The 55,866-nt window shown below is 70.1% G+C and carries 52 protein-coding genes and 2 pseudogenes (2 of these 54 running past the window's edge); 20 read left to right on the plus strand and 34 right to left on the minus strand.

What is annotated here, in order from left to right; translation table 11 throughout:
• Window positions 1–1,387 carry the 3' portion of an apolipoprotein N-acyltransferase gene (lnt, locus tag ACIQTP_RS28940; protein ID WP_403405005.1) on the plus strand. It extends 224 nt beyond the left edge of the window, so only the last 1,387 of its 1,611 coding nucleotides appear in the window; its start codon lies beyond the left edge, outside the window; it ends in the stop codon at window positions 1,385–1,387.
• Here the strand turns inward: lnt and ACIQTP_RS28945 are convergent.
• Window positions 1,305–2,216 (minus strand): Gfo/Idh/MocA family protein, encoded by a 912-nt coding sequence (locus tag ACIQTP_RS28945; RefSeq protein WP_402049633.1) that lies wholly within the window; start codon window positions 2,214–2,216, stop codon window positions 1,305–1,307. The genes lnt and ACIQTP_RS28945 overlap by 83 nt on opposite strands.
• A gap of 211 nt (window positions 2,217–2,427) precedes the next feature.
• On the opposite strand from ACIQTP_RS28945, the gene ACIQTP_RS28950 reads away from it, so the two are divergent.
• Both ACIQTP_RS28950 and ACIQTP_RS28955 read left to right on the plus strand, forming a co-directional pair.
• Window positions 2,428–2,940: a DinB family protein gene (locus tag ACIQTP_RS28950; protein WP_403405008.1), complete on the plus strand. Its 513-nt coding sequence runs from the start codon at window positions 2,428–2,430 to the stop codon at window positions 2,938–2,940.
• Window positions 2,941–3,071: 131 nt separating this feature from the next.
• Window positions 3,072–3,548: a hypothetical protein gene (locus ACIQTP_RS28955; RefSeq protein ID WP_403405011.1), complete on the plus strand. Its 477-nt coding sequence runs from the start codon at window positions 3,072–3,074 to the stop codon at window positions 3,546–3,548.
• 22 nt (window positions 3,549–3,570) lie between these two features.
• Here ACIQTP_RS28955 and ACIQTP_RS28960 read toward each other — a convergent pair whose 3' ends face one another.
• From ACIQTP_RS28960 to ACIQTP_RS28990, 7 genes are all read right to left on the minus strand, one after another.
• Complete coding sequence (locus ACIQTP_RS28960) at window positions 3,571–4,152, minus strand: hypothetical protein (RefSeq protein ID WP_403405014.1); 582 nt, start codon at window positions 4,150–4,152, stop codon at window positions 3,571–3,573.
• A gap of 153 nt (window positions 4,153–4,305) precedes the next feature.
• On the minus strand, window positions 4,306–4,989 hold the full coding sequence (locus ACIQTP_RS28965; protein WP_403405017.1) for a uracil-DNA glycosylase: 684 nt from the start codon (window positions 4,987–4,989) through the stop codon (window positions 4,306–4,308).
• 113 nt (window positions 4,990–5,102) lie between these two features.
• Window positions 5,103–6,683, minus strand: coding sequence for an ABC transporter substrate-binding protein (locus tag ACIQTP_RS28970; protein ID WP_403405020.1), 1,581 nt, complete (start codon window positions 6,681–6,683; stop codon window positions 5,103–5,105).
• A 224-nt stretch (window positions 6,684–6,907) separates the two neighbouring features.
• Window positions 6,908–7,669 (minus strand): SDR family oxidoreductase, encoded by a 762-nt coding sequence (locus ACIQTP_RS28975; RefSeq protein WP_403405023.1) that lies wholly within the window; start codon window positions 7,667–7,669, stop codon window positions 6,908–6,910.
• Between the two features lie 16 nt (window positions 7,670–7,685).
• A complete protein-coding gene (gene fabG, locus ACIQTP_RS28980; protein WP_054229082.1) occupies window positions 7,686–8,447 on the minus strand; it encodes a 3-oxoacyl-ACP reductase FabG in 762 nt (253 codons plus the stop codon).
• A 174-nt stretch (window positions 8,448–8,621) separates the two neighbouring features.
• Window positions 8,622–9,005 carry a DUF3037 domain-containing protein gene (locus ACIQTP_RS28985; RefSeq protein WP_403405026.1) on the minus strand — a complete coding sequence of 128 codons (384 nt, stop codon included), beginning with the start codon at window positions 9,003–9,005 and terminating at the stop codon, window positions 8,622–8,624.
• The gene (locus tag ACIQTP_RS28990; RefSeq protein ID WP_402049604.1) at window positions 9,002–9,766 is read right to left on the minus strand and encodes a HipA family kinase; all 765 of its coding nucleotides are present in this window, start codon (window positions 9,764–9,766) and stop codon (window positions 9,002–9,004) included. Before ACIQTP_RS28990 ends, ACIQTP_RS28985 begins: the two co-directional genes overlap by 4 nt.
• A 354-nt stretch (window positions 9,767–10,120) precedes the next feature.
• Between ACIQTP_RS28990 and ACIQTP_RS28995 the strand changes: the two are divergent.
• A pseudogene (locus ACIQTP_RS28995) lies at window positions 10,121–10,293 on the plus strand (EamA family transporter); the annotation flags it as partial.
• 111 nt (window positions 10,294–10,404) lie between these two features.
• On the opposite strand, the gene ACIQTP_RS29000 reads toward ACIQTP_RS28995, so the two are convergent.
• From ACIQTP_RS29000 to ACIQTP_RS29015, 4 genes are all read right to left on the minus strand, one after another.
• Window positions 10,405–11,769: an MFS transporter gene (locus ACIQTP_RS29000; protein ID WP_403405029.1), complete on the minus strand. Its 1,365-nt coding sequence runs from the start codon at window positions 11,767–11,769 to the stop codon at window positions 10,405–10,407.
• Between the two features lie 9 nt (window positions 11,770–11,778).
• Window positions 11,779–13,185, minus strand: a complete 1,407-nt coding sequence (locus tag ACIQTP_RS29005) for a hypothetical protein (protein ID WP_403405032.1) — start codon at window positions 13,183–13,185, stop codon at window positions 11,779–11,781.
• Between the two features lie 422 nt (window positions 13,186–13,607).
• A complete protein-coding gene (locus ACIQTP_RS29010; RefSeq protein WP_403405035.1) occupies window positions 13,608–13,859 on the minus strand; it encodes a hypothetical protein in 252 nt (83 codons plus the stop codon).
• Window positions 13,840–14,256, minus strand: coding sequence for a hypothetical protein (locus ACIQTP_RS29015; RefSeq protein WP_403405038.1), 417 nt, complete (start codon window positions 14,254–14,256; stop codon window positions 13,840–13,842). Before ACIQTP_RS29015 ends, ACIQTP_RS29010 begins: the two co-directional genes overlap by 20 nt.
• A gap of 95 nt (window positions 14,257–14,351) precedes the next feature.
• Here ACIQTP_RS29015 and ACIQTP_RS29020 point away from each other — a divergent pair, with 95 nt between their 5' ends.
• The 7 genes from ACIQTP_RS29020 (at window position 14,352) to ACIQTP_RS29050 (ending at window position 24,725) form a co-directional block, all read left to right on the plus strand.
• Window positions 14,352–15,500 carry a GNAT family N-acetyltransferase gene (locus tag ACIQTP_RS29020; RefSeq protein ID WP_403405041.1) on the plus strand — a complete coding sequence of 383 codons (1,149 nt, stop codon included), beginning with the start codon at window positions 14,352–14,354 and terminating at the stop codon, window positions 15,498–15,500.
• 514 nt (window positions 15,501–16,014) lie between these two features.
• Window positions 16,015–16,968 carry a 2,3-diaminopropionate biosynthesis protein SbnA gene (sbnA, locus tag ACIQTP_RS29025; RefSeq protein ID WP_403405044.1) on the plus strand — a complete coding sequence of 318 codons (954 nt, stop codon included), beginning with the start codon at window positions 16,015–16,017 and terminating at the stop codon, window positions 16,966–16,968.
• A 38-nt stretch (window positions 16,969–17,006) separates the two neighbouring features.
• A complete protein-coding gene (gene sbnB / locus ACIQTP_RS29030) occupies window positions 17,007–18,002 on the plus strand; it encodes a 2,3-diaminopropionate biosynthesis protein SbnB (RefSeq protein WP_403405178.1) in 996 nt (331 codons plus the stop codon).
• Between the two features lie 3 nt (window positions 18,003–18,005).
• Entirely contained in the window at window positions 18,006–18,215 is a 210-nt protein-coding gene (locus tag ACIQTP_RS29035) for an MbtH family protein (protein ID WP_403405047.1), read from the plus strand.
• Entirely contained in the window at window positions 18,212–18,949 is a 738-nt protein-coding gene (locus ACIQTP_RS29040; protein WP_403405050.1) for a thioesterase II family protein, read from the plus strand. The genes ACIQTP_RS29035 and ACIQTP_RS29040 overlap by 4 nt, the downstream gene beginning before the upstream one ends.
• Before the next feature lie 14 nt (window positions 18,950–18,963).
• Window positions 18,964–23,898 carry an amino acid adenylation domain-containing protein gene (locus ACIQTP_RS29045; RefSeq protein WP_403405053.1) on the plus strand — a complete coding sequence of 1,645 codons (4,935 nt, stop codon included), beginning with the start codon at window positions 18,964–18,966 and terminating at the stop codon, window positions 23,896–23,898.
• A 395-nt stretch (window positions 23,899–24,293) separates the two neighbouring features.
• Window positions 24,294–24,725 (plus strand): VOC family protein, encoded by a 432-nt coding sequence (locus ACIQTP_RS29050; RefSeq protein ID WP_403405056.1) that lies wholly within the window; start codon window positions 24,294–24,296, stop codon window positions 24,723–24,725.
• Window positions 24,726–25,090: 365 nt separating this feature from the next.
• On the opposite strand, the gene sbnA (ACIQTP_RS29055) is transcribed toward ACIQTP_RS29050, so the two are convergent.
• Both sbnA (ACIQTP_RS29055) and ACIQTP_RS29060 read right to left on the minus strand, forming a co-directional pair.
• On the minus strand, window positions 25,091–26,044 hold the full coding sequence (gene sbnA, locus ACIQTP_RS29055; protein WP_403405059.1) for a 2,3-diaminopropionate biosynthesis protein SbnA: 954 nt from the start codon (window positions 26,042–26,044) through the stop codon (window positions 25,091–25,093).
• 811 nt (window positions 26,045–26,855) lie between these two features.
• Window positions 26,856–27,602 carry a 2OG-Fe dioxygenase family protein gene (locus tag ACIQTP_RS29060; RefSeq protein WP_403405062.1) on the minus strand — a complete coding sequence of 249 codons (747 nt, stop codon included), beginning with the start codon at window positions 27,600–27,602 and terminating at the stop codon, window positions 26,856–26,858.
• 81 nt (window positions 27,603–27,683) lie between these two features.
• Here ACIQTP_RS29060 and ACIQTP_RS29065 point away from each other — a divergent pair.
• A pseudogene (locus tag ACIQTP_RS29065) lies at window positions 27,684–27,824 on the plus strand (helix-turn-helix transcriptional regulator); the annotation flags it as partial.
• A 208-nt stretch (window positions 27,825–28,032) separates the two neighbouring features.
• Here the strand turns inward: ACIQTP_RS29065 and ACIQTP_RS29070 are convergent.
• The 11 genes from ACIQTP_RS29070 to ACIQTP_RS29120 all read right to left on the minus strand — a co-directional run bounded on the left by ACIQTP_RS29070 (window position 28,033) and on the right by ACIQTP_RS29120 (window position 38,134).
• Complete coding sequence (locus ACIQTP_RS29070; protein ID WP_403405065.1) at window positions 28,033–29,301, minus strand: ATP-grasp domain-containing protein; 1,269 nt, start codon at window positions 29,299–29,301, stop codon at window positions 28,033–28,035.
• Window positions 29,302–29,539: 238 nt separating this feature from the next.
• On the minus strand, window positions 29,540–31,372 hold the full coding sequence (locus tag ACIQTP_RS29075) for a BTAD domain-containing putative transcriptional regulator (RefSeq protein WP_403405068.1): 1,833 nt from the start codon (window positions 31,370–31,372) through the stop codon (window positions 29,540–29,542).
• Window positions 31,373–31,483: 111 nt separating this feature from the next.
• On the minus strand, window positions 31,484–32,509 hold the full coding sequence (locus tag ACIQTP_RS29080) for an isopenicillin N synthase family dioxygenase (RefSeq protein ID WP_403405071.1): 1,026 nt from the start codon (window positions 32,507–32,509) through the stop codon (window positions 31,484–31,486).
• Window positions 32,506–33,195, minus strand: coding sequence for a 7-cyano-7-deazaguanine synthase (locus tag ACIQTP_RS29085; RefSeq protein WP_403405074.1), 690 nt, complete (start codon window positions 33,193–33,195; stop codon window positions 32,506–32,508). The genes ACIQTP_RS29080 and ACIQTP_RS29085 overlap by 4 nt, the downstream gene beginning before the upstream one ends.
• A 102-nt stretch (window positions 33,196–33,297) precedes the next feature.
• Window positions 33,298–34,278, minus strand: a complete 981-nt coding sequence (locus ACIQTP_RS29090) for an aspartyl/asparaginyl beta-hydroxylase domain-containing protein (protein WP_403405077.1) — start codon at window positions 34,276–34,278, stop codon at window positions 33,298–33,300.
• Between the two features lie 279 nt (window positions 34,279–34,557).
• Window positions 34,558–35,247, minus strand: coding sequence for a hypothetical protein (locus ACIQTP_RS29095; protein WP_403405080.1), 690 nt, complete (start codon window positions 35,245–35,247; stop codon window positions 34,558–34,560).
• Window positions 35,248–35,408: 161 nt separating this feature from the next.
• A complete protein-coding gene (gene folE / locus ACIQTP_RS29100; RefSeq protein WP_402052518.1) occupies window positions 35,409–35,996 on the minus strand; it encodes a GTP cyclohydrolase I in 588 nt (195 codons plus the stop codon).
• Window positions 35,997–36,033: 37 nt separating this feature from the next.
• A complete protein-coding gene (locus ACIQTP_RS29105; protein ID WP_403405083.1) occupies window positions 36,034–36,396 on the minus strand; it encodes a 6-pyruvoyl trahydropterin synthase family protein in 363 nt (120 codons plus the stop codon).
• A gap of 37 nt (window positions 36,397–36,433) precedes the next feature.
• Entirely contained in the window at window positions 36,434–37,147 is a 714-nt protein-coding gene (locus ACIQTP_RS29110) for a 7-carboxy-7-deazaguanine synthase QueE (protein ID WP_403405086.1), read from the minus strand.
• Window positions 37,148–37,160: 13 nt separating this feature from the next.
• On the minus strand, window positions 37,161–37,943 hold the full coding sequence (locus ACIQTP_RS29115) for a class I SAM-dependent methyltransferase (protein WP_403405089.1): 783 nt from the start codon (window positions 37,941–37,943) through the stop codon (window positions 37,161–37,163).
• Window positions 37,940–38,134 carry a hypothetical protein gene (locus ACIQTP_RS29120; protein WP_403405092.1) on the minus strand — a complete coding sequence of 65 codons (195 nt, stop codon included), beginning with the start codon at window positions 38,132–38,134 and terminating at the stop codon, window positions 37,940–37,942. Before ACIQTP_RS29120 ends, ACIQTP_RS29115 begins: the two co-directional genes overlap by 4 nt.
• Window positions 38,135–38,363: 229 nt before the next feature.
• Between ACIQTP_RS29120 and ACIQTP_RS29125 the strand changes: the two genes are divergently transcribed.
• On the plus strand, window positions 38,364–38,522 hold the full coding sequence (locus tag ACIQTP_RS29125) for a hypothetical protein (protein ID WP_403405095.1): 159 nt from the start codon (window positions 38,364–38,366) through the stop codon (window positions 38,520–38,522).
• A 22-nt stretch (window positions 38,523–38,544) separates the two neighbouring features.
• Here ACIQTP_RS29125 and ACIQTP_RS29130 read toward each other — a convergent pair whose 3' ends face one another.
• Complete coding sequence (locus tag ACIQTP_RS29130) at window positions 38,545–41,526, minus strand: BTAD domain-containing putative transcriptional regulator (protein WP_403405098.1); 2,982 nt, start codon at window positions 41,524–41,526, stop codon at window positions 38,545–38,547.
• Between the two features lie 869 nt (window positions 41,527–42,395).
• Between ACIQTP_RS29130 and ACIQTP_RS29135 the strand changes: the two genes are divergently transcribed.
• Entirely contained in the window at window positions 42,396–42,893 is a 498-nt protein-coding gene (locus ACIQTP_RS29135) for a Rieske (2Fe-2S) protein (RefSeq protein WP_403405101.1), read from the plus strand.
• An 18-nt stretch (window positions 42,894–42,911) separates the two neighbouring features.
• Here ACIQTP_RS29135 and ACIQTP_RS29140 read toward each other — a convergent pair whose 3' ends face one another.
• Entirely contained in the window at window positions 42,912–43,550 is a 639-nt protein-coding gene (locus ACIQTP_RS29140; RefSeq protein WP_403405104.1) for a cysteine hydrolase, read from the minus strand.
• A gap of 153 nt (window positions 43,551–43,703) precedes the next feature.
• On the opposite strand from ACIQTP_RS29140, the gene ACIQTP_RS29145 reads away from it, so the two are divergent.
• Window positions 43,704–44,171 (plus strand): pyridoxamine 5'-phosphate oxidase family protein, encoded by a 468-nt coding sequence (locus ACIQTP_RS29145; protein ID WP_101407952.1) that lies wholly within the window; start codon window positions 43,704–43,706, stop codon window positions 44,169–44,171.
• A gap of 67 nt (window positions 44,172–44,238) precedes the next feature.
• Here the strand turns inward: ACIQTP_RS29145 and ACIQTP_RS29150 are convergent, their stop codons facing one another.
• Window positions 44,239–45,141, minus strand: a complete 903-nt coding sequence (locus ACIQTP_RS29150) for a LysR family transcriptional regulator (protein ID WP_402052531.1) — start codon at window positions 45,139–45,141, stop codon at window positions 44,239–44,241.
• 74 nt (window positions 45,142–45,215) lie between these two features.
• Here ACIQTP_RS29150 and ACIQTP_RS29155 point away from each other — a divergent pair, with 74 nt between their 5' ends.
• Window positions 45,216–46,151, plus strand: coding sequence for a DMT family transporter (locus ACIQTP_RS29155; RefSeq protein ID WP_403405108.1), 936 nt, complete (start codon window positions 45,216–45,218; stop codon window positions 46,149–46,151).
• Window positions 46,152–46,178: 27 nt separating this feature from the next.
• Here ACIQTP_RS29155 and ACIQTP_RS29160 read toward each other — a convergent pair whose 3' ends face one another.
• Entirely contained in the window at window positions 46,179–47,510 is a 1,332-nt protein-coding gene (locus tag ACIQTP_RS29160) for an aminotransferase class I/II-fold pyridoxal phosphate-dependent enzyme (protein ID WP_403405111.1), read from the minus strand.
• Window positions 47,511–47,545: 35 nt separating this feature from the next.
• Here ACIQTP_RS29160 and ACIQTP_RS29165 point away from each other — a divergent pair, with 35 nt between their 5' ends.
• On the plus strand, window positions 47,546–48,235 hold the full coding sequence (locus tag ACIQTP_RS29165) for a pyridoxamine 5'-phosphate oxidase family protein (protein ID WP_403405114.1): 690 nt from the start codon (window positions 47,546–47,548) through the stop codon (window positions 48,233–48,235).
• A gap of 70 nt (window positions 48,236–48,305) precedes the next feature.
• Here the strand turns inward: ACIQTP_RS29165 and ACIQTP_RS29170 are convergent, their stop codons facing one another.
• From ACIQTP_RS29170 to ACIQTP_RS29180, 3 genes are all read right to left on the minus strand, one after another.
• Complete coding sequence (locus ACIQTP_RS29170; protein WP_403405116.1) at window positions 48,306–49,286, minus strand: DMT family transporter; 981 nt, start codon at window positions 49,284–49,286, stop codon at window positions 48,306–48,308.
• Between the two features lie 230 nt (window positions 49,287–49,516).
• Window positions 49,517–50,527, minus strand: coding sequence for an EamA family transporter (locus ACIQTP_RS29175; RefSeq protein WP_402052536.1), 1,011 nt, complete (start codon window positions 50,525–50,527; stop codon window positions 49,517–49,519).
• Between the two features lie 46 nt (window positions 50,528–50,573).
• Window positions 50,574–51,203: a Clp protease N-terminal domain-containing protein gene (locus tag ACIQTP_RS29180; protein ID WP_403405119.1), complete on the minus strand. Its 630-nt coding sequence runs from the start codon at window positions 51,201–51,203 to the stop codon at window positions 50,574–50,576.
• 375 nt (window positions 51,204–51,578) lie between these two features.
• On the opposite strand from ACIQTP_RS29180, the gene ACIQTP_RS29185 reads away from it, so the two are divergent.
• The gene (locus tag ACIQTP_RS29185; protein ID WP_054229119.1) at window positions 51,579–52,007 is read left to right on the plus strand and encodes an SRPBCC family protein; all 429 of its coding nucleotides are present in this window, start codon (window positions 51,579–51,581) and stop codon (window positions 52,005–52,007) included.
• A 101-nt stretch (window positions 52,008–52,108) separates the two neighbouring features.
• Here the strand turns inward: ACIQTP_RS29185 and ACIQTP_RS29190 are convergent, their stop codons facing one another.
• Window positions 52,109–52,762 (minus strand): PadR family transcriptional regulator, encoded by a 654-nt coding sequence (locus tag ACIQTP_RS29190; protein WP_403405122.1) that lies wholly within the window; start codon window positions 52,760–52,762, stop codon window positions 52,109–52,111.
• Between the two features lie 174 nt (window positions 52,763–52,936).
• Between ACIQTP_RS29190 and ACIQTP_RS29195 the strand changes: the two genes are divergently transcribed.
• Window positions 52,937–53,752 (plus strand): PhzF family phenazine biosynthesis protein, encoded by an 816-nt coding sequence (locus ACIQTP_RS29195; RefSeq protein ID WP_403405125.1) that lies wholly within the window; start codon window positions 52,937–52,939, stop codon window positions 53,750–53,752.
• Between the two features lie 144 nt (window positions 53,753–53,896).
• Here the strand turns inward: ACIQTP_RS29195 and ACIQTP_RS29200 are convergent, their stop codons facing one another.
• Window positions 53,897–54,697, minus strand: a complete 801-nt coding sequence (locus ACIQTP_RS29200) for a CPBP family intramembrane glutamic endopeptidase (RefSeq protein ID WP_402052544.1) — start codon at window positions 54,695–54,697, stop codon at window positions 53,897–53,899.
• 199 nt (window positions 54,698–54,896) lie between these two features.
• Here ACIQTP_RS29200 and ACIQTP_RS29205 point away from each other — a divergent pair, with 199 nt between their 5' ends.
• Window positions 54,897–55,866, plus strand: partial view of a substrate-binding and VWA domain-containing protein gene (locus ACIQTP_RS29205; RefSeq protein ID WP_403405128.1) — the 5' portion only. 800 nt of this gene lie beyond the right edge of the window; 970 of the gene's 1,770 nt are visible here — the first part of the coding sequence; it begins with the start codon at window positions 54,897–54,899; its stop codon lies off the right edge, out of view.

Here is a 55,866-nt window from a genome sequence, read left to right on the forward strand (position 1 = left end):
GTTCGGCGGGCTGGGTTTCATACTGGCCGTGCACCACTGGCTGCTGCCGAGTCTGAATGTGTTCACGGTCGTCATAGCGGCACTGCTCGGTGTGCTGTGGGCGCCCTGGGGCTGGCTCGTACGGCGGTTCCTCGGCGGGGTGCCCTCGGCGGGGCGGGTCGCAGCCGCGCTGCTCGTCCTGCCGTCGGGGTGGCTGATGGTCGAACTCGTCCGGTCCTGGCAGGGCCTCGGCGGGCCCTGGGGACTGCTCGGGTCGAGCCAGTGGCAGATCGGGCCCGCGCTGCGGCTCGCGTCGGTCGGCGGGGTGTGGCTGCTCAGCTTCCTGGTGGTCGCCGTCAATGTGGCGGTCGCCGTGCTGGTCGCAGTGCGTGAGTCCCGTATGCCCGCCGTCGCCGGCCTGGTCGCGACGGCCGCCGTGACCTCGGCGACCTGGGTGTGGTCGCCGCGCCCGGACGTGACGGGCCAGGTCCGGATCGCCGTCGTACAGCCCGGGGTGATCGGCGGCACGAACAGTGCCGAGGCACGTTTCTCACGCGAGGAGGCCCTCACCCGCACCCTCGCCGGACAGGATCCCGACCTCGTCGTCTGGGGCGAGAGCAGCGTCGGCTTCGACCTCGCGGACCGCCCCGACCTGGCGAACCGGCTCGCCGCGCTGTCCCGGCTGACCGGCGCCGACATCATGGTGAACGTCGACGCGCACCGCTCCGACCGGCCCGGGATCTACAAGAGTTCGGTCCTGGTGGGACCGCAGGGCCCGACCGGCGACCGCTACGACAAGATGCGGCTCGTCCCCTTCGGTGAGTACATACCCGCGCGTTCCCTCCTCGGCTGGGCGACCTCGGTCGGGAAGGCGGCGGGCGAGGACCGCAGGAAGGGCACCGAGCAGGTCGTGATGAACGTCGGGCACGGACTGCGCGTCGGCCCGCTGGTCTGCTTCGAGACGGCCTTCCCCGACATGAGCCGCCATCTCGCCCAGGACGGCGCCGAGGTTCTCCTCGCGCAGTCCTCGACCTCGACCTTCCAGCACAGCTGGGCCCCCGAGCAGCACGCCTCGCTCGCCGCGCTGAGGGCCGCCGAGACCGGCCGCCCGATGGTGCACGCGACGCTGACCGGGGTCTCCGCCGTCTACGGCCCGAGCGGCGAGCGGATCGGCTCCTGGCTCGGCACGGACGCGAGCGCGGCCGTGGTGTACGACGTACCGCTCGCGCGCGGCGTCACCCCGTACGTCCGGTTCGGCGACTGGCCGGTGCACGCGGCACTGCTGATCCTGGCGGCACTGTGCGCGACGGAGGGCTTCCGGGCGTTCAGGCCCCGGCGGACCGCTCCTGAACCGCTCGTACCACCCGCTCGCACAGCTCATGAGTCGCCAGCGCGTCACGGGCACTGAGCACCTTGCCCGCGCGCACCGCGTCGAGGAAGGCGAGTACGCCCTGCTCGATGCCGCGCTGCCGGGCCACCGGCACCCAGTCCCCGCGCCGCCGCACCGACGGCTGCCCCTTGTGGTCGATCACCTCCGCGAGGTTGACCACCTGACGCTTGGTGTCCTGCCCCGAGACCTCGAGGATCTCCTCCGCCGAGCCGCTCAGCCGGTTCATCACGCCGAGCGCCGTGAAGCCGTCCCCGGCTAGTTGCAGCACGACATGGTGCACCAGGCCGCCCTCGACCCGGGCCCGCACGGTCACGTCGTCGACCGGCCCCGGCACCAGGAACCGCAGCGTGTCCACGACGTGGATGAAGTCGTCGAGGACCATCGTGCGCACGTCCTCGGGCAGCCCTATGCGGTTCTTCTGCATCAGGATCAGGTCGCGGGGGTGATCGGCGCACTGCGTGTACCCGGGCGCGTGACGCCGGTTGAAACCGACGGCAAGGCTGACGTTCCGCTCCTCCGCGAGCCGCACCAGACGCTCGGAGTCGGCGAGTTCGTACGCGAGCGGCTTGTCGACGAAGGTCGGCACGCCCGCCTCCAGGAGCCGCGTCACGATCTCGGGGTGCGCGACGGTCGCCGCGTGCACGAAGGCCGCGTCGAGGTTCTGTGCCAGCAGATCCGACAGGTCGGTGTGCCGCTGCTCCGGCGGCAGGCGGAGGCTGTCGCCGACCCGGGCCAGGGTCGCGGGCGTCCGCGTCTGCAGATGCAGCTCGACTCCCGGCTGGACGCCGAGCACCGGCAGGTACGCCTTCTGCGCGATGTCGCCGAGTCCGATGCAGCCGACCTTCACCAGGGTCTCCTTCAGTTGCCGACGCGGGCCTCGCCGGAAGCATACGGCCGCTGCGGCGACCGCCGGCCGGCGACGGCGTCGAAGCTCCGCAGGAACAGCGCGGGAGGCCGCGGACAGGGCTCCCGCTTCTCGTCGTCCGGGGCGCGCTCCCCCTGGAGCGTTCACAGGAAAAGCCCTGGTGGACAGCCGTGCGCTCGACGAAAATACGGACATGACGAAGCAGCGCACCGAACCCGCCACCAACGCCGACGAACGGTCCATGCTGGAGGGCTGGCTCGACTATCACCGCGAGACCCTCGAGATGAAGTGCGCGGGCCTCGACGACGCCCAGCTCAAAACCGCCTCGGTCGTGCCCTCCGAGTTGTCCCTGCTCGGTCTGGTGCGGCACATGGCGGAGGTGGAGCGTGGCTGGTTCCGCAAGGTTCTGGTGGGCGACGATCCGGGGCCGATCTACTACAGCGACGAGGACCGGGACGGAGAGTTCCATCTCACGGACGCGGACACCTGGGACGAGGCGTACGCCACCTGGCAGGCCGAGATCGGGATCGCCCGGCGCAACTCGGCGCGTTTCGCGCTGGACGACGCCTGCGAGGGCAAGAGCAAGTTCACCCAGGACCCCATCAACCTGCGGTGGATCTACACCCACATGATCGAGGAGTACGCGCGTCACAACGGTCACGCGGATCTGATCCGGGAGCGGATCGACGGCGCCACGGGTGAGTGAGACGGGGCGATCCGGCGTCGGGTCACCTTGCGGACACCGGGGCCCTCCGCAGGAGCGGAAGGATCACCCGTGTGGGGCAACCTCCGCTCTTCAGCTCCCCAAAGCGGGCCGGACGCAGCAGAGTTGAGCGGGTGCATCGAACGACGACCGCCGCAACGCTCCTGGTCACCGTGGCCACCGCCGCGCTCTCCGGCTGTGTGACCGTCCAGCGACCGACCGCTCCCATCCAGCCGACCGCGCCGTCCCGGCCGTCGCCGCCGCGTCCTGACGGCAAGGCCGGGCCGCGGATCGTGCAGGCGCCGGCGCGCGAGGCGCTGGAACTCGTCGGGCCGCCCCGGAAGCCGTCACCGAGCGCTCCGGCGCCGCACCGTACGCCCGTCCCGGCGCCGGCCGCCCCGCAGGCCCCCGCGCGTCACCCGGGCACCGCCCGGCACCCACACCCGCAGCCCCACCCACAGCCCCACCGGCCCGCACCCCGCACCGACGTCCCGCCCGCCGCCCCCAAGCAGTCGAACAACACGGACGTGTGTGCCCTCGGCCGGAAGTACGGGGGCTGGAAGGCGGACAGTCCGGAGGCGGTCATCTGCAAGGGGTCGTACGGGCATTGACCACGGCCGGCGCCGACAGGACCTAGGGACGCTGTCTCGGCGGCCCCAAGGTCTCCCCTCCGGACCCGCCGAAGGGCCCGGGCCCCTCCATGGTGCCCGGGCCCTCCCCCGGCCCTCCGTTCGACGGGCCATGCCCGCCGAGTCTCAGCTCCAGACGGCCGATCGCCGCGCGTACGCCGTCCCCGTAGCGGTCGTTCCCGAGGGCTCCGACCGCGCCGCGGGCCCGGCGCAGATGGCTGCGGGCGGCTTCGGAGCGGCCGAGTTTCACATAGTCGGCCGCCAGGTTCAGATGCAGCGACGGGTAGAACGCGCGCGCCGCGAGCGAGCGGTGGCGCTCGGCGACGTCCCCGTCGGTGAGTTCCTCGGCCGCCGACAACGCCTTCAGGTCCCAGGCCAGTTCGTCCGCGGGGTCGTCCTGCGTGTCCGCCAGGTAGTGCGCCAGGGTGCAGCGGTGCAAGGGGTCGCCGTCCTCGCCGATCTCCCCCCACAGGTCCAGGAAACGCCCCCGAGCCTCCTCACGGTCGCCACCGTGGTGCAGCATGACGACCTGTCCGATCCGGGTCATCATGGCGTCCGGCGCCGCCTGCTCCTGTTGCTCCGCCACCGCGTCCTCCAGGGCTCGTCGCTGTCCCTTCCGACGCTAACCGGACACACTGACAATCACGCTCAGGCGCCCCCGGACACCACTGAACCGCCCCGGTGACGGCCGGACCGGACCCCCCACCCGGGCCGGGCCGCTTCCGGTCTCGGTCCCTGCTCAGCCGAGGTTCGGAATCCGCCAGTCGATCGGCTCGTGGCCCTGCCCGGCGACCGCCTCGTTGATCTGCGTGAAGGGGCGGGAGCCGAAGAACTTCTTCGCGGAGAGCGGCGAGGGGTGCGCGCCCTTCACCACGATGTGCCGCTCCTCGTCGATGAGCGGGAGCTTCTTCTGCGCGTAGTTCCCCCACAGGACGAAGACCGCCGGGTCGGGCCGGTCGGCCACGGCACGGATCACCGCGTCCGTGAACTTCTCCCAGCCCTTGCCCTTGTGCGAGTTGGCCTCACCGGAGCGCACGGTCAGCACCGCGTTCAGCAGCAGGACGCCCTGCTCGGCCCACGGCATCAGATAGCCGTTGTCCGGGATCGGGGTGCCCAGCTCCTCCTTCATCTCCTTGTAGATGTTGCGGAGCGAGGGCGGGGTCTTCACCCCCGGGCGGACCGAGAAGCACAGGCCGTGGCCCTGGCCCTCGCCGTGGTACGGGTCCTGGCCGAGGATGAGCACCTTCACCCGCTCGTACGGAGTCGCCTCCAGCGCCGCGAAGACCTCCTCGCGCGGAGGGTAGACGGGACCGTTGGCGCGCTCCTCCTCGACGAACTCGGTGAGCTCCTTGAAGTAGGGCTGCTGCAGCTCGTCACCCAGAACGCCGCGCCAGGACTCGGGCAGCATGGTGGTGTCGGTCACGTCAAGTTCCTCCGATGTGCGGTCACTTCCAGGTCTCAGAACCTACAGGCGACCACTGACAATCGGCCCCGCACCCCGTATGACCACGCTGTCCGCCGGGTCCTGCCCGTGACCTACCAGCTGGTCTTGCGGTGCAGCTCCCACATCATCATGATCGTCGATGGGTCCAGGGCCTGCTCCCCGCCCGCGATCTCCTCGCTCGCCGCCACGAACTGTTTGCCCTGCCACAGCGGCAGCAGCCGTGCGTCGTCGACGAGTATCTGCTGGGCCGCCTCGAACTCCTTGACCACCGCTCCACGGTCGCTCTCGCGGCGCGAGGCGGGTAGCAGGGTGTTGGTGATCCGGGGCGCCGGATAGGGCGTACCGAGCGCGTTCTGCTGGCCCACGAAGGGCGCGATGAAGTTCTCGGCGTCCGGGAAGTCCGGGAACCAGCCGCGCCCGAACACCGGGTACTCGCCCTTGCGGTAGCCCTCCTCGTACGTCTTCCAGGGGCGCCCGTTGAGCGACACGCGGAACAGACCGGAGTTCTCGAGCTGCCTCTTTATCTCCTGGAACTCCGGAGCGGTCTCGGAGCCGTAGCGGTCCGTGGTGTACCAGAGGGTGAGGGGGACGCGCTCGGTGATGCCCGCCGACGAGAGGATCTGCCGCGCCTTGGACGAACTGGGGTCCCCGTAGTCGTCGAAAAAGCCCGTGGTGTGACCGGTCAGGCCCGCGGGGACCATGGAGTACAGGGGGTCGACCGTGTCCTTGTAAACCGTGTGTGCGATCGCCGCACGGTCGATGACCTGCGCGACCGCCTTGCGCACCGCGAGCTTCTTGGCCCACGGATCCTTCGGGTTGAACACCAGGTAGCTGATCTCCATGCCCGCGCCCTCGACGAGCTGAAGGCCGTTGTCCGCACCCTTGATCCGGAGGGAGACGATGTCCTTGGAGGCCAGGCCGCGGAACGTGACGTCGATCTTCTTGTCCTTGAGGGCGTCGACCATCTGACCCGAGTCCTGGAAGTAGCGGATCGTGACCGCGTCGTTCTTGAGCTCGGCGAAGCCCTTGTAGTGGTCGTTCCTGACGAGTTCGGCCTGCTTGCCCTCCTCGTAGGAGCGCAGGCTGTAAGGCCCGGACCCGAAGACCTTGCCGTCCTTGCGCAGCGAGTGCGCGGGGTAGTCGTCGGGGTCGACGATCGACATGGCCGGGGTGGCGAGGACGAACGGGAAGGTCGCGTCCGATTTGTTCAGGTGGAAGACGAGTTCGCGCTCGTTCAGTACCTGGATCCGGTCGAGGCTGCCGAGGAGGCCTGCGGGGCCGCCGGGCAGGTTGATCTTCTTGATCCGGTCGATCGAGTACTTGACGGCCCGGGCGTCCAGCGGGTCGCCGTCGGAGAACTTCATGTCGGCGCGCAGCTTGCAGCGGTACACGAGGTTCGAGGTGTCCGCGAACCCACAGCTCTGGGCGGCGTCGGGCTCGGGCGTGGTCGCCCCGGAGGGGTAGCTCAGCAGCGTCTGGTAGATGTTGCGGAACAGCTCCCAGGAGCCGTCCCAGGAGGCGGCCGGATCCAGCGTGCTCGGGGCACTGGTGGTGCCCACGACGATCGGTCCCTTGTCGTCGGACGACCCCGAGGACAGGACGCCGCACCCGGCCACCAGGGTGATGGATGTGACCGCCGCCAGTTGCCGCAGGCATGGGTTCCGGTTGAACACGCGCACGCTCCTCGATCTGCCGTACCAAGGGTCGGCAGACCATACCGCAGCGCCACACCGGTGAACCCGAGTTCCCGGCATGGCACTTGATCAGCGCGTTTGTGACTACGTTGTCATCCGGCTGTACGTCTTCGTACGTCGACGCGGGCGCCGATTTCGTCCATCAGCGCCCGCGTCGATGCTCCGTTCGTCCCGTCTCGGGTCGTCCCGTCCCGGGTCTGCGGTCAGCCCACTCCGGCGTTCAGGAAGATGCCGCCGTCGACGACGAGGGTCTGACCGGTGATCCAGTCCGACTGCGTCGAGGTGAGGAAGGCGGCGGCGCCCCCGATGTCGGAGGGCACACCGAGTCGGCCGAGCGGGTAGGACGCGGCCGCCTCCGCCTCCCGGCCCTCGTACAGGGCCTGCGCGAACTTGGTCTTGACGACGGCGGGCGCGATCGCGTTGACCCGCACCTTGGGCGCGAACTCGTGCGCCAGCTGTACGGTCAGGTTGATCATGGCGGCCTTGCTCATGCCGTACGCGCCGATGAAGGGCGAGGGGGCGATGCCGGCGACGGACGCGATGTTGACGATCGCGCCGCCGTTCTCGCTCTGCCAGGCCTTCCAGGTCAGCTGGGCGAAGCCGAGCGCCGAGATGACGTTGGTCTCGAAGACCTTGCGTGCCACGTCCAGGTCCAGGTCGGCCATCGGGCCGAACACGGGGTTCGTACCGGCGTTGTTGACCAGGTAGTCGACGCGGCCGAAGGCCTCCATGGTGCGCTCGACGACCGTGGCCTGGTGGGCCAGGTCGTGCGCCTTGCCGGCGACGCCGATGACGCGGTCGGCACCGAGTGCCTCGACGGCCTCCTTCAGGGCGTCCTCGTTGCGGCCCGTGATGCACACGCGGTCACCGCGCGCGACGAGGGCCTCCGCGATGCCGTAGCCGATGCCGCGGCTCGCGCCCGTGATGAGCGCGACCTTGCCGGAGAGTTCGGGGAGTGTGGTCATGTCGTGCCCTCCGGCGTCAGTTGAGCGGTCCGCCGGCCACGTACAGGACCTGGCCGGAGACGAATCCGGCGGCCTCGCCGGTGAAGAAGGCGATCGCGTTGGCGATGTCGTCGGGGTTGCCGACGCGCTGCACGGGGATCTGGGTGGCGGCCGCGGCCTGGAAGTCCTCGAAGCCCATACCGACACGCTCGGCGGTGGCCGCCGTCATGTCGGTGGCGATGAAGCCGGGCGCGACGGCGTTGGCGGTGACGCCGAACTTGCCGAGCTCGATGGCGAGGGTCTTGGTGAGGCCCTGGAGACCGGCCTTGGCGGCGGAGTAGTTGGCCTGGCCGCGGTTACCGAGCGCCGAGGACGACGACAGGTTGACGATCCGGCCGAACTTGGCGTCCACCATGTATTTCTGGCAGGCCTTGGCCATCAGGAAGGCGCCGCGCAGGTGCACGTTCATGACCGTGTCCCAGTCGGACGCGGCCATCTTGAACAGCAGGTTGTCGCGGAGCACGCCCGCGTTGTTCACCAGGACGGTCGGCGCACCGAGCTCCTCGGCGATCCGCGCGACCGCGGCCTCGACCTGGGCCTCGTCGGAGACGTCGCAGCCGACCGCTAGGGCCTTGCCACCGGCGGCGGTGATCTTCTCGACGGTGTCCTTGCACGCGGCCTCGTCGAGGTCGATCACCGCGACGGCGCGGCCCTCGGCGGCCAGTCGTACGGCGGTCGCGGCGCCGATGCCGCGCGCGGCACCGGTGACTACGGCGACACGCTGCTCAGTGGTGGACATTGCTGGTTCTCCTCGCCCTTGAAAAGCCCTGCGGCTTGAAATGCCCTGCGGTGGAATGTCCTGCGGCTCACACGGTACGCCCGTCCGGTGAGCGACCGCTTAGTACCTTCAGCAGACGTGACGCTAGAAGCCCTGGCACCCGGTGTCAACGGCACACCACGCGGGTGTGATCCATTACCTGACCAGCAAGTGGAGCAACCGCTCCGTCTCCGCCTCCGGATCGGCGGTGAGTCCGGTGTGCACGGGCCCCGGCTGCACGACCGTCGAACGGGGCGCGATCAGCCAGCGAAAACGCCGCCCGGCATCGTCACCAGCGGCTTGACCTGCTGCCTTGCCACCCGCGCAGACCCCCTCGACCGCCCGCAGCGCGGCCCGTACGCCGGCCACGTCGGCCTCCGGGTCCAGGGCCAGCAGCTTGGTCTCGTCCAGATGGGTGCGCACCCCGACGAAGGACTTGGCGCGGCAGTACACCAGTACGCCCGCGTTGAAGCACTCGCCGCGCTCGACCCGCGGCACCACGCGCAGCAGCGCGTACTCGAAGACGTCCCGCTCGCTCACTTGTCCCCCTCGAAGCCCTTGATGCGCCCCTCGATCACGCCGGCGCGCGCCAGCAGCGGCTGCGCGTAGGCACGCCGCAGGGCGTCCGGCGAGTCGAAGCCGGGTTCGTCGGTCAGCCACGCGTCGGGGATCTCCGCGGTCACCTCGGCGAGCAGGTCCTCGGTCACCAGCGGCGCCAGCTCGGCGGCGGCGGAGGCGATGTCCGGGCCGAAGGGCGCGAGCGCGTGGTCGGAGGCGTCGTAGGGCTTGGCCGCGGAGGTCGCCGCGCCTGGCCAGTGGTGGTGCCAGATCATGGTGGCGCCGTGGTCGATGAGCCACAGGTCGCCGTGCCACATCAGCAGATTGGGGTTGCGCCAGGAGCGGTCGACGTTGTTGACCAGCGCGTCGAACCAGACGATCCGCCCGGCCTCCTCGGGGCTCACCTCGAAGGCGAGGGAGTCGAAGCCGATCGCGCCGGGGAGGAAGTCCATCCCGAGGTTCGGTCCGCCGCTCGACTTGAGCAGCTCCTGCACTTCCTGGTCCGGCTCCCCGAGCCCCAGGACCGGGTCGAGGCCGAGCGTCACCAGACCGGGCACGCGCAGGCCGAGCCGGCGGGCGAGTTCACCGCAGACGACCTCCGCGACGAGTGTCTTGCGCCCCTGCCCCGCGCCGGTGAACTTCATGACGTACGTCCCGAGATCGTCGGCCTCGACGAGCCCCGGCAGCGAGCCCCCCTCACGCAGCGGCGTGATGTAGCGGGTCACGGTGACCTCTTTCAGCATTTTCCCAGGCCACCCGTCTATTCAACCTTGCGATCAACGGCCAACTTTGGAGGGGTGCGACAACGGGAATCGCCCGTCAACGGGCCTGGGGAGAATCTGGGGAGTTTCGACCGGCAGGCCGATCTCCCCGCTCCCCAAGCAGTCCGTCGATGGCCGTGCGCCCCTTGCTGCCGGCCTCCGGCATGAAGTGAGCATAGTAACCGAGGGTGATCGCGGACCAGGAGGGCCCGAGCCACCGCGCCAAGGTCACGACCGAACCCTCGGCCGGCGCGGGCTTGCAGGTGCAGGTGTTCCATGTGTTCACCGCGACGGCGTCGCCGAGTCCGTGTGGTGAGCAGCAGGAAGAACTTGGCGCAGATGTGGGCCGTGCGCCGTACGTCCCCGTCCCGGGTCAGCCTGCTGCTCGGCACGGAACCGCCGTGGGCCGCCGCGACCGGCATCGCGCTCGGCGGCGAGCGCCTTGGCGGGTCGGCCTCGCGGGCGGCGCGCTGGTGCCGGCCGGGACGGCATGGGGCCGCGGGGCCGCGGGGCCGCGGGCTGACGAACGGCGAACGCGGGAAACGCCGTCCGCCGCCCGATGCGCTGCCGGGCGGTGGTCGGCGTCGAGCGCGGTGCGCGCTCAACAGGCGCGGGCGGGCTCAGCCGACGGGGTCGCCGTCGAGCTGCTCCGCGGGGGCGACGTCCCCGGCCGGTGCGCCCTCGTTCGTGGCCGCGGGCCCCCGGTCGAGCCCGATCACGAGCGGTACGGCCAGCACGCTGATCGCGGTGAGGAACACCCAGGGCAGCGCCGCACCGCCCTCCAACAGCGCTGTGAGCAGCGCCGGGGCGACGGCACCGCCGACCGACCAGGACAGCTGGTAGACGCCCAGATAGCGGCCCCGCAGATGCTCGGGCGCCATCACCACGCTCAGTTCGCTGGTCGGCGGCGAGCTGAGCATCTCGGCCACGGTGTAGAGCACCATCGCGATCAGCAGCCCGGCGATCACCGCCCAGCCGGGCAGCACGAGCAGCGTGCCGAAGACGACGAACGCCGCCGCGTTCAACAGCAGGGCCAGCACCAGCACCGTCACCGGCTTGCGGGCCTCGATCCACCGGCTGGCGAGCGTCTGGAGCAGCGCGACCATGGCCGCGTTCAGCACGACGATCACGCCGACGATCCAGGCGCCGACATCGAGGTTGTCCACCGCGTAGACGGCGAGCAGCACCGTGATCACCGTGGAGGCGAAGACGAAGGAGACGTTCGTCGCGACCAGCCGCAGATACCGGGTGTCCTTCAGCACGGTGCGATAGCCGCCCGAGGGTGGACCGGTGGTTTCGGCCGCCGCCTGCTCCGGCTCGGCGGGCTTCGCCTCCGCGGGCCCGGCACCGGCCGCCTCGCTCGTGTCCGCGCCCCGCAAGGTGATCACGAGCCAGCCCGCGACGGCGAAGGTGACCACGTTGATCACCATGACGGCCCGCAGCCCGGCGACGGTTCCGATGCTCAGGGCCACCGCGGACGCGGCGCCGCCGAAACCGACGCCGACATTGCGCAGGGCACGGACGAAGCCGAACCAGCGGGCCCGCTCGACGCCCCGGGCGACCAGCACGGTGAGCGGACTGCTGCCCATCCAGAAGGCGGTGGAACCCAGTTGCACCACGAACTGCCACAGCACGATCTGCCAGGCCGCGTGCGAGAACAGGAAACCGATGAATCCGGCCACCGAAATCCAGTTACCCGCGGCGACCACGATGCGCGGACCGCATTTGTCCAACAGGCGCCCGATAAAAAGCGGAACGGGCAGGACGAGCAGCTGGCCGGCGGTCAGTGCGGCGCCGACGGCGACCAGTGACAGCGACGTCGTCTTCACGAAGAAGACGACGGTGAACGCCGCCACCAACCCGTTTCCCAGGCTGTCGATCAGATTGGCCGTGACGAACCGGCCTTTTCCCGCGAGGTCAGGCAGACCCCAGGCCGTCTGAATCCGCCGCCACGCCGAAGGCGCGGGGTGATGCTGCGCCATCATGACTTCTCTTTACTTCGCTGCATCGGCAGGAAATTCGCCTGCGGCAGGCACTTCGCCCCCGGCGGGCAGCTCGCTCTGATGGAAGACGGCTGCGCTGCGCGCCTTGGCATGCGCCGCGATGGAGATAATGCTGCCCGAACCGGCCGGCACCACCTTGGCATATGATCCCGCACAACCATCCGGGGTGTAGAACATGCCATAGGCCGCATGCCATTCCTCGGTTTTCCCGGATACCGGGTCCACCACAAGCTCAGTCCGGGGGATCACTCTCTGTTGCACGACGCATCCTTCGTCGGCGGAGTTCTCCAGAGCCCGCCGCCACGTGGCGTCGTCCGTTTCCCAGCCCACCACGGCGCCCACTCCGCCACCGCGCGCGTTGACCTTCAGGATCAACTGCTCGCGCCGCTCCAGGCATTCGTCGACGAGGTCGGTGTCGGTCTTGAGCACGTCAGTGTTGATCAGCCGGGTCCAGGGCAGCACCCGGTCGATGAGCCGGCACTCGTCCTCGCCGAGGTTGCGCCGCCGCGCCGGGTCCGAAAGCAGCGCCATACCGGCCTTGTTGGCGAACATGTTGCTGGAAAACGGGGTCCACAGCAGCGTCCCGCCCGCCCGGAACGCACGCAGCAGGGGTGCGACCAGGTCCCAGCCGTCGGGTTCCTCGGCGATCTGGTCCGGGACGAAGGTGCGGTAGACCACGTCGATCCTCGTGTCCCCGAGGTAGAGCGCCCCGCCGCGTTCGTGCACGTCGGAGACCTCGGCCACCAGGATGTCGAGGCCCGCCGAGCGCAGTGCGGACTGGAAGTTGAGCGCGAGCGCGCCGTAGTCCTTCAGACCGCCACGCCATTCCAACATGGCCACCACCGGCTCGCGCCCGGGTGCCACCCGGGCGCCGAATTGGCGCAGCGCCTCCACCACGGCGCGAATGGGATGCACGTAGCCGAGCCGGTTCCGGCGCGCGAAGCCGGCGAAACCGGCGACCTCCATCGTCGCCCGGGAGATTTCGCTCGCGAGGGCCCAGCCGCCGGCCTCGCTCCCCAGATTGGTTTCGAGGAGCTTGAATGAAGTGCCGTCGTGGTACATGTCGGCCCGGCCATAGCGGGGTGGCAGTACGTCACCACCGAACCGCCGTATCGCTTCCCAGTGGCTGTCGCTGATACCCAGCACCGACCGGAATGCGTCCAGATCGCCGCCGAACATCCGGTCCGGCAAGGAAAATTGTATTTCGACGAGGTGCTGCAGGTCATCGGCGAACTCGCGAATCTCACGCTCGGCGACGAAGAGGGGCCTGGCCAAATACTCGCCATGCCAAGGTGTGAGCGTCGGGAAGTCCTTGACGTGCTGGGCGACCGTGGGCAAGTCACTGCCCGGTGTGCGGAACTCCTCGTTGTACTGGGCCGTTACCCGCTCCGCCGACATGAAGTCTCCGCTCCCGCTCTATGGTGACTGGACCCCTCGGCCCGCAGGGGTCACTGTTCCACCCCGGTCTCCAGTGCGACTCAATTACGGCTCAATTGCGGCTCAATCGTCGGTCAACGCCCGCTGTGGACACTGAACATCTATGTTAGGACTAGAATACTTGAACACCCGAAAAAGAATAGTTCTGCAGCCATGAGGGAACGTTTATTTTCGGCCATGCCGCAAGAGTGGCGAACACCCGTGGAACGCATCCGGTCGATGGGGGGAAGGCGGCACCAGTTGCCTGCTTTTGGTGGAATGTCCTTCAGGAACCGGAAAGTGCCATCTGCTGTCGACCGAGGCGGCCGAGGCGCGGCACAGGGGTTCCTGGTCACCGTCGATGATCTGCACAAACTGGATGAGCAACTGCCATCAGCGGTACCTCAGTTGATCGCGGCGGCGGCTTCCCACACCGTGTTTTCGGACAGCGGGCCGAGGGCCACTCGGATGCGGGGCAGCGGCGGCTCGGGCGGCCGTGAGAAGACACGCTCGACTTCGCGCCCCTTGCGGCCCGTTCGGCGGGTCAGGGCCCGGACGACGGCGGCCGGGGTCACCTCCACGGCCCCGCCCGAGCGGGTGCACCGGGTGGTCCGGCTGCGGCCGGCCGAAATCTCCTCACGCTGCAGGCTGTTCATCCAGCTCGCCGCACTCGGCGGCAAGGAGCTCGGGCTCGGCGCGGTGGCCGAGCCCTTCGGGCAGCCCGCCGGGATGCTGCTGCCGCTGGTGGAGGAGGCCACCGATGTCGGGGGCATCACCGGCGTCGGCGACCGGCTGGTCTTCACCCAACCGCTTTTCCGGCAGGCCGTCCTGGAGTCGCTGCCCGAACCGATGCGGGCCGGGGCCCGCCACGAGTCCGTACGCCCCGGCACGTCCGTACGCCCCGGCGAGCCCGCCCGTCCCGCCGCGGGCGCCCTGGCCGGCCGGCCCTGGCCGACCGGCCTGGGGGGAGATCGACCGGGTGATCGCCACCCTGGTCAGCGACGGCTCCGCCAACAGCCGGATCGCCACCCGCGCCAACCGCTCGCCGGGCACGGTCAGTTATCACCTAGCAAGTTGTTCGGCACACTCAGCGTCCGATCGCGCAGCGAACTCGCGGGCACGGTCAGGCAGAGACTATGGGAGGCGCCATGACCGCCACGACGGACACTTTCGCCGACGCCATCGGCGGGCTCGGGGACACCGAGTGGGATCGGCTGGCCGACGGCAGGTTCTACTCGTCGGCGCTGTGGCTGCGGGTGTGCGCCCTCGACCCCGGGTCGGTCTCCGGCGGACTACACGTGCAGACCCCGGGCGGCGGCCGGGCCGCGATCCCCGTGGCGGCGGTGACCGACGAGCCCAACCCAGACCTGCGGTGGCACGACCTGCTTGCCGCGCGCGGCCTGCCGGCGCCCGAGCCGGGCGGTCTGCTCATCGGCCAGCGCCGCGGCTACCTGGCGCACCTGCTGACCGGCGAGGGAACCGATCGGACCGAGGCCGCCGCCGAGGTGCTCGACGCGGTCCGCGCGCTGCGCTCACCCCTGCACGAGGAGTCGAAGTTCGCCCGCGTGGCGATGTACCTGACCACCGAGGACGTGGGGGCGCTGCGCGCGGCGGGGGTACGGACCGCCCCGGTCGCGCTGAAGACCGACGCCTGGATCGAGATCCCGCCCGGCGGCTACGACGCCTGGCTGGAATCGCTGTCGGCACACCGGGCCCGCCGTATCCGCAGCGAGGTACGGAAGTTCGAAAAGGCCGGATACGAGGTGGAGCACCGGACGCTCGCCGAGTCCTGGCAGGACGTCGCCCGGCTGCTGGCCCGCTCGCTACTGCGCTACGGCAGAACTGTCGACGTGGCCCCGATGGCCGAGTCCTTCCGCAAGCAGGGTGAACTCGCCGGTTCGCGCGCCGAGGTGGTGCTGTGCTCGCGCCCCGGCGAACCGCCCGTCGGCTTCTGCCTGTACTACCGTTGCGGCGACACCGTGCACCTGCGGGGGCTCGGCCTCGACCACGAGCAACTCGCCTCAGCCGCCGAGTACTTCAACCTCACCTACTACATGGCGGCGCGGCTCCCGGGAGTGCGCTGGCTGCACGCGGGCACCGAGACCGCGGAAGGAAAGGCACTGCGCGGCGCGACACTGCGGCCGCTGTGGCTGCTGGACCTGTCCGAGGACAGCCCGCTGGCCGGGTACGACGAGGAGATCCGCGAGCACAACCGCGCCCTGCTCGCCCGCCTGCGCGACTCCTCGCCCGCGATTTCCGGCGCCCTGGAGTACGAGCTCTGGGAGCCGTACTGCTGAGGCCGACTGCCGCCGCAGTAAGAGGAGTTTTCCAGCGCCGCAGATCTGGAAGTCGCAACGATGCGGGGCGGGTTGCGACGGAGCGAGGGATGAGTGCCGTGGGCTTCCTTCCGCTTGCCACGGGGGAGGCGCGGGCGGCGAGGGCCCGGCATCCGCAGCGGGGCGTGCGCTCAGCCCGGGCTTCGGCGGCGTCGCACCAGTGCCTCGCGACTCCGGGAAGATCAGCGGCAACCTTTTCCTGGCCCGGCAAGCTCCTTGAGGAGACGGGCATCGCGCGGCGTCCCGAGCGCCACATCCAGGCCGTCCTCGCCCTTGCCCGCCGCCGCGGTCGGCGCGGGTGTCTTCCCAGCTCCGCCGAGTGACCCCTCTTTTCTCCCGCACGAAGCCTTTGTCGTACCGCACTTGAGTCGCGGTTGAGCCGTGTCGACCGATCCCGTGCCACACTCGGCCCATGCTCCACAGGCGTGCTGATCAGTCTCTGATCGAACGGACAAGGCAAATTCGCAGGGGCCTCATGGGAACCCCGCTGATTCCCCTGGCGGACGAGCAGTGCGATATCGTCGCGAAGCTGGAATTCTGCAATCCCACTGGAAGCAGTAAGGACCGTTCGGCGCTGTGGATTCTGGAACAGGCGATCGGTCGCGGGGAGATAGCGCAGGACACGACGGTGGTCGAGTCGTCGTCCGGCAACTTCGCGCTGGCCCTGGCTTTCTACTGCCGAATGCTCGGCATTTCGTTCGTCCCGGTCATCGATCCGAACTGCAACGAGGCCACCGAAGCCCAACTCCGGCTGCTGTGCGAGCGGGTGGAGAAAGTCTCCATCCGTGATGTGACGGGCAGCTACCTGAAGAATCGGCTGTCCCGGGTGCAGGAACTGCTGGTTGAACTCGACTCGGCCTACTGGCCCAACCAGTACGCCAATCCGGATGCCCGCGACGCGCATTACCGCTTCACCGCGGGCGAGCTGATCGCGCAGGCCGGCCCACTCGACTATCTCTTCGTCGGCGTGGGCACGGGCGGCACGATCGCCGGGCTCTCCCACCGGATCAAGGAAACGTACCCGGGCTGCGTGGTCGTCGCTGTCGACGCCGAAGGCTCGGTGATCTTCGGTGGTCCGCCGAAGAAGCGGCGGATCCCCGGCATCGGCTCCAGCATCGTGCCGCCGCTGTGCGGTCAGGCACTGATCGACCAGGTCGAGATCGTCTCCGAGGCGCGCGCCGTCGAGGCCTGCACCACCCTGGCCGCCAAGTACGCCCTGTACGCGGGCGGCTCGACCGGCAGCACCTACGCCGCCGTCCAGGACTACTTCACTCGGCACCGTCCCGGCACCCACCGACCCCGCGTCGCCTTCATCGCCGCCGACCGCGGCCACGCCTACGCCCAGACCATCTACGACCCCACATGGGTCCAGCAACTGCGCACGGAAGCCGTACAGCCCGCCCGCGCCGAAGCCCTGGCCGCCAACTGAAGGAGCACCACCCCGTGTCCACCCTGGCCACGCCGCCCATGACCGTGATCGGTGCGGGCGACATCGCCGCCGAGACGGACCGTCACCGTCCGGAGCTCATCGAGGTCGTCCGTGCCGCCTACCTCGCGCACGACGCCGGTCACAGCTCGAACCCGCACAGCTCGTTCCTGCGCTTCCCGCACCAGAACCGGTCGCGCATCATCTCCCTGCCGGCCTATCTGGGCGGCGAGTTCGAGGTCGCCGGCAACAAGTGGATCGCCAGCTTTCCGGACAACACGCGGCGCGGAATCCCCCGCGCCTCGGCCACGCTGATCCTCAACGACTGCGTCACCGGCTACCCGTTCGCCTGCATGGAGTCCTCGATCGTCTCGGCGACGCGGACCGCGGCCTCCGCGGTGCTCGGCGCGCAGACGCTGCTCGGCGCGCGCCGTGCCCGCCGGGTCGGCATCGTGGGCACGGGTCTGATCGCCCAGCACGTGTGGCGGTTCCTGCGTGATCTCGACTGGGAGATCGACAGCTTCCGGCTCTTCGACCTCGACCCGGCGGCGGCGGGCCGCTTCGGCGCCGTCATGGCCGAGCACACCGAGGCCGAGATCGTGGTCGCCGACATGGTGGAGGACGCGTTCACCGACTGCGACCTGGTGGTGCTGACCACAGTGGCCGGCGAACCGCACCTGCACGACCCCGGGCTGCTGGCCCACAACCCGGTCGTCCTGCACCTGTCCCTGCGCGACCTCGCCCCCGAGATGATCCTCGCCGCCCAGAACTTCACCGACGACGTCGACCACGCCGTACGCGAGCGCACCTCGCTGCACCTGACGGAACAGCGCACCGGAAACCGGGACTTCGTCGACGGCACCCTCGCCGACCTGCTGCGCGGGCGGCTGAGCCGGCACCACGGACGCCCGGCGATCTTCTCGCCGTTCGGACTCGGCGTACTCGACCTCGCCGTCGGCAAGTGGGTGCACGACCGGGTCGTCGCCGCGGGCCGGGGCCACCGCGAGAGCGACTTCTTCACCGGGGTGGGGGTCTGACGCATGAGCGCCTCAGCCGCCCCGGGCCCCGCCGGGGACCGGTACGTCGTCGTGGTGAACCACGAGGAGCAGTACTCGGTCTGGTTCGCCGACCGTGAGCTGCCCGCCGGCTGGACCGCCACCGGCGCGCAGGGCACCCGCCAGGAGTGCCTGGACCACATCGAGCAGGTGTGGACCGACCAGACCCCGCGCTCCGTACGAGCCTCACGATGACGGCCGGTGTTTTCGCGACGGCCTGGCTGCGCGGGCTCGGCAGCCGTGAACTCACCGCGCGGCGGCGACTGTTCGTCTTCCCGCACGCCGGGGCGGGCGCCTCCGCCTACCGGCTGGCGGCGTATCTGCCGGACACCGTCGAAGTCTGCACGGTCCAGTTGCCCGGCCGGGAGAACCGGCTCGCCGAACCGGCACTGACGTCCCTGGACGACGCCGTGGCCGCGCTCGCGCCGCTCATCGCGGACCACACGGACCTGCCGTACGCCTTCTTCGGGCACAGCATGGGCTCTCTGATCGCCTTCGAGACGGCCCGGCGGCTACGTGCACTCGACACGCGCCTGCCCGACCGCCTGTTCCTGTCGGGTATGCGCGCCCCCGGTCTGCCGGACCGCGACCTGCGGCACACGCTGCCGGACGACAAGCTGCTCGCCACAGCCGAATTCGACGGCGTGGATGCCGAGTTGCAGGAGCTGCTGCTGCCGCTGCTGCGCGCGGACCTGACGTTGTGCGAGACGTACACGCACCGGGCCGAGGCACCCCTGCCCTGTTCCCTGACCGTTCTGGCCGGCTCGGACGACGACAGCGTCGACGGGGCGGAGCTCGCCGGCTGGCGCGAGCACACCTCGGCCGACTTCGAACTGCACCTGTTCCCTGGCGCCCCCCACCTGTATGTGCGCGGCACGGAACGACAGCTGGCAGAGACGATCACGCGCACCTTCCCCGAACGGGGCTGAGAAAGGATCCGTTCATGGCGCCGACCACCCTGGTCGCACTGTGGGAGCAGCAGGCAGCCGCGACACCGGACGCGGTCGCCGTCGTAGCGGGAGCACACCGCGCCACCTACGCCGACGTGGACCGCCGGGCCACGGCACTCGCCGCCGAGCTGCAGGCACGCGGCATCGGACCGGAGGACCTGGTCGGCGTCTGTCTCGGCCGCTCGGTCGAGATGGTCGTGGCCCTGCTGGGCATCCTGAAGTCGGGCGCCGCGTACCTGCCCCTCGACCCGAGCTACCCGGCCGACCGGCTACGGCACATGACCACCGACTCGGGGGCCGGGCTGTGGCTGTGCGACGCGGACCACCGCGCGCAGGCCCTGGCGTCCGGCGCGGCCGACGTCCTGCTGGTCGAGGACCTCCCCGCGGAGCCTGCCGCACCGGTGGCCCAGGTGGTGCACCCACACCACCTGGCTTACGTCATCTACACCTCCGGTTCGACCGGCCTGCCCAAGGGCGTGGCCGTCGACCACGCGGCGATCGCCTCGTTCCTGCGGAGTGCGGCCGAACGCCCCGGCCTCGGGGCGGACGACCGGGTCCTCGCGCTGACCCCACTGTCGTTCGACATCTCGACACTGGAGCTGTTCCTGCCGCTGACCCGGGGAGCGACGGTGGTGATGGCCCCGCGCGCCGCCAACACCGACCCCGAGCTGCTGGCCGCCACCATCGCCGAGGAGAGTGTGAGCGTCGTCCAGGCGACCCCCACCACCTGGCGGATTCTGCTGGCGTCCGGTTGGACGGACGGGCACGGCCGGGTACTGCTGTCGGGCGGTGAGCCGCTCGATCCACAGCTGGCCCGCGACCTGCTCGCCACCGGCGGCACCCTGTGGAACCTGTACGGGCCGACCGAGGCGACGGTGTGGGCCACCGCCGCCCGCATCGACACCGTGGCCGACCGGGTCACGGTCGGCACAGCCCTGTCCAACACCCGGCTGCACGTCGTCGACGAGGGCGGCCGGGAAGCCGGACCGGGAGTCACCGGCGAGCTGTGGATCGGCGGCGCGGGCGTGGCGCGCGGCTACCTCAACCGGCCCGCGCTGACCGCCGACCGGTTCGTGCCCGACCCGTTCGGGGACGCCTCCGGGCGCCTGTACCGGACCGGCGACCTCGCCCGGTGGTCCGCCGACGGCGTTCTGGAGGTGCTGGGGCGCAATGACCACCAGGTCAAGGTGCGCGGCTTTCGCATCGAGCTCGGCGAGATCGAGGCCTGTGTGCGCAGCCACCCCCTCGTCACGGACGCGGTGGTGGCCGTCGACCGCGAGGCAGCCGGCGGCGACCAGTTGGTGGCGTACCTCGTGCCCGCGCACGACGCGCGGAACGTGTCCGAGGATCTGCCCCGCCAGGTCCGTGACCACCTCGCGCGGCGGCTGCCCGCCCACATGGTGGCCCAGGGCTACGCAGTGCTCGACGCCCTGCCCCGCACCCCCGCGGGCAAGACCGACCGCGGCGCCGTAGAGCGGATCCCGCACAGCCCGGTCCGGGCGAGCGGGCCGATGCCCGACGACGCCCCGCTGCCGCCGCACACCGCGGCGGTGCGCCGCGTGTGGGCCGAGGTGCTCGGGCTCGACGACGTGTCCCCGTACGACGACTTCTTCGGCCTGGGCGGCCAGTCGCTCACCGCGGTACGGGTCGTGGCTCGGCTGCGTGTGGAACTCGGCGTGCCGGTCGACGCCCAGTCGGTCTTCGCGCATCCGACACCCGCCGCGCTCGCTGCCGCCCTGGACGGCGTGGCGCCCTCGGACGACGAGCCGATTCCCGCGGCCGCGACCGCCGAACTCTCCTTCGGCCAGGAACGGATCTGGTTCTTCGAGCAGCTGAACGACGCGGTGCCCGCCTACCACCTGCCGGTCGCCCTGGGGCTGCCCGGCGGCCGCGTCGACCTGACGCTGCTGCAGGACTGCCTGTCCGCGCTGGTGCACCGGCACCCGGCGCTGCGCACGGCGCTCGTCGCCGTCGACGGCCGGGTCCGCCCCGAACTGCGCGAGACGGGACCGGTACCGCTGCGCTGCACCGAGGTCGCCGAGGAGGACCTGGACGCGCTGGTGACCGAGCGGATCCGCGCCCCCTTCGCCCTCGACCGCCCACCGCTGCTGCGCGCGGACGTGCTGCGCACCCCGAGCCGTGACATCACGTTGCTGACGATTCATCACATCGCGTGCGACGGCGCATCGGTGGACCTGATGGTGCGGGAACTGGGCGAGCTCTACACGGAGCTCGCCGCCGGCCGCCGCCCCACCCCGGCACCGCTGCCCGTGACGTACGCCGACTACGCGGCCTGGCAGCGCGAGCGCCTCACGGGCGCCGAGCTGGAGCGGCTGCTCGACCACTGGCGCACCAGGCTGTCCGGCGTGCCCGTCCTGGAGCTGCCGACCAGCCGACCCCGGCCGGCCGTCGCGAGCCACCGCGGTCGCCGCGAACTGCTGCGCATCCCTGCCGACTTGACGCACCGGCTGCGCACGCTGTGCCGGGCCGAGGGCGTCACCTTGTTCATGGGCCTGCTGGCCCCGTTGCAGGTGCTGCTAGGCCGGTACGCCGACGAGAGCGATGTCGCCGTCGGCACCCTGACAGGCGGCCGGCCGCGCCCCGAACTGGACGATGTGGTCGGCTACTTCGTGAACACCGTCGTCCTGCGCACCGACCTGGCGGGCGACCCGACCTGGCGCGAGCTGCTGGGCCGCGTCCGCGAGGTCGCGCGGCAGGCGTACGCGCACCAGGAGCTGCCCTTCGAGAAGCTGGTGGCGCAGCTGAGCCCGGAGCGCGACCTGAGCCGTAACCCGCTCTTCCAGGTGCTGTTCGCCCTGCACGAGGAGCCGAGGGCCGGTCACGTCACCGAGCTGTACGACCGCAAGGAGCTGGAAGGACGGCTCGGCACTGCCCGCTTCGACCTCGCCGTCGACGTGACGGACCACGCCGCAGGGGCCGGTGACCTCAGCATCTCCATCGAGTACGCCACCGACCTGTTCGACGCCGACTTCGTCCGGGGTCTCGGCCGGCACTTCCTGCGGGTGATCGAGCAGATGGTGTCCGGCGCCACGGCCCGACTGTCCGAGCTGGAGATCGTCTCGGCCGATGAGCTTCGTGCCCTCGCCATCGGCAACCGGGCCGAGCCGCTGCCCGAGCCGACCACCCTGGTCCGCCTGTGGGACCGCCAGGTGCGGACCACCCCGGACGCGATCTGTGTCGTGGGCGACGGCCGGTCGCTGACGTTCGCCGAGACCGACGCGCGGGCCTCGGCCCTGGCCCGGGAGCTGCGGACCGGGGGCGTGCGCCCCGAAAGCCTGGTCGGCGTCTGCCTGGAACGCTCGGTGGAACTGGTGGTCGCCCTGCTGGGCGTGCTGAAGGCGGGCGGTGCGTACGTCCCGCTCGACCCCGGCTACCCGGCTGACCGGCTGCGGTACCTGCTGGCCGACTCGGGAGTACGCCTGGTCGTCGCGGACCCGGGGCACCCCAGCTCGGCCCTGTTCGGCGACGGCGTGCGTCTCGTGGCGGTGGACCAGGAACCCGGGGCGGACCCCGGGCCGGCCGAGGAGGCACATCCGCACCACCTCGCCTACGTGATCTACACGTCCGGCTCGACCGGCAACCCCAAGGGCGTCGCGATCACCCACGCCAACATCACCGGGTTCCTGGAGTGGAACCAGCGGCTGTGCCGACTCACCGGGCGGGACCGGGCCCTGCTCAACCACTCGGTGGCGTTCGACAACTCGGTCTGGGAGATTTTCCAGTGCCTGGTATCCGGCGCCGAACTGCATCTGGCGAGCCCCACCGCCGCCTACGACCCCGAGGAGTTCCTGCGAGAGGTCGCCGAGCGTGGCATCACCACGCTCAACGCGACGCCCTCGCAGATGCGGATCCTGCTGGAATCCGGTACGGATCCCGCTCCCCGACTCGGCTCCGTACGGCTGGTGTTCACCGGTGCCGAGGCCGTGCCGCACGATGTGGCCCGCCGCATCCTGTCCTCCACCGCGCCGGGATGCCAGGTCTTCAACGAGTACGGGCCCACCGAAGCGACCGTCACCTCGGCATTCTGCCCGATCACCGAGGAACTGCTCGACCGGCACAGCCATCGCCCGAGCGTCCCGTTCGGGCGGGCTACCGACAACGCGCACCTCTACGTGCTGGACCCGCGGCTGCGCCCGGTTGCCCCAGGCTGTCGCGGCGAACTGTACGTCGGCGGCAGCGCGGTCGGCCGCGGCTATCTCGGCAGGCCGGCCCGCACGGCCGGGGCGTATCTGCCCGACCCCTACGCCGGGGAGCCCGGCGCCCGTATGTACGCCACGGGCGACGTGGTCCGGCTGTTGCCCGACGGAAATCTGGTCTTCCTCGGCCGCAACGACCACCAGGTCAAGGTGCGCGGTTTCCGCATCGAGCTCGGCGAGATCGAGTCCGCGCTCCAGAGCCACCCGGCCTTCGCCGACTGCGTGGTGGCCGTGCGCCGCACCAGCACCGCTGTGGACCAGCTGGCGGCCTACCTGATCCTCGAGCACCCCGGCCGACCCGCCCCGGACCCGGCGGAACTGCGCGCCCATCTGGCGGAGCAACTTCCGCTGTACATGCTGCCGCAGAGCTACACCGTGATCGACGAGATCCCCCTCACCCCGAACGGCAAGGTCGACCGGGACGCACTGCCCGACCCACGCCCGATGGCCGCCCCGGCCCCGGCCACCCGCCGGGCCGTCACCAAGCAACAGCTCCTCGTCGCCGACGTGTGGCGGGAGTGCCTGGGCGTCGAGGAGGACTTCGGGCCACAGGACGACTTCTTCGACGTCGGCGGCACCTCGTTGAGCATCACCACGGTCGCGGGCCGGCTCAGCGAGCGACTTGGGCGCCGGGTCTCGCCGGTCCTGGTCTTCAGGAACCCCACCGTCGAGGGCCTCGCCGAGGCCCTCGGGGAGGACACACAGCGATGAGCGGCACCAACAGCACGAGCGTCGTCCTGGTCGACGCCTATCCGTCGAGTTAGGCGCCGGCGCAGGCGTTCACCGACCGCGGCTGCGCCGTCGTCCGCGTAGAGAGCGCCGCGGAGGTGCCGCACTGCCACCGCGGCGCGTTCGACACCAGTGCCCTCAGCGACGACATCATCCACACTGGTGGCCTGGCCGACACAGTCGACGCCGTCGCGCGGCACGCGCACGTCGCCGTGATCGCAGCCGACGGGTACGGCGCCGAACTGGCCGAACGGCTCGGCGTGGCCCTCGGTGTGCCCACCAACCGATGTCACCGTCAACGACCTGACCTTTTCCCCCACCCGTCAGAACTGGTAAGCGCCAGGCACTCCACGCCGCACGGAAGGAACCCCGGACCCATGACCGTTCTCGCCTCCCCCATCCCCCGTTTCCACCTCGCCGTCCCGGTCGACGACCTGGACGCCGCCCGCCGCTTCTACGGCGAGACGCTCGGCCTGGAGCAGGGCCGCAGCGCCGACACCTGGGTGGACTGGAACCTGCACGGCCACCAGTTCGTCACGCACCTCGCCCCGGCCCGCGCCGCACAGGCACACAACCCGGTCGACGGCCACGACGTCCCCGTACCGCACTTCGGGCTGATCCTGAGCATCGACGTCTTCCACCGGCTCGCCGACCGGCTGCGCGCCGCGGACACCGACTTCGTCATCGAGCCCTACGTGCGCTTCGCAGGCGAAACCGGCGAGCAGTGGACGATGTTCCTGCTCGACCCGGCCGGCAACGCCCTGGAGTTCAAGGCGTTCGCCGACGACTCCCAAGTGTTCGCCGCCTGAGATCTTGTCGTGGGCGTTGCCAGGGCCTGCCTCCCGCGTCGGGACATCGACGGCCTCGCACGGGTCGGCGAACGCTCGGGGAGAGGCGGGCCCTGGACGTCTGCGGCGGTCGGTCACGCCGCCGGCCCCGGCCGGCTTCAGAAGTCCGCCCCAGGGCGAGTTCGGGGCGTCGGTCACCTGCCGGACGTGCTCGGCGACCTCGGCGGACTCGTCGAGATAGATGTCGGCGTCCTTGTTCCAGAGGTAGGCGCCGTTGGTATGACGTCCCGGAAGATCACTCCCAGCCTGCGGCCGTGCAGGACGTCCGGCACGAGCTCCAGTCCAGTTCGCCGCGCTAAACGGTCGACAGAGCGGCGACGGCTCCTTCAGTTGACGGCCAGGGTCTCGACGCCGGGGGCCTGCACCGTGTCCGTGCGCAGTTGCTGGACCCATGTGGGGTCGTAGATGGTCTGGGCGTAGGCGTGGCCGCGGTCGGCGGCGATGAAGGCGACGCGGGGTCGGTGGGTGCCGGGACGGTGCCGCGTGAAGTAGTCCTGGACGGCGGCGTAGGTGCTGCCGGTCGAGCCGCCCGCGTACAGGGCGTACTTGGCGGCCAGGGTGGTGCAGGCCTCGACGGCGCGCGCCTCGGAGACGATCTCGACCTGGTCGATCAGTGCCTGACCGCACAGCGGCGGCACGATGCTGGAGCCGATGCCGGGGATCCGCCGCTTCTTCGGCGGACCACCGAAGATCACCGAGCCTTCGGCGTCGACAGCGACGACCACGCAGCCCGGGTACGTTTCCTTGATCCGGTGGGAGAGCCCGGCGATCGTGCCGCCCGTGCCCACGCCGACGAAGAGATAGTCGAGCGGGCCGGCCTGCGCGATCAGCTCGCCCGCGGTGAAGCGGTAATGCGCGTCGCGGGCATCCGGATTGGCGTACTGGTTGGGCCAGTAGGCCGAGTCGAGTTCAACCAGCAGTTCCTGCACCCGGGACAGCCGATTCTTCAGGTAGCTGCCCGTCACATCACGGATGGAGACTTTCTCCACCCGCTCGCACAGCAGCCGGAGTTGGGCTTCGGTGGCCTCGTTGCAGTTCGGATCGATGACCGGGACGAACGAAATGCCGAGCATTCGGCAGTAGAAAGCCAGGGCCAGCGCGAAGTTGCCGGACGACGACTCGACCACCGTCGTGTCCTGCGCTATCTCCCCGCGACCGATCGCCTGTTCCAGAATCCACAGCGCCGAACGGTCCTTACTGCTTCCGGTGGGATTGCAGAATTCCAGCTTCGCGACGATATCGCACTGCTCGTCCGCCAGGGGAATCAGCGGGGTTCCCATGAGGCCCCTGCGAATTTGCCTTGTCCGTTCGATCAGAGACTGATCAGCACGCCTGTGGAGCATGGGCCGAGTGTGGCACGGGATCGGTCGACACGGCTCAACCGCGACTCAAGTGCGATACGACAAAGGCTTCGTACGGGAGAAAAGAGGGGTCACTCGGCGGAGCTGGGAAGACACCCGCGCCGACCGCCTGCACGCCGGCCTGGAAGGTGGGTGATGGCGTCGTCGGTCAGTGACTCCTCGGGGCCGACCACGTTCCGGTCGGCGGCGCCCAGCTTGAGCTTGGGCACCTGCCGTGCGCCGTTCTCGCGAATCGCGGCGCTCAGCGCGCGGACCACCGGGTCGGTAACGCACCGAGCGCACCGCCGGCACGTGCTCGAACACCGTGACCCGGTGCTCGCCGCTGGGCAGCTCGCGCAGGAACTCGTCGACGTCGAAGCCGACGGGTGGTGAGCTGGTGTGCGCCACGGGCACGCTGACGCCGATGCTGAAGCGCGGGTTGCCCTCGTAGCCGACGCCCACGCAGGACGAGCCGCTGGGTTCCCCCCGCCGAGTGGCGCTCCTCGTCGTCGGCGCCGAGCACGACGACGCGGGCCGACAGGTCGGACCGGGCGAACCGCGCGGCCGCGCAGATCATGGCCGCCGGCGAACCCTCGGCGTCGACCGCGGCCCCGGCCGTGCGGGACGCCGTCGGCGAGCCGCACCGGCGGCCTGCCCGGCACGGTCGGCGAGGGCGCACTCGGAGCCCGAGGCCGACGGGCTGCGCAGCATGGCGTGCGGCAGCTCCGCCTCGTTCGCCCGGTTCGTAGGCTCAGGCCACCGGGTTGAAGTCGATCTGGAGCATGTCGCGCACGCCCGAGGCGCCCTCGGAGACGGTCGGCGAGACCTCGTGGGTGATCATGTTGTCGTCGAAGAATATGGAGTCGAGCGGCTGGAGCAGGGTGGTCTGCACGATGTCGCTGCCGTCGTTGGGGTGGACGGTGGACAGGCCGCCGGTGACGCCGTCGCGGCGCATCAGGTGCAAGCCGACGTAGGAATGGCCGTCGCGGTGGCGGCCCTCGGGGGTGGGCAGGCCATCGGCGCCGGCGCGGGCGACGACGCGGACCAGGTGAACCCCGACCTTCCACGAGGTGTTGCCGTTGAGCGCGGTCGCCATCCGGGCGTTGAAACCGACCAGGGCGCGCATGCCGGCGCTGAGCAGGACGTCCTCGGCGACCGGCTCGAAGACCCGGTCCTTGCCCTTCCAGAGCGGGATGGAGTCCTGGCGGAAGACGGCGTTGGGCAGGACCTCGAAGGTGGCGGTGTCGCCGTCGACGTCGACGCGCAGCCGACCGTAGCGGCGCTCGCGGTAGACGTCGACGCCGTCGACCTGGGTGTCGACCGGCAGGTTCTCCCAGGCGCCGCGGAGTTCCTCGAGGTCGGGGTCGCTGATCAGCCCGGCGAGCTCCTGCTTGTGCAAGACGATGAAGCCGGTGCGGCGGACCTGCTCCGAGTAGGTGGGCACGCCGTCACGGAGCTGCTGTCCGGTGGTCGGCGTGCTGCTGATGATGTCGGTCATGGTGTTTCCCCTCTGCACGGGTGTCCCGGCGGGGCCGGCGTTTCCGGCCGGGCCGGGTGCGGTTGATGTCGGGTGCGACCGATGGTCCGGTCACGCCCGGTAACGACGGTCGTCGAATTGGCCGTCTCGGGTCTGACCAACCGAGAGATCGCCGGTCGACTGCGCATTTCAGTACGAACGGTGGCCGGCCACCCGTACCGGATGTTCGGCAAGATCGGAGTGACGTCGCGCGCCCCGCTGTCGGCGGCCCTCACGCCTGGCAGCGGCCGGGGCGGGCATCCTGACCCGATCCCGGCACGGGGGAATCCCCAGGACTTCCCTGACTTGAGTTCTGACGTACCGCTGGGTCGCCCTCGGAGCGGGCCGTGCCGAGAAGCCACGTTCGGTGGTCAGGCAGATCGCCGGAGGCGTTGTGTGTCGTGGCGTGTGCTCAATCCTGCTCCTCGTACTCGACGTGCAGCGTCCGGGCGAGGTGGTCGAGGTAGGCCTGGGCCTGCGCATCCGATTCGTGGTGGGAGAGCACGACCGCCGGGTTCCCGGACCAGTCCGGGTAGGGGAGCAGCAGTGCGCCGGGGCCCGCGGTCTGCACCACGTAGTCCACCTGCGGGTCGGTACGCACCGCGTCCAAGCCGCGTATCTGCTTGACCCGTCCGCCGCTGCCGATCGGCACCAGATAGGCCGCCGCGTGGCCGGTCGGTGCCGGCTCCTCACGCCAGCAGAGCGGCTCCCGGCCGAGGTGGACGCGCAGCGCCTCGGCGGCCAGGTCGATCCCGCTGCTGACGTGGACGAGGTGGTGCATATTGCCCCCGCCGCCGAGGCGCGCGGTCATCTCCAGCAGCACCGGCCGCACCCCGCCGACCAGCCGCAGTTCGGTGTGCGTGGTGCCTTCCGTGACGCCGAAGGCGTGGTGGGCACCGATCACCTCCGCCTCGATCGCAGCGAGTATCTCGGCGGGCAGTTGGGCGGGAGCCCGCAACGTGGACTCCTCGAAGTAGGGCCCCGTCAATTCTCCCTTCCAGCTGATGGCACAGACCCGTACCTGCCCGTGGTGCACGAGGGATTCGGCGGAGATCTCCGGCCCGTCCAGGTACTCCTCGACCAGCACACTGGTTTCCGAGTCCGATCCGTCGGCGGCGCCCAGGTGGGTTTCGGCGAGCTTCCAGGTGCGGGCCACGGCCTGCTCAAGGCTGTCCCTGTCATCCGCACGGATCACACCGAAGCTGGAGTGGCCGTCCGCTGGTTTGACCACGACGGGGAACCGCAAGGTCAGCGCGTCGGTCCAGCTGTCCGGATCCTTGATGACCACGAAGCCGGGCACGCCCAGACCCGCTTCCAGCAGGCGTTGGCGCATGCTGCGCTTGTCGCGCACCACGGCCGCCGCCTCCTCGGTCAGCCCGGTGAGGCCCAGCTCCCGAGCGGCGCGCGCCACGAACGGTATGACCCTTTCGTTGCCCGACATGATGCCGTCGAAGGGATCCCGCCGGTAGCGGTCGGCGAGCGCGGACAACGCATCGTCCGGGTTTCCGTCGATGTCCAGTGGCAGCACTTCGACCACCGACTTGGCCCGCCCGGCGGACTCCGCCGTGTCGTCCCCCCGGGGGATCAGGATCAGGTCGATACCGGCACGCTCGGCGGCTTCGAACACCCAGGGGAACTTCGACAATTGACCGACGAGGACGAGTTTCGGGCGCTGTGGCATGACGGTTCTCCAAGGTTCGGTTGCTTGGGCGGGTTCGGGCGAGGCGCGCCGGCCGGTACGGTCCTGCGTAAGATCACCCCGGCGATCACGGAGCCACGGAACACACCGGTGGCGTAGGTCTCCACGCTTCGTGTGAATTCCTCGAACCGCACCGGGGTGCGGCCCAGCGCGCTGGTCAGCCCGAGGAAAGAGTCAGACGCGCGATACGACGGGCAAGGTCGTCCTGGAGCCGTGACCGTCAGGCGGAGCACATGACCGGCGCGTTGCTCTGCCGCGCCGCGAACGGGCGTATCCCAGGCTCCCATTCGTAGGAGAACCGGCCGTTCACGCACGGGTGCTGCGCGCGCAGCAGGTAGCTCTCCGACAGTTCCTCCAGCAGGTCCTCGGCCTGCTGGTCGCTGATCCCCAGGGCCGCGGCGGCAAGCGCCGGTGTGAGCCGATCGGGGACGCCGGGAGACAACAGCGCGTACGCCAGGGACCGCGACTCGGCGGGCAGCGTCGCGAGCGTCCGGTCGAATCCGGCCCGCACGCCCAGCGGATCGCTGGCGGCGCCTCCGGACGCGAGGACCCAGGCAATGGCCTGCCGGGCCGACCAGTGCGGGCGGCGGCGCAGCTGCGAAGCGACCGCGAAGAGCGCGCCCGGCAGCCCCCGGCACAACCCGGCCAGCCGCCGCAGCCCCTCCGGGTCCATGGTGGCCCGGTGGCTCGGCACGGAGGATGCCAGCAGGTGCAGACAGTCGTCGAAGGGCAGTCCCGCCAGTTCGACGTGGACCGCCGACGATGACACGAACAGCCGCCGTCGGCTTCCGATCACCACGCCGCAGCCGCCGCCGGACGGCAGCAGCGGCGTCAAGTCCCGTACGTCGCACACGTCGTCGAGCACCACCAGGACGCGCAGGTCTGCGGTCCAGCTACGGAACAACAGGCTCAGGTCGGTCGTGCTCAGTCGCAACTGCTCCTCCGTCGCGCCGAGTCCACGCAGGAACGAGCGGAGGATCTCGGCGGGCCGCACCCGCCGGCCGGCGCCGTCGCGCAGGCGCGCGTAGAGCCGTCCGTCCGGGTAGTGACCGCTCACCTGATGCGCGGCGTGCAGGCACAGCTCGCTCTTCCCCGTGCCGGGAGCGCCCCCCACGATCACGAGCGGCCGGTCCGCCCGCGCCCGGCCGGCCAGCACCGCGGTGAGGCGCGCCAGTTGGCCGGCGCGACCGGTCAGACGCTCGCGCGGGGCGGGCAGATGGCAGGGCGCCCGGGTGGCGGCGGTCACGGCCGTAAGCCGCCCGGCGGGACGCAGCAGCTCCTCGTCCGACGTGAGCATAGCCGTGTGCAGGGCCTGGAGTTCGGGGGAAGGGTCGAGACCCAGCTCGGTGGCGATCCGCTCGCGTGCCCGCTGGTAGACCTGGAGCGCCTCCACCCGCCGGTCCATGCGGTAGAGAGCCGTCATCAGATTGCGCTGGGCCCACTCGTTCGTGGGTTCCCGCCCGGCCATCGAGGTGAGTTCGCCGAGCACCTCGTGGTGCCGGCCGAGGTGCAGGTCGGCTTCGATCCGCAGGTGGTGCGCGCTGGTACGCAACTCCTTCAGGCGGACCGCCTCGGCCTGCAGCGCGGGCCCCTTGCGCACGTCCACCAGGGCATCGTCCCGCCACAGCTGCAGCGCCGCGGCGGCCGTGTCACGTGCTCCTGCGAAGTCCTCGTCACGGAACTCCGCACGGGCACGGGCGAGCAGCGGCTCGCACCGGAAGACGTCCACGTGGTCGGCGGGCAGCGACAGCTGGTAGCCGCCGTCGACCGTGCCCAGCAGCGGGCCGGCCGCCCGTACCGCGCCGCCGCTCCTCGGGTTGCCGAGGGAGAACCGCTTCCTGAGCTGGTACACATACGTCTGCAGAGCGGTGTGCGCGCTGGCCGGCGGGTCGGCGTCCCACAGCTCGTCCATGAGTTGCTCGAAGCGCACCACCCGGCCCGCGTTCAGCACGAGCAGTGCCAGTGTCTGACGTACTTTCTGGGCGGCCGGCGCCAGGTCGACGCGGTGATCGTCCCCGTAGGCCTGGAGCGGCCCGAGAAGGTTGATTCTCATGAAATTCGCCCTGCCTCATGTTCGTTCGGTCCCCGTCGGGCCGGCCAGCGACGCCACCGCCAGGCCCGACCACTCGGGCCGGGCGGTGAGAATGTGCTCGGCCGCCCGGTGTCAGGAACTCCTGGACCCGGCTCCCGCGGCCAGCGTCGGGTGGTGTCGGGCAACGATGTCGGGGAAGGAGCGGATCAGCCCTTTCATGACGTTGTCGCCGTAGAGGGCGAACAACGGGTTGTCGGCGACGTCGATGACTCCGCTGGCGCCCTCGACATATGGGCTGGGCAATGGCTGCATCGTGGCGTCCAGCCGAGGGTTGTAGAAGAAGGGAATGGAGTAACGGTCGACGCCCGGGGCGGGCCGGACCACCCGGTGGAGGGTGGCACGCACGTAGCCCCTCGTCGCCACCTCCAGCAGCTCCCCCAGGTTGACCACGAACGCCCCCGGGATCACCGGCACGTCGGCGAACTTGCCGTCCTCGACCGCGACCTGGAGGCCGCCGTTGCCGTCCTGGACGAGCAGAGTGAGCAGCCCGAGGTCGTTGTGGATGCCGGTCCCCTGGCCCTCGCCCGTGTCCTCGCTCGCCTGCGCGGGGCCGGGGTAGTGCAGGAGTTTGAGGTGGATCTGCGGGTCCGGATCGACCACATCGTCCAGGAACCCGGCGGGGGCGTCGAGCGACTCGAGCAGCAGCCGCAGCAGCCGATGTGACAGATCGGTCAGCCGGGTGATCCATGACTCGATGGCCGGGCGCAGCTCGGGCATCGCCGCGGGCCACTGGTTCCGGCCGATCAGGCACCGGTAGGCGGGATCGCCGGGCTCGGGCTGCCGCTCGGGCTGCTCCGGCCCGATGTCCAGCTGCTGGCGCTGGTCGGGCACGCCCCGGGTGTGTTCGCGGCCGAGTTCGGAGTAGCCGCGGAACAGCGGCGAGTCGAGGATGTTCAGCGCGAGCCGATCGGCCTCGGGCAGGGCGAAGAACCGGCGGGTGAGCTCGAGCATGTCGTCGGCGTCCTCGATGCCGTGGCCGACGAGCTGGAAGAAGCCGATCTCGTGCACGGCCTTGCGCAGCCGGTACAGGAACTCTGCCCGGGCTTCTTCCGAACCGGCGGCGTCACGGAGGTCGAGCACGGGAAAGGGGTCGGTCATCGCAGCTCCTTCGAATCGCTGGTCTGGTAGGTCGTCGGGTCGGTCACGCCGGCGTCCCGGAACGCTTCCTGCCGCTCCCTGCAGGCGGCGCACCGTCCGCACTGCAGCGCGTCGCCACGAAAGCAGCTCCAGGTCTCGCTCCAGGGGACGCCGAGTTCCTCACCGAGCGACACCACGTCGCTCTTGCGCAGCCTGACCAGCGGCGCTGTCAGGGTCAGGTCGGGGTGCGCGTATCCGCGGGTCGCGATCCGCTCCATGGCGAGGAAGGAATCGATGAACGCGGCATTGCTGTCGGGCGCGGCCTGCAGGTCGTCGACCACCCCGACGGCCACCGCTTCCGCCTTCTCGGCGACGGCGACCGCGAAGGCGACGGACAGCAGAAGGGCGTTGCGGTTGGGTACGACGTTGGGGCTCTCGCCGGACGACCCGCTCTTGTGATCCGGCACGTCGACGGTCGGGTCGGTGAGCGAGGAGCCGCTCAGGAGCTTGCCGACGGGGCTGAGATCGACGACGTCGTGCGGCACCCCGAGCGATCGAGCCGCCTTCGCGGCGAACTCGTGCTCGACGAGATGACGCTGGCCGTAGTTCACGGACAGCAGGTGGAGTGTGTGTCCCTGCGCCTGGAGGTGGTAGGCCATGGTGACCGAGTCCAGGCCGCCGGAGACGATTGCGACAGTTTTCGGCATGCGTCGCCTTCCGTCAGACGGAAATGGATGGAGGATCAGTACTTGGGGATCAGGGCCCCGGTGTGCTGTGCACCGAAACAGCGGCGGACGTGCGGGCGTCCGTCACGGCGTCGGCGTGGCCGGGACGAGCAGCCGGGTCGAGCGCCGGCCCTTGCGGTAGGTCAGTTCGACTTCGGGCCGCGGACCGTCCAGCCTCGTGGTGACCGTTCGCTCCTCGCTCCACCCGACCAGGCGGTACTCGTGTCCGCCGAGGGCCGCCAGCGGGAAGAGGTGGTCCTGGGGAGATCGAATGGCGAGGCCCGTGCCGGTGTCGACGATGCTGAAGGTGGCCTGCGGCTGCGGGCCGGTGAGCGACCCGAACACCTCTATCTCCAGCAGGTGCGCCGGCGCGTCGAACGAACACCGCGCAGCTTCCCGCTCTTGGTCGGTCATGGCCACGGCCGGACGGTTGTAGAGCACATCCGAGCCGTTGAAGTAGTCGGCCCAGTCAGCCGGGAACAGCTGTGCGAGCTCCGGTGTGACGAGCACGTCCACGACGAGATGCACCCGATGCTCGGGACCGAGGTTCTGGATCTGGTGCTTGCGGCTGAAGTCGCCGAACCAGAATTCACCGGGCTGCCAGCGATGAATCCCTCCGTCAAGGTCCAGCGAGGCTTCCTCGTGGGTGATGACCGGGATGTGCAGCCGGGCCATACCCCAGTCCGGGGCGAACTTGGGATCGGAATGGCGGTAGCCGACGACGCCGGGTCCAAGATCCATGAATCGGGCCGCGTAGAGGGGCCCGGGAATCGAGCGCAGGACTTCCCGCACGTACGGCATGTGGTCCAGCCACTCGGTGTCGGCGAACTCCGCGCTGCCAGGGCCCCCTGGGTCGGTACGTGTCTTGTCACCACCGGGGCTGCGCACCGAGAGGCAGCGCCAGTCCTGTTCGGCCCACCTGGACACTCGCCCGTTCTCGTACGAGCTCTGCTCATCCCACAGGTGGTCGCGCGCAGTCATGAGGTCGGCGACCAGCCGTTCGGCGTCCAGCACGGGGAGCAGCCGAACCGCTTCCGCAGGCGTCGAAGAATCATCTACGTTCATCGTTGTCCTTTCATGTCGACCGGACCGGATTCGCATGTGTGCCGAAGAGAACGGCCTCGGTTCGTAGCTCTGCGATGCGGATGCGGCCGATAGCTGTCACGATCACCGACACGGCGAGCAAGTGGGCCCGGTGCGGAGGCGATCGACGCGCCGGACGATGTCCCGATGGCGAAGCCGGCCGGGACGGCGCTCGTGCCCCGACTCCTGATCTCGTTGGCGCGCCCGGTCGGTGCGGGACCGCACCGACCGCAACGAACAGAGCCGAGAAGATCGCACCGATCACGGCGCCGGTGAGCGGGCGGACGACGGGAGCAGCAAGGGGAGACCAGGACACAGCCCGTGCGACCACGGCCGTTCCGACGAGGAATGCCGCGCGCAGCCACGGCGTGGTGATATGCCCGCGGATCGGGGGCGTATGAGCTCCAAAGCCCATCGCTCCGACGATGCCGACGCGTCTCGCCCGGCCGATGATCCAGCGATCGCGCGACCGCCTGATCCGCGCAGAACGACGACCGCCATGTCGATCCCACTGAGTACGAACACGCAGAACCGGGAACATGCCGTGGAGAGCAGTGTCGCGACCAGCGGTCCGGTAACGAGCGTGAAGTCGATCAGCGCCGATTCGAGGGAGTTGGCAGAGACCCTGCTCGCGGCGGTCGGTGCGGCCTCGTTCCAGTAGGCCAGAAACAGAGCGCCGACCGGCGGGAAGCACAGGCCGGCGACCGTCGCGGCGCCGAGGAAGAAGACGATCGGCATATGCGCCGACACCGCCAGAACCAGGCCTGTCATACCGGCGAGATGACCGGCCAGGCAGCACCCAAGTACTGGACCCCGTCGGCCGCGAACGACCAGTCTGCCCCGCAGCGGTCCGGAGATTGCGCTCGCAAGCAGCATCGTGCCCGCCCCGAGCGCCGCACCGGACGCGGAGTACTTGGGTGACGCGAACAGGAGGACAGCGATCGAGAACATCGCGGCCGGGTACTTCGACAGCGGTAGGACCGCGACGGCCCCGCGGGCACCTGGCAGGGCCAGGAGTTCGCGACAGCCCTGCTGCGCTCCCGAGCCGTGCGTTCCCGTCGCCGCACCACCTGGATCGCTCACTGCTTTCGCTTTCGGAGTCGACTGGCTCGTCACGCCCGGAGCAGGTCGAACAGCTCGGCCCGGAGACCGGAGTCCGTGCTGAACTCCCCGCGATACGCGGTCGATGTCATCTGCGCGGCAGCCTTGATGCCGCGCATCGACATGCAAAGGTGCTCGCCCTTCGCTATGACCGCGACGTCCGGGGTGCCGCTCAGGGTGCTGATCTCGAGCGCGATCTGGTCCACGAGGCGCTCCTGGACCTGCAGCCTGTGCGCGTACTGATGGGCGACCCTGGCGAACTTCGACAAGCCGAGCAGTTGCCCCGTCGGGCGGTACGCGATCGTCACGGAGCAGTTGAACGGCAGGAGGTGATGCTCGCACAGCGACCACACCTGAATGTCCGAGACGACCACGAGCTGGCTCGTGCCGATGGACTCGAAAAGCGTGCCCAGCGAACCCGGGTCGTAGTTGATGAACTCTCGCCACCAGCGAGCGAACCGCGCAGGCGTGTCGCGCAGTCCGTCGCGATTCGGGTCCTCGCCGATCTCCTTCAACAGCTGGCGGGCGAGCCCGACCAGCGGGTCCTCGGTCGTCCTCGACGCCGAGTCACCATCGAGGTCCAATTCTGTCACCGACATGCGGTCACCTTTCGTCCGGGCTTCGGAGTTACTGACCTCACGGCCGGTACTCGGCCCAAGTCTTGGGAGTTTCTGAGATACGCACGCAGGTCAACTCGGGGAACTCAACCGACCAGGTCTTGTAGACCCAGGCTGCCATGTTCTCAGCCGTCGGATTTTCGTCCATCACATCGTTGAGATGCCGATGATCAAGATGATTGTCGAGCCACACCTTGAATGCGGACAATTCTCCGTAGTCTCGAACGAAGCCCACGGGCGACAGATCCTTATCGTCCGCCCCAAGCTCCAACTCGATCACGTAGTTGTGCCCGTGCATTCGGGCACACTGGTGCTCAGGAGCAAGGCCGGTAAGCCGATGACTGGCCGAGAATTCAAATTTCTTCGTGATTCGAAATGCCATCGATCCGAGTTCCGTTCTTCTTTGCGTGTGCCGTTGCTCACACGGCGCGTTTGTCGTCCCACAACAAGGTGTGCAGTCTGGTCGTCAGATTCCATCCGCGCTCTACCACCGCGTCGGCCAACTCGCTCATATGTTTGGTGACATCGTCGGCGGTACGCCCGATCGGCATGATCCATACCGAGGCCAGGTCGAAGGTGGCAACCAGCTGGGCCACTTCGTCGAGATCGCGGGTGTTCTGGCAGACGAACTTGAACGTGCTTCCCGGCAGTGCCGAGAGACTGGTGAGTGCGGCAGGGACGATTCTGCGATGCAGGGCGTCGCCCGAGTGCGACAGCTTCGGCGAGACGTTGAACCTGACGCCGGCCGCGACGAGTTCGGGGTGCGCGGCGTGCGTCCCGTTGGTCTCGATCTCGATCTCTTTACCGCGTCCGGTCAGTGCTGTCACCAGAGGAATCAGTCGCTCCTGCTGACCCAGGGGCTCACCGCCGGAGATGACGATCAACTCGGTGTCGAATGCGAGCAACTGCGCGACGACATCTTCGACCGGGCGGCGGTGCAGCTCCTTGCGCGGATCGTGGGCGACCCCGCTGTCACCGGCTCCGGTCCAGTCCCATGTGTATGGCGTATCGCACCACGAGCACGACAGGTTGCACCCGCCGAGTCGCAGGAACGCGCACCTGCGTCCGAGGGACCGGCCCTCGCCTTGGACGGTCGGACCGAAGATTTCGTTGACTACGAGATCCTGCTCCATGGCGCACCGTTTCCTATGAGTGGGACGGCTCGAGGGCCGCCGGCTTCTGCGCCTGCACTATGAACCAATGCCGACTCAGCCGGACGCCCTGATCGACGGTCACCGCGGCGACATATCGATCGAATGCCTCCTGGTCGGCCGCCGAATCGTAGTTGTCGACGATCGGCACTTGGTGCAGAAAGGTGTCCAGATCGCCCGCCGAGTGGTAGAACTCCTCGAACCGGAACGCCTGGTTTCTTGTCACAACGAAGCCTGCATCGGACAGTTCTTGAGCGATCTCCTCCGACAAGACCCTGCCGTTCCAGCTGTCGAAGTCCTGGCCGCGACCGAAGGTTTCCTTCAGCTCACGCGCGTCCTGCTCCCCGATCCCCATGTACACCACGACCCCACCGGGGCGCAGCACCCGCTCGAACTCACGGGCGATCAGCGGACCGCGGCGGGAAGTGACCACATCGGCGTACCCGTCGGGCAGCCCCGTGTGGGCGGCATCGCGCAGCTCGAACGTGACGTGCGACAGACCCGCCTCCGCTCGATACCGCGCGGCGCATTCCAGCATCGACGGCGACAGATCCATCCCCGTCACGGCGCCGTACGCACGAGCGATGCGCAACAAACTACGCCCGTCGGCACAGCCGACATCCAGCAGTCGGGCGTGCGGCGCTCCCAGTGCGATCGCCAGTTCGTCGAAGACGGCGTCCGGGCGGCCGTCGGCGAATACGTCGGTGCTCCGCGCATCGCTGAAGTAGCCGCCGAACCGCTCGGCCACCCGTGAGTAGAACTCCGCGTCCATCGTCATCCGTTCACCTTCCGCTGAGCCACGGTCGAGGAGAGGCCCCGGAGCGCACGCACCGGTTCCTTCCTCTTCCGTGGGAACTCCCCGCCAAGGTCTACCGCTGCTGTCGCGGAGGTCTTTGTGCTGCGCTGCGATTCTGTTTCCGGAACGCCGAACGCGGCGTGCGTCACCGCGTCCCGGGTCACTACGGTCATTCGGACCACTCCTTGAGGGCCGTCCCCCCGAAGGGGCGCCGAGGTCGGCAGGACCCAATCTCCGGTGTCGCCCTATCGGCCCGGCATCACGGCGCATCCACGGCGGAACGGGGCCGGGATAGGGCGGTGATAGCGCGAGCATGCGGCCGCGATGGGCACCTGGTTCACGCTGGTTTCAGCAACCCCCGGACGAATTGCAAAACGGGTTGCGAAGGGAAGGAGAACTGAGATGGCCGTCAAGAAGTCCATCAAGAACTTGCTGGCTGCCGCGGGGGCCGTCGTCGTGCTGGTCCTGGGCGCCGTAGGAAATCAGCACGGCGTGGGGCAGGGCTCGGTCGCCGTGACGCTGGCCGACGAAGCACCCGCCGTCAACACGCCGTGGACGTGACGGACCAGCATGCCTCCCGGTGTCAGCCGACCGACGTCATCGGCGTGCCCAGGATGGCAACGATGTCGGCCCGTACGGCAGCGGCCCCGCTGTGGTCCAGGATCCGCTCCCGGATCCTGGCCGCTTGCGAGTAGTACTGGACGGCCTGTTCCACGCGACGCAGGTGGGCATTGACCCGGCCGAGGTCGTGCAGCACATACCCCTCTCCGACCAGGTCGCCGCTCGCCCCGACCATGGCGAGGACCTCGAGCAGGGTCCGTTCCGCCGCCTCGTACCGCTGCTGGTACATCAGCATTTGGCCTAGCCGCCGCAGTGTGAGGGCTTGGCCCCGGTCGAAGCCGGCTGACCGGCAGATCCCGAGAGCCTCGTCGAGATACGAACGGGTTCGCGCGAAGTCCGCTCGCCGCATCGTGATGTGTGCCATCTCGCCGAGCACGTACGCCCGGCCAATGACGTCCTGCGCCCGCACGAAGTTGCGCTCGGCGCTCTCGTAGAGGGCCAGCGCCCGGTCGTCGTCGCCATGGTGCCGCTCGATGCGCGCCAGGTCACGCAGGCACAGCGCTTGGCCACTCAGCTCCCCGATCCGCTCGAAGATCTCCAAAGCGGTGCTGAGGTAAGGGCCCGCCGCCTCATGCTCGCCCCGGTACAGGTGCAGGGTCCCCAACGAGCCGAGTACCGCCGCCTGGCCCCGTTCGTTGCCGGCCTCCTGTACCGCGGCCAGCGCTATCTGATGTGTGCGCTCCCACAGCTCGGGATAGCCACGGGCCTCGAAGAGCGTCACCAGAGTCGTGGCCAGCTCCCAGCACAGCTCGTCCATCCCGAACCGGGCCGCCAACTCGACCGCGTTCAACAGGTTGGTCTGCTCGCTCTCCAGCCACCCGAGCGGGTCGCGGAGGCACCGCTGGACATGGTCCTCCGGCGGATGCCACCGTTCGGCCCGGCCCGCCACGATGGTGTACGCACCGCCGTAGATCTCTTTGTGCGCCCTCTCCGCGAGCGCCAGCCAGCCACCGACCATACGCCGCACCGCTCCGGCGCGTTCTGCCTCGGGAATCTCCGCGGGCAGCCGTTCGTGCGCGAACATCCGTACGATCTGCGGCAGTCCGCATCGGAACTCCCCGCCCTGGTCCATGGCGGTGATGTCGAGGAGCCGCATGTCGATGAGCGGTTCCAGCAGGTCAGCCGGGTGCGGCGTGCGGTCGTCGACCAGGGCGGCACCCAGCCAGCTCGGAATCTCCATCCCCTCGGCCAGGCTGATCAGGCACAACAGGCGACGGTCGGCCGCCGACAGGCCATCGTAGCTGAGCGAAAGACTTGCCCGGATTGACAGCTCGCCGTGTGCCAGCTCGTCCAGCCGGCGGTGCTCGTTCTCAAGCCGGTGCCACATGGAGGTCAGTGACCAGTGCGGGCGCGCGGCCAGGCGCGCGCCGATGATACGCAGCGCGAGGGGCAGCCCGCCCACCAAGCGTATGAGGACCCGCGCCGCCTCCCGCTCGCTCTCCACACGGTGCTCTCCAATGATCCGCCCCAGGAGTTGGATGGCCTGTTCCGGTCCCAGCGGCTCCAAGTCGAACCGGCGTGTGCCCGGCAACGCCGTGAGCTGGCCGCGGCTGGTGACCAACACGCCGCTGCTGCCGGTTCCGGGCAGCAGGGGCATCACCTGCGATTCGCTCACCGCGTCGTCCAGCAACACCAGGATCCGGCGATCGGCCAGCAGACTGCGGTACATCTCCGCGCGCTCGTCAAGCGCATCGGGTATGGCCTGGCCCGGTACGCCCAGCGCTCGGAGGAACCGCCCCAACGCCTGCTCGGGACCCACCGGTTGTCCGCCCGGCCCCCGGAGGTCGCAGTAGAGCTGTCCGTCCGGGAAGTACTCGGTTGCGAGTCGGTGCGCCACGTGCCTGGCCAGCGTACTTTTGCCGACACCAGGCCTGCCAAGCACCAGGACCACGTTCAGCAGGCCCTTTTCCTGCCCCTCGGTGACGGCGTCGCAGACCGCTGAAACGATCGTGTCGTCGGCTACGAGGTCGCCGATGTCGGCGGGAAGTTGCCTTGGGGTGACGACCGGCTCGGGCTCGGCACTGCGCTCTTGCACCGTCTCAGGGAGCGGCGTCGCCACGAGAGAACGTGGTTCGGCCGGTTCGGCCAGTGCCAGGTCGGCGTCGTCGGTCAGGATTGCCTGCGCCAGGTCGCGTAGTTCCCTTCCTGGGTCCAGACCCAGTTCTTCGGTGAGCATCGCGCGGCCCTGCTGGTAGACGTCCAGCGCCTCTGCCTGTCGGCCCGAGCGGTATAACGCCACCATGAGGTGCCCCCGCAGCCGCTCGCGCAGCGGGTGGTTGGCGACAAGCTGCTGCAGTTCGCCGACCAGGTGCTCGTGACGGCCGAGCTCCAGCTCCAGCCGCATGCAGGTCTCCACCGCTTCCAGGCGGCTCTCGTCCAACTGTGCTGCCATGCCGGCCAGGACTTCGCTGGGTAAACCGGCCAGACACCGGCCCCGCCACAGGCCTATCGCCGGGCGGAGCGCCTCCACCGCGGGCACTTTCAGACCAGCACGGGCCAGGGCATGCGCCTCTGTCACCAGGCGACGGAAGTTGCCGACGTCGGTCGCATCCTCCGGGGCCCTCAGGACGTACCCGCGACCGCGGGTCTCGATGGTGGCGTCGACTCCCCCGTCCGACAGCGCCTTGCGGAGCCGGGAGACGCAGATCTGCACCTGGGTGCGTGCGGTCTTCGGAGGATCGTGAGCCCAGATGACATCCACCAGATAGGTGGTCTCCACCACCCGGTTCAGTTGGAGCACCAGAGCCCCGAGAACGATCTCCTGTCTCCCCGGTGCCACGTACACGGCCCCCCGCTCGCCGCTCACCTCAAGCGGCCCCAGCACCCGGAAAGGAGCCACCGCCACGCCGCTGCCGTCGTAGCCTGCCGAGGCTGCCATGCACACCCTGTTTCTGTGGTACCCGCCAGACTTGGTCTGGCTCGCGCAATGGGCAGTGGAACTCATGCCGACCTGGCTACTCAGCCGCAACCGTTGGCCAACGCAAGTGCTGCCCCAGTCAGATACATGCATACCTGACACAAAAGGTTCCATGACTGGTCATGGATATCGCGAGGCCTTGGCGGGCGACATGTCGTGCTTCTCGGGGCACTTTCATGGCACATTCGGCCAGGCCGTTGACCAGTACGGTGTATTGGACGCGGCTGGCGATGTGCTTCGACGGACAGCGGCGACGTCAGGTCATCCCCGCTCCAGGGATGCGTGTCCGCCCCGTCCGGGCCCACTTTGAGGGTCTCCCGCGCAGCCGCCTCAGCGCGACCACGAGCACCCCGGAGTGCCCGTCGGTGCGAACCGGTGCGCGACAGCGGCCCCACGAGGCCGGCACCGGCACCCGTGACAACGGCCACACGGCTGGAATTTCTTGGTTCACAGGTCTCTTGTCTTTCAAGTGCGTCGAGCCTACAACCACTCGGGACTGCCCTGCTTCCGAAGCCCAGGAAGAGCGGCACAGCGCGGACTTGAACCACAGTGACAGCTACGGCTGTACGTGGTGGGGCGCGGCGCATGGACGCGGGACGGCCCGCCCGATCGCGGCGACACCGTAGCGGCCGTCGCGCTCCGGACGGCACCTCACACCACGGCGAAGATCGTCGTCCGTGGGCTCGCGAGCATCGCCCAGGCAAACTGGGGCGGTCACGGCCACCGGACGCGACCCGTGGGCGCCGCCCGCGGCGGCGGTGTCCCGAGCGAGTCGGCGCGGCGGCTGTCGAACCGCTGTCGATTCGGTCAAGAAGTCCTCAGCTCCTGAACAGCGCAGACGGGCGGACCGTACCTCTGTACGGATCACCATCACGTCCGTTGAAGGGAATGTCAGCATGACCAGCGAATCGCTTCACCCCGTTCCGACCCCGGCCCGCCGCACCGTCGTGGCGGCGGTCGGTACGGCGGGACTCGCCGTCGCGCTGACCGCGTGCGGGTCGGACAACAAGTCCTCCGACTCGACCAGCTCCAACTCCGGCTCCGGCGCGAGCGCGAGCAGCGGGGGTACGGGCGGCGGCGACAACGCCACGGCGGGGAACTCGGGCGGCACGGTCCTCGCGAAGACCACCGACATCCCGGAGGGCGGCGGCAAGGTATTCGCGTCCCAGGGCGTCGTCGTCACCCAGCCGACCGCGGGCACCTACAAGGCCTTCTCCTCCAAGTGCACCCACCTGGGCTGTGCGGTGAAGGGCATCGCCGACAACGTGATCACCTGCCCGTGTCACAACAGCCAGTTCTCCGCGACCGACGGCAGCGTGAAGAAGGGGCCCGCGACGCAGCCGCTGGCCGCCGCCAACATCACCGTGGACGGGGACTCGATCAAGCTCGCGTGACGCGGCCGGGGCCGCGCCTCAACGGCGCGGCCTCTCGAAGCAGGCCAGCACGTCGTCGGTCGCCGTGATCGTGGCGACCAGGGCGAGCGTGTTGCGGATCATCGCGGGGGTGTAGTCGGAGGGCACCCCCGCGATGGCGTCCGCGGGCACCGCGACGGTGTAGCCGCGGTTCACGGCGTCGAACACGGTGTTGGGGATGGCCACGTTGGCGGAGACTCCGGTCACGACGAGGGTGCGACAGCCCAGGTTGCGCAGCAGCGCGTCGACGTCGGTGCCCGCGAGCGGGGACAGGCCGTGCAGGCGGCGTACGACGAAGTCCTCCTCGGCGACCTCGATCGGCGGCGCGACGCGGACCGCGGTGGTGCCCGACAGCTGTTGCACGGGCAGCCGTCCGGCCGCGCGGAACAGGCGGGCGTTGCGGTTGGCGCCCCGCCCGTCGGGCCTTCGCTCGGCGATCGCGTGGATCACCTGGACGCCGCCGCGGTGGGCGCCGGCCACCAGCCGGGCGACGTTCGCGAGCGCCCCCGACGACCGTGCCTCCTTGGCGAGTTCGGGCAGCGCGCTGTCCGGGCCGACGACGCCCTGCTGGCACTCCACCGTGAGCAGAACGGTGCCGTCCGGGTCGAGGAGTGTGCTGAGCTGTTCATGCGACGGCATGACTCCCCTTGTCGTCGAGGGCCGGGCGGGCGAGCGTAACGAGCATTGCGCACGGACGGAAGACGGCCCATGCTTTTCTGACGCACTGTCAGAGGATCTCTGTCGACGCAGAAGATCGACGCATCAGGTCGACATGAAAGAAGAGGTGACCGCATGACCGTCACTCAGCGCAGGGGTCGGAAGATCATGATGACCCCCGGCGAGCTGGACGAGTTCCTCACGACCCAGCGCACCTGTCGCGTCGCCACGGTGTCGAAGGACGGCACCCCGCACGTGAGCGCGCTCTGGTTCGTCTGGGACGGCACCTCGCTGTGGCTGTACTCCGTGGTACGCAGCAAGCGCTGGACGGAGCTGAGCCGCGACCCGCGGGTCGCGGTGGTGATCGACACCGGCGAGGAGTACGGGGAGCTGCGCGGCGTCGAGCTGTCCGGCACGGTGGAGTTCGTGGGCGAGGTCCCCCGCACCGGGGAGCTGTGTGCCGAACTCGACGTCCCCGAGACCTTGTTCGCCCGCAAGAACTTCGGCCTGGAGGAAATGCCGCACGACGGCCGCCACGCGTGGGCCCGGCTCACGCCGACCGCCATCGCCTCCTGGGACTTCCGCAAGCTGCCGCCGCTCTAGGCCCTGTCGTCAAACGTCCACGAGCCGTCACCGCAATCGGCCGCCACGCCACCGCGCGGGGCACCGCTCAGCCGATGCTCTCCCCCGCCGCCCGCAGCGCCGCCACCGCCGCTCTGATCGACGGGCGGCGGTCGGCGTCCGCGCGCCAGATCACGTAGACATGCCGCCGGACGGCCTGTCGCAGCGGCACCGTGACGACTCCGTCCGGCATCGGACGGCGCCCGAGCAGCGGCGCGATGCAGACACCGAGCCCCGCGGCGACCAGGGCGAGCTGGGTGTGCGTCTCGGCGGCGCGATGGCCGATGTGCGGCTCGACGCCCCGGGAGCGCAACGTGAACATCAGCCACTCGTGGCAGAACTCGCCCTCGCCCCAGGTGATCCACTCATCGTCGGCGAAGTCGCCCAGGTCGACCTCCGCGCGGTCCGCGAGCCGGTGGCCGACCGGCATCGCCACGTCGGCCGGGTCGTCGAGGATCGGGGCCTTGACCAGGCCGTCGGGCAGCGGCATCGGCTTGTTGTACCAGTCGAGCACCACCGCCAGATCGAGGTCGCCCCGGATCACTCCGGCGACCCCGGCCTCGGGCTCCAGCTCACTGGAGCGCACCCGCAGCCCGGGGTGGTCGGCGCGCAGCGCGGCGAGCGCGGTGGGAAACAGCCCGCGCGCGGCGGTAGGAAAGGCGGAGAGCCGCAGCTCACCGACGACCTGACCGCGCTGGGCCTCCAGGTCGGACTGGGCGAGCTCGACCTGCGACAGAATGCGCGCGGCATGTTCGGCGAGCAGCCGCCCGGCATCCGTGAGACGCACCCCGCGCCCGTTCTTGGCGAGCAGTTGCTGCCCCACCTCGCGCTCCAGCTTGGACATCTGCTGGGAGACGGCCGACGTCGTGACGTGCAGTCCCTCGGCCGCGCCGCTCACCGAGCCGTGCCGGGCGAGGGCGTCGAGGGTGCGCAGGCGCTCCAGATTCAACATGTAAGAAATGCTACGAGATACCGCTAGAGAAATCTCGCTTGTGCTACGAGATCGCCTGCCTCATCGTTACGTCCATGAGCGCCGTGACCACTCCCCGTACCGACACCCCGACCGCCACGACCCCCCGCCGTCGCACCGCCCTCGACTGGCGGATCCGCTTCGGTGCCCTCTCGCTGATCTGGGGTTTCAGCTTCCTGCTCATCAAGGTCGGCACGGAGGGCTACGCGCCGTTCCAAGTCACTTTCGGGCGGCTGCTGTTCGGGACGGCGGTGCTCGCGACGGCGATGGCGGTGAAGCGGGAGCGGCTGCCGCGCGGGGCCCGCACCTGGGGTCATCTCACGGTCGCGGCCTTCCTACTCAACGCGCTGCCGTTCTCGCTCTTCGCCTACTCCGAGCTGACGATCCCGTCCACGCTCGCGGGCATCTGCAACGCGACCTCACCCCTGTGGGGCATGGCCCTGTCCCTGGTCGCCCTCTCCGAGGACCGTCCGACCCGGCGCAGGGTCGCCGGTCTCGGCATCGGCTTTCTCGGCGTCCTGACGGTCCTCGGCGTCTGGCAGGGCTTCCACGGCCTGGACGCCACGGGCACGGTGATGGCCCTGCTGGCCTCGCTGAGCTACCCGATCGGCTGGATCTACGTCCGCCGCACCCTGGCCGGCACCGGCCACTCGCATCTGTCGATGACCGGCGCCCAACTGCTGCTCGCCACCGCCCAACTGGCCCTCGTCACACCGCTGTTCACCGCGTTTCCGAGACACTTCCCGGTCGTCCCGCTGCTCGCGATCGCCGCCCTGGGGGCCATCGGCACGGGCCTGGCCATGCTCGTCCAGTACGGCATCGTCGCCGAGGTCGGCCCGACGACGGCCCAGATGGTCACGTACTTCATCCCGGTGATCGCCACCGCCGCGGGCGTCGCGATCCTGGGCGAGTCGCTGAGCTGGTCGACGCCGGTCGGCGCGGTGATCGTTCTCGCCGGCGCGGCACTCACCCAGGCCGGCCCGCGCCGCTGACCGCGCCCTCAGGACGTACGGACCGACTCACACGTAACCGCGTACGGGCGCCGGCCCGACGGCGGAGGCGACGGCGTCCGCCAGCGGCTCGATGTCGTCCGGCGTCAGAGTCGAGACGGTGATCCGTATCCCGGGCGGCGCGCTCATCCGGAAGCGCGCCCCGGGGGCGACCGCCCAGCCGGCGTGCAGCAACCGCGCGACCGCCCCCGTCTCGTCCGGGACGGGGATCCACACATTCATCCCGCTGCGCCCGTACGCCTCGATGCCACGCCGCTTCAGGGCGTCGATCAGCGCGTCCCGGCGCCGCCCGTACGCCGCCGCCACGGCCGTTACGTCCACCGCGTCGTTCGCCCACAGGTGCACGACCGCCCGTTGCAGCAGATGGCTCACCCAGCCGGGCCCCAGCCGCTGCCGCCCGTGCACCCGGTCCATGGTGACGGGGTCCCCGGTGAGGACGGCGAGCCGCAGGTCGGGGCCGTAGGCCTTGGCGACGGAGCGTACGAAGGCCCAGTTGCGGGTCACCCCGGCCAGGGGGTGCAGCGGCAGGTCGACGATCCGATGCCCGTGGTCGTCCTCGACGAGCAGGACGCCCGGGTATTCCTTGAGCACGGAACGCAGGGCACGCGCGCGTGGGGCGCCGACCGCGGCGCCGGTCGGGTTCTGGGCCCGGTCCGTGACGATCAGCGCACGGGCACCGGCCTCCAGGGCATGGCGTACGTCGTCGGGGACCGGGCCCTCGTCGTCGACGCGCACCGCAACCGTGCGCAGCCCGAGCGCCGGGGCGAGGTCGAACACGCTGCCCCAGCCGGGATCCTCGACGGCGACGGCGTCCCCAGGCTTGAGATGGGCCGCCAGCACGCGCTCGATGGCATCGAGCGATCCGGAGGTGACGACGACGGGCCCGTCGGGCACGCCGTCCGCGTCGAGGTCGGCGCGCGCGAGCCGCTCCAGCTCCGCCTCGACGGCGGCCTCCCCGTACATCACGGGATCCCGGTCCGACCGTCCCGCCGCCGCCGCGAACGCCTCGGCGAGGGCGGGCAGCAGTGCCGGATCGGGGTTGCCGTCGGCCACGTTCCGCACGCCCTGCGGCACCTCGACCCGGATGTAATCGCGTCCCGTCGTGGCGGGCTTCGAGCGGATCCGGCTGCCCCGCCGCCCCGCGGTCTCGATCACCCCACGTTCGCGCAGGGTGCGATAGGCGGCGGCGACGGTATTGGGATTCACCCCGAGCCGCTCCGCCAACTCCCGCATCGGCGGCAGCGGTTGCCCCGGCTCGAGGTCCCCGCTGCCCACCGCACGCTCGACGCTCGCGGAAATGTCTGCTGCGCGACGCCCTTCGATCCGATACTCTCCTAGCACAAAGAAGATTATGCACTAGTGCAATGGAGAGCGCAATGTCGGAGACGAGCACTCAGCCCGGGACGACGCGGCCCGCCGCCTACACCCCGACCGACCGCACCGTCCCCACCCGTTCCAAGGAGCGCGCCGCGTACGACCACGAGCTGGTCCACGCGATACTCGACGAGGGGTACGTCTGCCACCTCGGCTTCGTCCGGGACGGCGCCCCGGTCGTGCTCCCCACCCTTTACGGGCGGGTCGGCGAGCGCCTCTACGTACACGGCTCGACGGGTTCGCGCCCGCTGCGGATGACCGGTCAGGCCGACCCCGGACTGCCCGTCTGCCTGACCGTGACCCATGTCGACGGTCTGGTCCTGGCCCGCTCCGCCTTCCACCACTCGATGAACTACCGCTCCGTGGTGGTGCACGGCATCGCCCACCAGGTGACGGACCCGGACGAGAAGCGGGAGGCGCTGGACGCGCTGGTCGACCAGGTCGTCCCCGGCCGTTCGTACGACTCGCGCCCTGCCAACGCCAAGGAACTCGCCGCCACCGCCGTGATCCGCCTCGACCTGAACGAGGTCTCCGCGAAGCTGCGCACCGGCGGCCCGAACGACGACGCGGAGGACCTCACCCTCCCCCACTGGACCGGGATCGTCCCCCTCACCAAGGGACACGGCACCCCGATCCCCGCCGACGACCTGGCCCCCGGCATCGAGCTCCCCGACTACCTCGCGAGCCTGTGACGCCGTGGCAGCCGAGGCACCGGGCGGGGTCACCCCCGGTGCCTCGGCCTGATGCCTCATTCCTCATGCCTCAGACCAGCGCCCGTTCCTCCTCGGGCACCCGCCGGGTGTCGCCCCGGACACTCCTCGCCTCGGCCACCGCGAGCCCCGCGACCGAACCCAGCATCAGCAGGGTGCCCGCGAGCGTCGTCATGGTCAGTCGTTCACCGAGCAGACCGACGGCCAGCACGGCCGCGCTCACCGGCTCCAGCAGCATGATCACGGAGACGGTCGCGGACCGGACCACGGCGGCGCCCGCGAAGAACAGGGCGTAGGCCAGCGCCGTGGGGACGGCGGCGATGTAGACCAGCAAGGCCAGCACGTGGGCCGGTTGGGCGGTGTGCGGGACCAGCCCCTCGGCCAGGCCTAGCGGCAGCAGGCAGACGGTGGTGACGGCGAACGTCCACACCGTCGTACCGGAGCCGTCGACACGGCCGTCGCGTCCCCACCACCGGGTGAGCAGCGTCATCGTGGAGTATCCGGCCGCGGACACGACCGCGAGCGCGACGCCCCAGGGCCGCACCGTGGCGCCCCCGGCGCCCAGCGCCAGCACCCCGAGCCCGCCGAGCGCGCCGGCGACGGCGGCACCCCCGCCGCGCCCGAGCCGCTCCCCCAGGGTCAGTCGCGCGCCGAGGGCGATGAGCACGGGTCCGGCACCCAGGGTGACGACGGTCGCCACCGCGAGTCCGGTGGCCTCGACGGCGGCGAAGTAGGCGGTCTGGAAGACGGCGAGCCCAAGGCCCGTGACACCGATCCGCAGGGCCTTGCGGCCGAGCGGCTCCCGGGCGGCCGGCGCGACCCGTCGGCGCCACCGCCGATGGCGCGGCAGGCGCACGGCGAGCAGCAGCACGAGTCCGCCCGCACAGCGCCAGAAGGAGAGGGCGACCGGCCCCATGTCACTGGCCCGGTAGACCAGTGACGCGGCCGCGCCCGCGGTGCCCCAGGCGGCACCGGCGACGATCAGATAGAGGAGGCCTCGCCCGAGGGGCAGGCCGGAAGCAGCATGCGACACGTGTTTCTCTCCGCGGATACGCGCGACCGCGCACAAGGCAGCCGCGCAGAAGTTCGGGAAGGACCACGTCGCAGCCCGTGCCGAGCGGGCAGGGGCGTACGGGAGGGTCCTCGGACTTCTTCTGCGGGCAGCGCCGTGCCACCCGGCACCGGGGCCGGGTGGGATCTCCGGAGGGCCCGCCTCAGGCGGCTGGAGGCGGCAGAACGAGCGTCGAAGGCATGATCAGCACCCTAGACGGCGGTCCCATGGACCGACAACTCCCTTTCGGCGCCGCTCCCGCCGCTCGCGACCGGCCCGTCCGAGGTCTTCGCGGGCGCCGACGCCTGTGCGATGAACGCGCCGACCAGCACCACCGCACCGCCGACGATCTGCGGCGCCGAGAGATGCTCGCCGAGCAGGACCCAGGCGAGCACGGTCGCGATGACCGCCTCCAGGCAGGCCACGACGCCCGCGACCTGCGGGGAGAGCCTGCGCACGGAGACCACTCCGGTGACGTAGGCGACGACGGTCGCGATGAGCACGATCCAGCCGAGCAGCAGGGAGGCGGCGACGGACGTACCGTTCATGTCCGCGCTGCCCCCGAGCAGCGACCAGTCCATGGCCCAGGGACGTGCGACGACCGTCAGCACGAGGGTGCCGACGAGCAGGCCGTACGCGATAACGCCGAGCGGGTCCGGTGCCTCCTCGCCCGCGTCGCTGCCTTGGTCGGACAGGACGAAGTAGCCGACCTGGCAGCAGGCGGCGCCCAGCGCGAGCAGCAGCCCGACGGCGTCGAAGCTCAGCCCGGACCACACCTCGACGACACAGGCGAGCCCGCCGACCGCGAGAGCGACCCCGAGCGCGGCGGCGCGTGTCACGGGCCGGCGCTGCACGAACCGCACCCAGCCGAGCACGAGTGCCGGCGCGAGGTACTCGACGAGCAGTGCGACACCGACGGGGATACGGGAGAGCGCGGCGAAGTAGCAGGCCTGGACGCCCGCCACGGCGAGCAGTCCGAACCCGACGAGCAGGGCGGGGCGCCGACGCACGAGAGCGCGATGGCGCACGGCCAGCGGCAGCATCACCACAGCGGCGCCCGCGACCCGCAGCCACACCACGTGGAGCGGGTCGAGCCCCGCCTCGATCAGCGGCTTCGCCGCGACACCCGATCCGCCGAAGGCGACCGCCGACGCGAGCGCGAGGCCCGGCCCGACGCCCTTCCCGCGGTTGTCCTGACTGCCCTGAGAGCTATGCACCGGCACATGATGACAGGCGACGACATGAGCGTCACCCCCAATGGCACCTGTCTCAACGATTGGACTGGCAGCCCTGGTCGCCACCGCCGATGTGCGTCTCGAAGTCGAGGCGGAACTCGCACGCGAACTCGTCCTCGACGTCGAAGGCGTTCTCGACGCGCAGAAGCAGCGTCTGGACGTCCACGCCGGCCCGCCGCAGGACCTCGACGGCCCGCGACTGCGGGTCGGTGACGATCGCGGCGAGCAGATCGAGACAGCGGGCCCGTTCGTCACCCCGCAGTTCGGCACGCTCGCACGCGCTCTCCATGGCACCGGCCGCCACCGGCGACCAGCCCGCCTCGGCCACGACCCGTGACCAGCCCGCATCGGCGACGACCGGAACCGTCCCCGAGTCCTCGACGCCGCTCTGCCAGCGCAGTCCGTAGCCGATACTGCGCTGCACGAGATAGCCGAGCAGCCGGGCGACCTGCGGGGCACCGTCGAAGACGGCGCGCACCTGAGGGTCGGCCTCCAGCAGGGAGTGCAGCAGATGGGCGGTGTCGATCTGCCGGTCGCCGTCCCGCAGCGCCCGCCTGCGCGCGCCGGAGACCACCGACGCCAGCTCGGCACTGAGCCTGGCATCGAGTTCCGTGCGGTGGGAGCCGCTCTCGGCGGCCGGTTGCTGGGGGATACGCGGTGGCACAACCTCTACCCCATCAGTCCCGGCGACCTGGGTCATCCTCGGTGGGCAGCATCTTCACGTCCCACACAGGGTGGGCAACCGCGAGTACGTTCTCCTCCTTACGGATGACTTCGCGCCGTTTCTCCCTCAGGGCGCGCGCCGCCTTGCCCGCGCCCCGTGCGCAACCGCGCCGCTCCGGGTCTCGCCCCTCAGTGGCACGGAGAGAGGGGCCCTTCCCGCGCGCGGGACCTGTTCGACGCGGCGGCGGATACATCGGGTGAGCCGACTTCACAATTTCTGACGGTTCATCAGTATTGAATGTTCCGAGGGCTACGGCTACGTTCCGCGACACCGTAGCTGCGCCGGGCGCAGCGCCTGACACGAAGGGGTGGTCGCATGGCCGAAGTCAGCGCGGAAGCACGCATCGAGGCGCCTGCCGAGAAGGTCTGGGCGCAGCTCACGGACTTCTCCTCGTACGGCGAGTGGAACTCGACCCACACCAACTTCCCCAAGGGCGGCCCCGCCTCACTCGAGGTCGGCGGCACCTTCCAGGAGAACATGAAGCTCATGGGGTTCCCGGCCGAGGTCGAGTGGACCATCGAGGAACTGGAACCCGCCCGCACCCTGGCCATCCGCGGCAAGGGTCCGATGGCGGTGACCGTCGCCACCCGCTACACCCTGACCCCCGACGGCGACGCCACCTCGGTGCGGATCGACGGGGAGTTCACCGGCGCGGCCGTCTCGCTGATGGCGGGCAAGCTCAAGGACTCGGCGACGGCCGCCCTCAACGAGTCGCTGCGCAAGCTGGCCGGACTGGTGACCTGAGTCCCGTACCTGGCCCGAGGCCCGCACCCAGCCCCCGTACATGGACAGGCGCCCCGCGGAAACACTTCCCCGGGGCGCCGTCAGGTACCACAGCATGCCCGTCAGTCCTCGTCGGCGAGGATCAGGTACAGCTTCTTGCGGGCTTCGTTGATGACCGCCAGCGCCTTGTCGCGCTGGTCCTTGCTGCCGGTCTTCCAGACCTGGCCGAAGGCCTCCATGAGACCGAAGCCGGCCTGCCGGATCTCGTGCAGCGTCTCCCAGTCGACCCCGCGCCCGGCCTCTTCCCACGGCGCGTCGGGGCCCGCCTCGGCCGCGGCACGGCCTTCGTCGGTGAGCGAGAACAGCTTCTTGCCGCCCTCGGCCGCGCTGGTGATGAGGCCCTCATCCTCCAGCAGCTGGAGGGTCGGGTAGACCGAACCCGGGCTGGGCTTCCATGCCCCGCCGCTGCGCTCGGCGATCTCCTGGATCATCTCGTAGCCGTGCATGGGCCGGTCCTTGAGCAGGGCCAGGATCGACGCGCGTACGTCGCCGCGCCGCGCCCTGCCCCTCGGGCCGCCCCGGCCGCCGCGCTGGCCACCCCAGGGGCCCGGCCCGAAGCCGAAGCCGGGGCCGCCAGGGCCGCCGCCCGGACCACCCGGCCCGAAGGGCCCGAAAGCCCCGCGCCGCCCTTCGAAGCGGCCCCGGTCACGCGGACCGGGCCCACCGTGTCGGCCATGCCCACGTTCGAATCCAAATTCCTGTCCTTGGGAACGCATCGCCATCACTCCATTCATTCGTTGATCGGTCGCGATGCGTCAACGATATATCGGAATAGCTCGCCTGACAACCCCCGAGGTCTGGGCAGGTCAGAGGGCCGGACCGTCACGACCGGTCCAGATCCCCGGAATTGGCCTTGTCCCGCGGCTCGCTCCGGCCGCTAGCGTCGGGGCATGCGGATTCGAATCGTCGACGCCTTCACCGACCGTCCCTTCACGGGCAACCCGGCCGGGGTCCTCCTGCTCGACCACGACACCTTCCCCGAGGACAGCCGGCTCCAGAGCATCGCTTTGGAGGTCAACCACGCGGAGACGGCGTTCGCGCACCGCCTCCCCGAGGGCGGCGACGCCGACTGGGCGCTGCGGTGGTTCACCCCCGTCGCCGAGGTCGCGATGTGCGGGCACGCGACCCTCGCCACCGCACACGTCCTGCGCACCACGGGCGCCCACACGGGACCGGTGCGGTTCGCCACGCTCAGCGGCGTGCTCATCGCCACGCCCCACGAGGACGGGTCCCTGACGCTGGACTTCCCCACCGCTCCGCTCACCCCGGTCGAGGTCCCGGACGGCGTCGCCGAGGCCCTGGGCGCCGAGCCGCTCACGACCTTCGACACCGGCCCGAACACCGGCGACCTGCTGATCGAGGTCGCCGACGAGAAGACGGTCCGGGGACTCACCCCCGACCACAAGGCCCTCGCCCGGCACTCCGAGCGCGGCATCATCGCGACCGCCCGCGCCGAAGAGCCCTCCCAGGGCTACGACTTCGTCTCGCGCTGCTTCTTCCCGAACCTCGGCATCGACGAGGACCCGGTCACCGGCAGCGCCCACACCGCCCTCGCGCCCTACTGGTCCGAGCGCCTCGGCCGCCCCGGCCTCACCGGCCTGCAGGCCTCCCCGCGCTCCGGCCTCGTCCGCACCGAGCTGCGCGGCGACCGTACGCGCCTCACGGGCCACGCGGTCACGGTCATCGAGGGCGAGCTGCTCGCGTAGCGACACACGGAAAAGGCGTACGAAGGCTCACTAAGACTCATGAAGGCGGGCTGAAAGGCACAAAAGAGACGCTCGAAAAGGCCGTCAAAAAAAGGGGCGTACGAGTCTGCCGTACGCCCCTTTCGGACCCGCTCACGTCACTGCTCAGGCGGTCGGCAGCCAGCCCACTTTCCCCGCCAGCAGCGCGTATCCCACGAACGCCCCGATGTCGAGCAGTGAGTGCGCCACCACGAGCGGTCCGACCCGGCCCCACCGCCGGTACAGGTAGACGAAGACCACGCCCATCGCCATGTTCCCGATGAAGCCGCCGATGCCCTGATAGAGGTGGTACGAGCCGCGCAGCACCGCGCTCGCCACCAGCGCGGTCCCCGGCGTCCAGCCCAACTGCCCGAGCCGGCGCAACAGGTAACCGACGACGATGACCTCCTCCAGTACGGCGTTCTGCACGGCCGACAGGATCAGCACCGGGTACTTCCACCACACGCCGGGCAGCGCTTCCGGCACCACGGTCAGGTTGGCGCCGAACCCCCGGGCCGCCAGATAGAAGGCGATGCCCGTGCTGCCGATCACCGCCGCGATCACGGCCCCCCGCCCGAGGTCGGGCCAGGGCCGCGTACGGTCGAACCCGATCACACGCAGTCCCTTGCCCTCCCTCATCAGGAAGTGCGCGACCAGTGCGACCGGGACCAGGGCCGACGCGATGCCGAACAACTGCCAGGCCAGATCCAGCCAGGGGCGACCCGGCGCGGCCGAGGCGTTGAGGGTGGCCGCCTGGTCCTTGAGACCCCCCGGTTTGGTGACCGACCCGACAAAGCTGATCAGCGCGGACACTCCGCTCGCCCCGAGCGACAGGCCCAGGACGAGCAGTGTCTCGTCCCGGAGAATCCGTCGTGTCAGCCGCTCCTCGGGAAAGGAATCGGCCACCGACCCCGCCTCCACCTGCACTCCCGCCTCCAGTTGAGTAATCCCGCCTCATCCCCATCTTCGCCCCGCTAGGGTCTCGAAAGAAGTTGCGAAGATCGTGTGCGACAGGCCGTCGGGGGGACCGACGCCGTACGGGCGTACCTCCCCCTCGCCTTCTGCCTCACGGCTGTTTCTACGGCTTTCTCGCGACTCCGGCTCATCCAGGGAGGGCACCACCGTCATGGGACGTCACAGCTTGCCCGATGCGTACGGGGCGGGCGCGGCCGACCCCCGTCCACGCGCACGCCGCCGTACGGTGGCCATCGCGACGGTGCTGGTCCTCACGGTCGCCGCGGGCACGGCGGTCGCGGTCCGTGGTGGCCTGCTCTCCCTCGGCTCGTCATGCAGGGACGACGCCATACCCCTCAAGATCGCCGCGTCCCCGGACATGGCGCCCGCCCTCAGGGCCGTCGCCGAACACGCCCGCGCCCACAACATCACCTCCGACGGCCACTGCATCGCCGTCACCGTGACGGCCCGCGAGTCGTACAAGGTCGCCGAGGCGCTGAGGTCGGGCAGCAGGTCCGACGTCCAGGCGTGGGTGCCGGACTCCGCCCTGTGGGTGAACCGGGTCACCGGTGAGAGCAACGCGACGCGGGTGACCGCGGCGGGCAGCGTCGCCTCCTCGCCGGTCGGCGTCGCGATGGTCCCGTCGGCCGCGAAGTCGCTGGGGTGGCCCACGAAGAAGTACACCTGGACCGAGTTGGCGGGCGCCTCGATGCGGGACGACCGGCTGAGGCTCGGTGCGGCCGACCCGGTGCACAGCGCGGCCGGCCTGCTCGCGCTGACCCAGCTCGGCACCGCCGCGGCCTCCATCAAGGGAGGTGACGCCCAGGCGGCGGCCATGGCGAAGACGCTCTCCCAGCGCACGTCCGACAGCGACAGCCAGGTCCTGGACAGCCTCCCGCGCGACTCCTCCGGCACCGAGCAGGGCGACCCGAACCGCAACCAGGCGCTGATCCTCTCCGAGCAGTCCGCGTTCGCTTACAACTCCTCGGCCGGCACAGGCGCCGGACTCGACCTCTTCTACCCCAAGGACGGATCACCGCGGCTCGACTACCCGTTCACCCTGGTCGACGAGTCGCGGCTGAACACCGACACGAGCCGTGCCGCCCTGCGGTTCATGACGCTGCTCGGCGAGTCGGACGGGC

The organism is Streptomyces sp. NPDC090798, assembly GCF_044768965.1.
Lineage (GTDB): Bacteria > Actinomycetota > Actinomycetes > Streptomycetales > Streptomycetaceae > Streptomyces.

What these genes read in the sequence shown, in the direction of transcription:
- ACIQTP_RS28950 (WP_403405008.1), top strand. Translation starts at nt 2,428, where the DNA reads ATGACGAAGCAGCGCACCGAACCCGCCACCAACGCCGACGAACGGTCC.
- ACIQTP_RS28975 (WP_403405023.1), bottom strand. Translation starts at nt 7,669, where the DNA reads ATGACCACACTCCCCGAACTCTCCGGCAAGGTCGCGCTCATCACGGGC.
- fabG (WP_054229082.1), bottom strand. Translation starts at nt 8,447, where the DNA reads ATGTCCACCACTGAGCAGCGTGTCGCCGTAGTCACCGGTGCCGCGCGC.
- ACIQTP_RS28990 (WP_402049604.1), bottom strand. Translation starts at nt 9,766, where the DNA reads ATGCTGAAAGAGGTCACCGTGACCCGCTACATCACGCCGCTGCGTGAG.
- ACIQTP_RS29000 (WP_403405029.1), bottom strand. Translation starts at nt 11,769, where the DNA reads ATGATGGCGCAGCATCACCCCGCGCCTTCGGCGTGGCGGCGGATTCAG.
- ACIQTP_RS29005 (WP_403405032.1), bottom strand. Translation starts at nt 13,185, where the DNA reads ATGTCGGCGGAGCGGGTAACGGCCCAGTACAACGAGGAGTTCCGCACA.
- ACIQTP_RS29010 (WP_403405035.1), bottom strand. Translation starts at nt 13,859, where the DNA reads ATGAACAGCCTGCAGCGTGAGGAGATTTCGGCCGGCCGCAGCCGGACC.
- ACIQTP_RS29020 (WP_403405041.1), top strand. Translation starts at nt 14,352, where the DNA reads ATGACCGCCACGACGGACACTTTCGCCGACGCCATCGGCGGGCTCGGG.
- sbnA (WP_403405044.1), top strand. Translation starts at nt 16,015, where the DNA reads ATGGGAACCCCGCTGATTCCCCTGGCGGACGAGCAGTGCGATATCGTC.
- sbnB (WP_403405178.1), top strand. Translation starts at nt 17,007, where the DNA reads ATGACCGTGATCGGTGCGGGCGACATCGCCGCCGAGACGGACCGTCAC.
- ACIQTP_RS29035 (WP_403405047.1), top strand. Translation starts at nt 18,006, where the DNA reads ATGAGCGCCTCAGCCGCCCCGGGCCCCGCCGGGGACCGGTACGTCGTC.
- ACIQTP_RS29040 (WP_403405050.1), top strand. Translation starts at nt 18,212, where the DNA reads ATGACGGCCGGTGTTTTCGCGACGGCCTGGCTGCGCGGGCTCGGCAGC.
- ACIQTP_RS29045 (WP_403405053.1), top strand. Translation starts at nt 18,964, where the DNA reads ATGGCGCCGACCACCCTGGTCGCACTGTGGGAGCAGCAGGCAGCCGCG.
- ACIQTP_RS29050 (WP_403405056.1), top strand. Translation starts at nt 24,294, where the DNA reads ATGACCGTTCTCGCCTCCCCCATCCCCCGTTTCCACCTCGCCGTCCCG.
- sbnA (WP_403405059.1), bottom strand. Translation starts at nt 26,044, where the DNA reads ATGGGAACCCCGCTGATTCCCCTGGCGGACGAGCAGTGCGATATCGTC.
- ACIQTP_RS29060 (WP_403405062.1), bottom strand. Translation starts at nt 27,602, where the DNA reads ATGACCGACATCATCAGCAGCACGCCGACCACCGGACAGCAGCTCCGT.
- ACIQTP_RS29070 (WP_403405065.1), bottom strand. Translation starts at nt 29,301, where the DNA reads ATGCCACAGCGCCCGAAACTCGTCCTCGTCGGTCAATTGTCGAAGTTC.
- ACIQTP_RS29075 (WP_403405068.1), bottom strand. Translation starts at nt 31,372, where the DNA reads ATGAGAATCAACCTTCTCGGGCCGCTCCAGGCCTACGGGGACGATCAC.
- ACIQTP_RS29080 (WP_403405071.1), bottom strand. Translation starts at nt 32,509, where the DNA reads ATGACCGACCCCTTTCCCGTGCTCGACCTCCGTGACGCCGCCGGTTCG.
- ACIQTP_RS29085 (WP_403405074.1), bottom strand. Translation starts at nt 33,195, where the DNA reads ATGCCGAAAACTGTCGCAATCGTCTCCGGCGGCCTGGACTCGGTCACC.
- ACIQTP_RS29090 (WP_403405077.1), bottom strand. Translation starts at nt 34,278, where the DNA reads ATGAACGTAGATGATTCTTCGACGCCTGCGGAAGCGGTTCGGCTGCTC.
- ACIQTP_RS29095 (WP_403405080.1), bottom strand. Translation starts at nt 35,247, where the DNA reads ATGTTCTCGATCGCTGTCCTCCTGTTCGCGTCACCCAAGTACTCCGCG.
- folE (WP_402052518.1), bottom strand. Translation starts at nt 35,996, where the DNA reads ATGTCGGTGACAGAATTGGACCTCGATGGTGACTCGGCGTCGAGGACG.
- ACIQTP_RS29105 (WP_403405083.1), bottom strand. Translation starts at nt 36,396, where the DNA reads ATGGCATTTCGAATCACGAAGAAATTTGAATTCTCGGCCAGTCATCGG.
- ACIQTP_RS29110 (WP_403405086.1), bottom strand. Translation starts at nt 37,147, where the DNA reads ATGGAGCAGGATCTCGTAGTCAACGAAATCTTCGGTCCGACCGTCCAA.
- ACIQTP_RS29115 (WP_403405089.1), bottom strand. Translation starts at nt 37,943, where the DNA reads ATGACGATGGACGCGGAGTTCTACTCACGGGTGGCCGAGCGGTTCGGC.
- ACIQTP_RS29120 (WP_403405092.1), bottom strand. Translation starts at nt 38,134, where the DNA reads ATGACCGTAGTGACCCGGGACGCGGTGACGCACGCCGCGTTCGGCGTT.
- ACIQTP_RS29125 (WP_403405095.1), top strand. Translation starts at nt 38,364, where the DNA reads ATGGCCGTCAAGAAGTCCATCAAGAACTTGCTGGCTGCCGCGGGGGCC.
- ACIQTP_RS29130 (WP_403405098.1), bottom strand. Translation starts at nt 41,526, where the DNA reads ATGAGTTCCACTGCCCATTGCGCGAGCCAGACCAAGTCTGGCGGGTAC.
- ACIQTP_RS29135 (WP_403405101.1), top strand. Translation starts at nt 42,396, where the DNA reads ATGACCAGCGAATCGCTTCACCCCGTTCCGACCCCGGCCCGCCGCACC.
- ACIQTP_RS29140 (WP_403405104.1), bottom strand. Translation starts at nt 43,550, where the DNA reads ATGCCGTCGCATGAACAGCTCAGCACACTCCTCGACCCGGACGGCACC.
- ACIQTP_RS29145 (WP_101407952.1), top strand. Translation starts at nt 43,704, where the DNA reads ATGACCGTCACTCAGCGCAGGGGTCGGAAGATCATGATGACCCCCGGC.
- ACIQTP_RS29150 (WP_402052531.1), bottom strand. Translation starts at nt 45,141, where the DNA reads ATGTTGAATCTGGAGCGCCTGCGCACCCTCGACGCCCTCGCCCGGCAC.
- ACIQTP_RS29155 (WP_403405108.1), top strand. Translation starts at nt 45,216, where the DNA reads ATGAGCGCCGTGACCACTCCCCGTACCGACACCCCGACCGCCACGACC.
- ACIQTP_RS29165 (WP_403405114.1), top strand. Translation starts at nt 47,546, where the DNA reads ATGTCGGAGACGAGCACTCAGCCCGGGACGACGCGGCCCGCCGCCTAC.
- ACIQTP_RS29185 (WP_054229119.1), top strand. Translation starts at nt 51,579, where the DNA reads ATGGCCGAAGTCAGCGCGGAAGCACGCATCGAGGCGCCTGCCGAGAAG.
- ACIQTP_RS29190 (WP_403405122.1), bottom strand. Translation starts at nt 52,762, where the DNA reads ATGCGTTCCCAAGGACAGGAATTTGGATTCGAACGTGGGCATGGCCGA.
- ACIQTP_RS29195 (WP_403405125.1), top strand. Translation starts at nt 52,937, where the DNA reads ATGCGGATTCGAATCGTCGACGCCTTCACCGACCGTCCCTTCACGGGC.